Raw genomic sequence first — 55,504 nt, forward strand, 5'->3', positions numbered from 1 at the left:
CGTCAGGAGGCCGATCGGGAAGTCGCTGAACTGCTTGGCGACAACAACAAGCCGGACGCCTGTCGCGCAGAGGCGCGCGAGGGTCGTTTCGTGGTCGCGGAGCAGGGATCGCGGCACCTCGTCGAGCACGATGGCGGTCGCGGCCGGCGCGTGGCGGACCGCATCGTCAAAGATAAGGTCGGTCGAGCAATGGTCGAAGATATAGACGTGGGTGCGTCGTTGGGCGTAGTGGAGAGCGAGATCGCTTTTTCCGCTGCCAGCAGGCCCGGTGATCAGGACGTTGTTCACTGTGAAGTGTCCGGTTGTCATGCGGCACCAGGCTGGCCAGCAATATGGGTAACGACGTTGCAATCCTGCGCCATGGGGAGAAGCTAAACGAGACGGCGCGGACGAATGCCCGGTAGTGCTCAGGTTACGCGCGCCGCCAGGTGACTTTCGCGGGAAAGCGACAGTCCCTTGCACAACATTCGTTTTCTCCGATGTTCGAGTGTTGCCCACCGGCAATAGGCCGAATAGAATGTCGACAGCCGCTAAAACGGCATCAATATTGCCGGTCACGTGATCGGCCTTATCTTACAAGCCCGCTGTGGCGAGCACGACGCTCACCAGAGCTGCGCTTCGGCTCTCTCCTTTTTCGTCGCCCCTTCTAGGGCAAAAAGGAGACCCCATGAATTCAAATGCATTGCGCTATCGCACGGCCGGTTGGGAACGGGCGCGTGTCGCTCACAATCGTGTCCGACCGGATTTCGCGCGGCACATGCGGCGTATCGCTGCTCCCGTTCAGATTGCCTATCAGCGATTGATGTCGACCTACGCGGGATCCCCGGTGGGCATCGAATGCAGGTTGGGCGACCGTCGACAATGGTGTTTTATCGTGGAAGAAATGTCCTCCGCGGAGGACAAGTGGCGAATCCAGTTTTTCGATGAAGATGGTTTTGTCGGCCACGGTTGCGAGAAGACCCTCGAAAAGGCTGTCGAACGCATCGTGCAGGAGGGGTATCGGACGATCGATCCCGGGGCACTGGACCGGATCGCGTCGACGCCACGTTGGGCTCGCGGCGTGAAGGTCGCCACGATCCGGCAGAAGCATCAGGAAGGTCTCATCGACTTCCAGCAGATGTGCACAGAAATGAAAGCGCTAGCTGCTGTTTAGCATCCAACCGATCCTGATTCTGAATCGGCAGTGACTGAGCGTATGTGTACGTACGCCTGAACTTTCAAGGAAAAAAAAGCCGACCACGGATGTGGTCGGCCAAACTACAGTGTGCTGGATTCCGAGGGTTGGTTGTTCCATCACCACGCGACCGATGAAGACCGCGCTGAACGAATTGTCGATTGTTTAGCAAAGCCCCTCGTAGCTGAAAAGCACCCCGTAATCACTGACATTTCCTTTTTGCCTTCCTGTGAGCGCTTCTTGAGTGCTCACCAGAGGACGCCCACTCTCCCGCATTTCAAACGCCCGTTCTGGGCAAACAGGAGAGGTTAATCATGAGCGAGCAAAAAAACGGGGCTATGCTGGAGATCGTCTGGAAAGAGGACGACGGCGCGCTCGTCGCGACGATGGGTGCATATACGATTGGCCGCGTCGGACGCTTCAAAGCGCGTCCGCGCAGCGCTCCCGATGCCTTTGAGGTCTATCTCTCGCATTCTGAAGCCCGCATGGGAGAGCGATGTGTCGTCGTGGAATCCGTCGCGACTGAGGCGCTAGGCAAATCCCGCCTCATAGAGATGGCGCGCGCGGCAATCGCGAGTGGAACTCCGAGCGACGTGCTGGCGGTGGTGACTGGCAGGTGGCCCGAGCGAAAGTTCAAGCCTGGCGACGTGGTCTGCTGGACAAACGACTACGGTGTGAAATGGCACGGCAGACGTGTGGTCGGCGTGGAAAATCCGGATCGCTTTAGCCATCGGTACTACGTGGAGCCGAACGACGCGCCGTGGATGTATGTACGGGAGCAGAACATGGAGCTCGAGACGCTGGATCGGGCCGCACTTGAAACTGTTCGTGGCAATGATGGCGGTTTGCAACGCCATTGCGCGCAGCATTTGAGCTACCTGTCCGACATTTCCGCTGCTATTTCCGAGCAGGGCGCGTCTCAGGGCGGCCGCGGGCCCCAATCATAAACTCTGTCCGTGATGAACGCACCGCCGCACCTGAAAGGGTGTGCCGGTGAGTTTCATCGGCGGCGGAGGCGTCGATCACAGTTTGTTTGGGCATGCGCGTCATATCCAAACACGTTGGATCTCTCCCGGTTTCTAACGCTCGCATTGAGCACTATGTGGAGAACTGGTCATGAAACTTGCAACTGTCAACACGGAAACCTCGCGCGTTCTCATGGCTTCGGACGCAAAGAATGCCGCGGACATCGGCCGTGGCTACGCGCTCGCGATGGTGCTGGGCATCCGCACGGGCGACGACTTTGACTCTGTCGGCGTTGATGCGATTGACGAATGGGCTCGTGAGGCCTATGCGTTGGGAGCTCTCGCTGGACCGGGCGGCAGTGTGCCGGAGGTCTTCAAGGGCACCCGGCTCGCGTCTGAGTGGCTCGCGGGCCAGGCACACAGCGAGGAAGAGGGTGCGCACGAAGTGTTTTCGGAAGAAGCGATGCAGGACCGTATGTTCGAAACGCCGATCTGCTTGCCGACTTTCCCAGCCGCACTGCATTGAAAGCGTTCGGCATTCCACTCACGCATGCGAACGCAAGCATGGCTTGCATGCGAAATTCATCAACCCTGGCGGGGCTTGTCCCCGCAGGGGGCGAGCATCGCTTATTTGCAGGAAGCAAAATGTCGAAAATCGAAAGCAACCACGCCGCAACGCAGGGTACGGAAAGAAGACTGCCGCAGAACCAGATCAGTTTTGAAAGCCTGGCCATCGGTGAGCAATTCTTCGACGGCGAAAGCGGCGAATATTGGGAAAAAGTGTCTGCGACGGAAGGTGAACTTCGCTCAGGTAGCAATCATGGCGCCGATTCGAATCGCAGTGCATTTCGTTCGGACGAGATGGTTGAGCGAGGCGGGAAAGTGCAGCAAACCATGTCTTTCGAGGACTGGGTTGCTGGCGTTGAACGCGAAGTTGGCTCGGACGTGGACGGTGAAAGCTATCGTCAGTTCTACGATCACGGGCTATCGCCGTCCGAGGCGGTGCTTCAGGACCGTCAGGGCGACGGTGTGCTGATCGGGAAACTGCCGGAGACCCTGTACACGACAATTAACGGCAAGATGTCTGCGGAGGAAGCGGCGGACTCGCTGGTCTCCCATGCGAGCAAGATCGCCGACGCAATCAAGAGACGCGACAACTGCTTCTTCGAGAAACGGGTAACCAGCATCAATGCATTGCTGGACCTTCTGGCTCAATATGTTCAACAAGAGCGACAGGCAGAACCGTCGTCGAACTGATTGAAGCGCGCCGGTAGCCAGGTGTGATCCATTAACTCGCAACACCCGCCCGCCACGTCCTCTCACGAGGTCCTGGCGGGCTTCTTTTTTTTTCGCACGTTCGGGGAAACTTTTCGCTTCGCGACCACACAAAAACCGTATCTTAAGAAGTCGTCGTCACCCACGGAAGGATCCGGAAACTCCGAAAAAAAGCCCCGGCTCCCTGCTCGTCAGGGGGACCGGGGCTTTCCTCTTTTTTGGGCTCACCCGTTACGTGACACTCGTGAGTGGCCGGGTGTTCAGTGGCTCGGGTGCGTGGCGCAGCACGGGCACGACCGGGCAGGCGCGCGAACATCCAACGTCAGTTTGTCGGTATCCGCGATCTGCAGGCTCTTCACCGCCTCGACGGGTAGATTTTCAGCGGCGGCGCGGCGAGAGAACCAAGACCAGAAGCCTGGGTGACCTGCAGCAGCGCTGAGCGAATGTTCGTCGACATATTGCCGGCAGACCGGCGGATTGCGGAAAACCTTGTATTCATCCCGGCCGTCCGAGCCCGTGTAATAGGCGATGACCCGGTACGCGCTGCGACGCAGACTCGCATTCGGGATCTCGCGCGATTCCCACTCGCGAAACTCAACCGGGTCCAGCGAGCGACCAGCGGCCGTACGGAGGAAGCGGATGCTGATCGCGCCGGCGTCGCTCTCGAACTGCTCGCGCGAGAGGATGGTGACCAGACGGGCGGAACTGGCGGCGCGCTCACGCTGATCGATGGCGACAACGGCGACGATGAAGCACTGGGCTGCCTTGTCGAGAATCAGATGGTAGGAACGGTTTCGCTTGCTATAAGGCAGGATGACCGCCTCGCGTGTGGCAACGAGTTCGCGGACCCGGCTTACAGGGAGGCTCGACAGCTCGCGCGTGCGCTCGCCGGCCAGCAGCCCCATCATGACATCGCGACCGCAGGCCGAAAGTTGGGCGGCGACTTTGTTCTGGTTCACGGAATGCAGCATCGACATGGTTAGCTCCTTGGGAATGTCTGATTGACGTTTGAAGGTCTCCATCCTCTCCCGAGTCCTCCGGAATGCAAGTCGATGGTCGAGCGGCAAAAGTCGTCAGCACGGAGCGCGTCATTTCCCACCGAGCAAGATGATTGGGCGACTACGATCCGGTGGACGCTCGATCTAATCGGGATTTCCGGAACCCTTCACAACGTCAGACGTCTGCTTACGGAGCATCAAGTGAAAAAAATCTTTGCTTTGCTGGCCCTAATCGGCGCTGTCACCGCCACCGCCCATGCATCAAGCCCTCCCGATCTCCTCAGGCAGCTCAAGGCCGCAGGCATTCAGGCGACGGCTGTCGAGCCCGGCCCTGTCGCAGGCCTCTACACGGTCGTCATCCCCAAGGGCATCCTCTACGTCGACGCGGCGGGCGAGCACGTTTTTAACGGTACGGTCTTTGACCTGAAGACGCATAAAAACCTGACGGAGGCGGCAGTAATTGCCCACACGCCGTCAATCGATTTTGCGGCGCTCCCTTTGCAGGACGCGATCGTGACTGTGAAGGGGAATGGCAAGCGACGCATCGTCGTGTTTAGCGATCCCGATTGCCCGTATTGCAAGCGGCTGGAGAATGAGACCATGCCAGCGTTGAGCGACGTCACGATCTATACGTTCCTCGTGCCATTTCATCCCGACGCGCCGCGTAAGGCACGCGAGATCTGGTGTGCACCGGACCGCGCGAAGGCGTGGACCCAGTGGATGCACGAGGGGAAATTGCCGGGAGTTGCAACAGCATGCGATACGCCTTTAGAGCGCAATATCGCGATGGCGGAGAGGTTCGAACTGAGTGGGACGCCGATGCTGGTGTTCACAGACGGCTCCCGCCTGACTGGAAGCGCAGCCGCGACGGTCGTCGAGGAGAAACTGCGTGCGGCAAAGCAGGCCACGGAGTGAGGTAGGGGGGGCGGGGAGAAGGAGGGAGCCCCACGCGGGGCTTCCAGCGCCGTGATGGAACCGGCCGACGGAAGTCAAATGATCTGAAGTGCTGCCGCCCGGCACAACAGTGTGTGCTTACGCTTTAAGGCTTCGCGCTCAGAAGAGGGCGCAGAAACCGCATGCGGCACGGCGACCTCATGCGGCCAACTCAATCGGAATATTCCAGCCGAGGAATACCGCTCGCCCTGGCGCCGCGCTGACCCCGTGAGGCTTGCGGTCGTCGAAGATGAACCATTCGCCAGCTTTGGGTTTATGCCGGACCTTCCCCTGGCGGAACGTGAGGTCATCGTTGTGAAGCACGACCATCAGGACCAGGCCTTCGTCGTCCGTGTGCATGTCGGTACTCGCCGCGGCGACGAGAAGCTCCTGCCGTCGGGTGTTTTGTACCTCCGCCCGGCGGTATCCCAGCGGCCCGATATCGGGTAGCCATGTGGCTCCGTATCGCTTGGCCCACCCTGGAATCGAATATGTCTCAACGTCGTCGCCCGCGAAATCGTTCGCTTCTGCGGCTGAATAGAACTCGTTGGCGAGAGCAGCCGAGTGCCGGACGATATGATCCGGATGCAATCTGACCTTGGATCGCACCGAGCGGTATGCCACCGGGCAATGACCTGTGAGGGGAGCAGGCGCGGCGGCCGTGTGTCTGGGCGTTCTGAATCATTCTTGTAGGGTCCTGACGTGATGCGTACCACCTGGTCGAAGCACGTCAGTTCGAGTGTTGGCGACCGGAGCAGGTTAAGCCTGGACGTTACCCGGTCAAGGTCAGACTTGGGTTTGCCCTTCGAGTATTGCGATTTTGGGATTCACGTCCGCCGTGACAGATGGCGAACCCATCATACGCACGCGACGTGCATCGAGCGCTGCGATGATTTTGTCCTGCGAGCGACGCGGCTCCGCCGATTGCGTGATGTGACGCGAAGGCCGAAGAATCGGGTAGTCGGATGCGGCATCGGAGTCCCTTCCGCCCGCGACCTTAAGCCACGCAAGGGGCTCGTAGAGCGGGTAGCGAAGCCATTCTGAGAGGTCATCGCGATCCAGGGGGTCGTCCCAAAGGATCGCGTCGACCTCGTCCCACTCGAGCAACAGATCCACAAGTTCTTCGAGAATAGGGTTCGCGAGGCACAGTTCGATCTCGGCGTACCCACGATGCACGAGGCACTCAGGTGTGACGACGATACCCGCGTGTTTTCTCACAAGATCCTTCGCCCAGTCCACGCGTGCCCCGAATTCCTCGAAGTATGCCGCACACGCATACCTACCTGAGCGTGTTTGGCCGCGCCGGCCGACGCTTTTCTCTGTGAAGTACAGATTGCGTGTCAGCCATCGAAGGGTCCGGCGAGAGTAGACTTTCACCGTGCGGGTGGAGGTAGCTTGCGCAGCTTCCGACTCCTTTAGAGGGGACATCTTCAGTGGGACGCGAGATGCCCTGATCCGATTGAATTCCTGCTCGAAGATGCGAACGAGCATGTCTCGGCAATCTCGCCCGACATCAGCAAGGACGTTTTGGCTGAGGGCGCTGTACCACAGGAGGAAGGATTCGATCCGACGGAGCTGGACGCGTCGGACGCGATCTTGCACAGCCGGTAGACCGGCGTTGGTCTCCAGGTACCATCCAGAGTTTTCAGCGTTCTCCGTTGCCCGTGGCATGAATCGCGGCACGCGCTGTCGGGACGTATCGTCCAGCGCAAGCAGGTTGGCGTGCTCGGTTCCGAAAAAGGTCGCCAGCGTAAGTCTGGTTTGGGCGGTAAGGTCAGCGCAGACGGACGCCGCGATAGCGACGTACCAATCGAGAAACTCGAGGATCGAAGCGATCTGGTGGAGTCGAGCGTCGACCTCTTCCCCAACGATTGCAGGGAGCGCAACATCATCAATAGCGAAGTCGAGGCGAATGGGATTCGGCATGGTGGACTTAGGTCTCGCTGTGTTTGTGATAAGGCTATCTGCGGCCGGCTTGACTCGTGGGAGGAAAAGTCCGTGGCAGTGGCCCAACATTCCTGGGGCCGACGGTCAAGGTCGGAGGAGGACGGTCGAAAGCGGTCCACGTCCGACTGTCCGAAGGCTAGCTGATGGCACCGCTGCGGCCAGCATGTCCGCGGTCGCGGCGCGCCTTGAGGGCGGTGATGACGCCCTCGGCGGTTTCTTCGGGGACCGGTTCGCCCATGCGTATATGCGCGGAAGGGCGGAGTATGGGCGTCCTCGACATCCCGACGGGCTCGCCGAGTCTCATCCACGCCAACGGTTCCATGACTGATTTCGCGATCCATGCCGATACGCCCGTCTGGTCGTCACGATCGACACCATTGTCACGAAGTACAACATCGAGAGCGTCCCACTCGAGCAGGATAGTGATGATCTCTTCCATCAGCGGTTCTGACAGGTTCAGCTCGATCGACGCATAGCCACGGTGAGCCACGCATTCCGGCGACACACCGATACCGGCATGTGAGCGGATCGCGTCCTTTGCCCAGTCAACGCGTGCACCGAGTTCGTCAAGCCATGACGCATAGCGGCCGCGCCCGTCATCGTCCAACAGGCTGCGCGACGTGACTCTCTCGGTGAAATACAGGTTTCGTGTGATCCAACGGATGGTACGTCGCGAATAGACCTTAATCACTCTCGGGGATCCGCTCCGCCGATTGCCGTTGCCGGGCACCTGCAGATCCACCGTGGATTTCTTCAGCCGACGAGCCTCCCGGTCAAAGAGTGTCAGGAGCGAAATGGTGCAATCGGCTCCGAGGTCGTCCACTACTTCGTCGGGCAGGTTGCCATACCAGTGGAAAAATGCGCCGATGCCGCCAAGCTGAGCGGTCGCGAGCTCCCTGCCAAGTGTCGAACTCGCGCCACCCACTACGTACCTGTAGGCGAAAGGGCGCGAGCCTCGTGCCCGCGCTCGCAAAGTTGCGCCTTCGCTTCCAAAGATAGTGGCGAGATTCATCCTCGTCTGCACGGATATTCCGGCGAAAGCAGAAGACGGCAACTGCTCGTACGACTTGATAAACTCGGCGATCGTCTCGATCGCTTCCTGTCTGGACGGAGGCTCAGTAGCGGGGACCAATACCCCTTTTCGCAGATGGAACCCGGCGGAAGGCTGTGAATTCGGCATAAGAAACGAAAGTAGAGGCGAGATGTTAGACGCTTCGCTAACGGTATCGCGAGCGCGGGCGTTGTCGATGCGGAATAGCGAGCGGGAAGGGCAGCCTTTTGGCTAGCCACGCGAGAGGGCGGACGAAAACGCACGGGCCGGAAACAGAAAAGCCCGCGCTCTCTCAAGATGAGAAAGCGCGGGCCGGTCGGGTTGCCTTTAATACCTGCGTAACGTGATTCTCTAGCAGCGCTCAGGCAGCGAGAGGCTCAGGGTGGTCCGCATCTTCGTCTTCCGCAACGCCGTCGTCGGCGAGATCCGACGAGAATGCGTCGTCTTCATCTTCGTCGCCGATATCGAGCCGCACGCCGGCAGCGTTCCTGTCGAATACCTCGATTGCGGCCTCGAGCACATACTGAACCCCGCGGACCGAGACAATGAGACCGCGCCGGTCGCCGCGTTCGATTTTTCCGGCTTCCACCGCGCTGCCCTGCGTTTCATACGAGTACGTCTCTGCATGCCAAAGGTCGGGCAAAGAGAGCCGCCAGGCCCGCCCGTGTTTGGTCGCACTGTTTGCGAAATTCGCGATGCTGGTGATGAGGTAATGGCGCCCGCCATGCTGGAAGGTCGGCACGCTCGCCACGCCCTTGTTTGAGTAGGCAATCTTGTCCGCCGCGTACGCGGGACCCCAAACAGAGTACGACAACTCGACACTCGTCATGGAGTCACGATAGCTGTCGAGCCAGAAGTCGCCTTTTTTTCCGGGCTCGAAGTGAAACCGCCACTCCTCACGATCGTTCCAGCGTTCCGCGAAAACGGCCCCGATCTCGGCGACGTGTACCGCGTACGAGATCTCCCCGATCACCTGGTTGCGGAACTTCCACGAGACGCCTTCAAGGCCAGTGCTTCGTGACCCGGCCTCGCACGCTGCCACGAAAGCCACGACATCCGCATCTGCAACATCGAAATGGACCGGCAACACACTCGAACGCGTTTTTCCCTTCGCTGTAGCTTCAGCGGCCTTGTCAGCCGCTTCCTGCAGCGCGATGTCGAAGAAGCCACGTACGTTTTCGGGGACGGCGCGCAATCGCTCGGTCGCAACCGTCACCCATTCGGTCAGCATCGCCGGCGTGAACGAGTCTCGCCGCTCCCATGTGCCCGGACGACAGGCAAGGGCACGAAAATCGTCGCCTCCGAAATCGAAACCAAATTGCGTATTCATATGATCTCCTTATTAGGCTGCTCCGGACCGGAGCGGTTTGAAAGGAGGGCGCGGACGCGCTCTGGTCAGATGCACTGACCGCAGCGAGTTGGCGGTTGTCGGAAAGAGGTGGGCACTCCGACACGAATGTCGGAGTGCACCACTTACAGCAGCGAGTTCAAGGTAACAGGGAAGACTCAGGCGGCCTCAGCAAAGAGGTCGAACTGGACCTCAGTGTTCGGCTTCTCCAGCAACGCAAGATGCTCCTTGTTGGAAATTGCATTTCGGATCAGATGCTGATCGAGTTCCCTGGGCGTCAGATTCAGGCGTTCCGCAAGGTTTGCGAAATACTGCCCCCGCTTGGCCATCTCGTTGTACCTGGCCGACATCGACTTTGGCAGCGTCAAGATGGTTTCATTCAGCCAGAACCGCGCGGATTCAATCGCAGGAACATGCTGGCAACGAAGCATGTACGCTGTGTCGAATGTGCACGTGACAAAGGCACAGGCTGCCTCTGCGTCGACATCGAGGAGGTCAGTTTCCTCGAAATACACCATCCGCTCGCCGTCGGTGCTTTGAGCATGCAGACTCAACCGCTCCGGATGCCGGTACTGATTCCACTGCTCGGCATGGTAGTCCCGAAGACCGTCGACCGGGACTTCGGCGTTGAACGCTCCGACGCGATACCAACCATGCATCTCGATTGGCACCTTCTGGAATGGCTCGAACTCCGGGATCTCGTAGCGACGGCCAAGTACGTGGATCTCATGCCAGATCGATACCGCAGGAAACGCGCTCGCGGCGTAATGATGCATCGACAGCATGAAGTCGATGGCGACGAGCCTTTGCGGCGTCACGAACTCGAACTGCGGACTGCAGAGTTCGCGATTCTGGGGCGTGTCGGGCACGCGGCCCGACGCGACGTCGGCTTCCATCTGCTCCGCCCGATCGACCTCGACTGCGTCAAGTGTGCAGAGATAGCGCAAAAGCCTCAGTCTTTCCTCCAGGCTCAGGGTGTCAGCCTGAACTTTCATGTAGCCCGCGTCGCTGATCGTGCGGCCAACGAGCTCGCGTCTGTTCAGGTCCCACTGAATGGCAAGCAGGTAGTTCCGGAAGCGGTTCAGACCGGCCATGTAGGCGTATTCCGGCTCCTGGATCTGGGCTGAAAGGCTTTGGTCTTTGGTGCCGCTCACACAACACACGAAACATCCGAACCTGGCTCCGCACGCGTCTCGATTCCCCGTCTCGCCGACGATCACGCCACATGTTCCGCCGCTTCCAGCGCGGTAGAGGTTCATCATACGTTCCATCGAGCGTTGCGAGATGGGTGACGGGAAGGGTGCTGACGCGTTGGTGATCATGGCTGCCATCATCCACACGTCATCGAGCGTCCAGTCCGCGATGGGGCTGATCGTCAGATTACCGTTGGCACTGCGTACCGGTCGGATCGCGCTTTCTCCGCGTTTGACCATCGCGGATTTGCGTGACGGGCTTTCTTCGAAGCGCGTACCGATCGCAGTGATCGTTTCGCGGCCTTCGATCGGCACCATGCTTTCCAGCTTCTTGCGCAACCGCTCCTGAGGTTCGATCTTCCAGCTCGAACTACAGGGTCGTACCCTCTTACCCTTATACGTAGAGTTCTCGGCTGTCCGGATCAACGTTCCGCGACCGATTGTGGACACGACAAACTGTGCAGCCAGAGTGGGATGTGCAACGTGCACGGAGACAGGTAGTCCTGTTTGCGCCGCGTACTCCTCAACTTCCGTCAATACGAGTTCCAGGTGCGACGTTTGGGAAGGGTTTTCCACCGCTGTGTCGGCCGAGAGCAAAAAATGATTTGGCTGAGACCGTCCCGACATTGCAATTCTACGGATGGCTTCGAGCACGATAATAAGGACCGCACTTGAATCTTTCCCGCCAGAATAGGCGACAGCTATTGAATGGCCTGCCTCAATCAATTGTATCAATACGGCGATTGAGTTCTCGACCTTCTCGATGATTTCGTCAAACACGATGTGCTCCAGAAAGCACAGGCGCACGTCGTCCCGCACGGGAAGAAATGCTCCCGTGAGGGTGATAGAGAAATCGACCACGCGACGAGTCCTATCGGACTGGATCTCGGGGTCGCATTTTCAGATTGATGAGAATCTAATGCCCGGAATGGGGCGGTGAAAAAGTGGCGAGCCAAAGTTGCGCTCGGTTGAGTCCAATGGGGCTCAGCGAAGCGGGCTTGCTCTGAAGGGGCGGCTCACCCTCTGCGGGGGGCGGCCTGCATGACGAACGAGATGCCGTTTAATGCGGCGCCGTTCGATTCTACTGGAACGTATATCGTCGGAGCAATGCCCTTGCTATGGCCAGCTGGAGAACGCAAGGGTGATAGAGGTAGAGAAGCGGACACGAGCAGAAATTGCCAACGTAGGCACAGCGCCTGTGCATTATATGGCACACAAACACAAATAGACGGGGCTCGTGTGTAACATATGACACATGCTACACCTACGTTATGTGCAATATGTGATACATTAGCTCTATACCCGGGCTTTATGTATAGGATGTTGCACAATGAACCTCGCAGAACTTGGCGACGCGTTCCGGCAGGAGCGCCTCGCTGCAAATCTTAGCCAGCAGCAGGTTGCTGAGATCAGCGGCGTGCAGCGCGCAAGGATCAGCCGTTTTGAGACTGGGAGGTTGCCAGAGATCGGTGTCTCCAAGATGTTGAGCCTGTTCGACGCTGTCGGTCTCGAATTGATCGCACGCCGCGCTGGCCATCAACGGACGCTCGATGACGTGCTGCTCGACGCGGAAGATCCGGAGGTCGACGATAGCGGTCGTCGGCGGGTCCGTTTGAACGCAGTAGAGCGTCTGAAGGAGACAGGTGGCAAATCATGAGCACACGTACACTCGACGTCTACGTCGCCGGACTCATGGTTGGTACGCTTGCCGAGGAAAATAACCGATGCGTCTTCACCTACTTGCCCGACGTGCCCGAAGACCGCTTCGTGTCCCTACTGATGCCAGTACGGGCGCAATCGTACACCTGGAACGGACTGCCGCCGTTCTTCGCCATGAACCTGCCGGAGGGATTCAAGAAGGACGTCCTCCGACGACGTCTTGGTCCGCATGCAGATGTCAGCGATTTCGGCCTGCTGGCTCTAACGGGCGCAAACACGATTGGACGCGTTCAGGTGGTGTCACATGGTTCCAGCCTCGAGGCAGCAGCCGACAGAGCCGACATGGCGTCTTTGCTCGCGTCGACGGACTCCCGCGACAATTTGCTCCGGTTGCTCGAAAGCGGGGTGACAGAAGGTGTTTCGGGCGTGATGCCCAAGGCGCTGGCTTCGCCCGATGACAAGGCCACTATCTGGACCGAAGAGTTCATCCTGAAGACAGGCTTTGATGACTTACCTGGGTTGGCGCCAAACGAGTATCTCTGTCTTGAAGTGGCGCGCCATGCCGGGCTCGAAGTCCCCGAGACGAGGTTGTCGGATGACGGCCAGGTTCTGGCTGTCCGCCGCTTCGATCGCTCAAACGGACACATGACGGCTTTCGAGGACTACTGCTCGCTGAAGGGTGTCGATCCCGTCAATAAGTACAAGGGCTCGCTCGAAGAACTGGCAAAGCTCACTCAAACCTATGTGCCTCGCCCCAGGTTTAAGGAGGCTGCGCGGCAACTCTTCACGCTCTTGATGCTGAACTACGCTGTGCGCAATGCTGATGGCCATCTCAAGAATTTTGCGTTGGTGTACAACAATCGCGACGACGTCCGTCTTGCGCCCGTCTATGACGTGCTGACCGCGACAGTCTATCCAGCGCTCAAACACGATCGCCCGGCGCTGGACCTATACGGGAAGCGAGTCTGGACGTCCGGGCAGTTGCTTGCCAACTACGGTGGCGCGAGACTCGGCCTGAGCAAAGGCGACATGACTGATAGTTTCGATCGCGTTGCAGCTGCGATTCATGCTGTGTCTCCGCTGGTCGCAGAGTTCGCGGGCCGCTACCCGGATTTTCGGGAGGTCGGCAAGCGAATGCTTGATGCGTGGGGTGCTGGGATCGAAGACATCAAGCTTGATGCCAAACCCGGCAAAAGTACGCCGGCTCCACTACGCCAGCGAATGGGGATGTCTTGCCCAAAGGATGATCGCAAAAAGGCGAACCCGTACGTCAACGCGGATGGCGCTTTCAGCCACAAGTCCCGCTAACCTTTCCGACAGCCAGCGCGGGCGCGTCAGAGAGGGTGTGACGCGCTGGTTCGGACGAAACAGCAATCCGATAAGAGCGGAGTAAGCGATGCGAGGGGATGAGAAGAGGGTTGTCGACGCGTTTTGCGTCTTCCTTGAACGCGATGGATGGTCGGTCCAGAGGGAGGTAAAGCGGGTAGACGTCGTAGCAGAGAGGGGGGAAGCGAGGCTTTTCGCAGAGGCGAAAGGCCGAACACTTGGCGCAAGTGTCGATGTTGACACACTCTACGGCCAGTTGTTGCGGCGCATGCCGGCCGACGAAGTTGGCCGCGCGCGGTTTGCCGTTGTCGTTCCAGAACTGATGGTTCGAGAGGCGACACGTGTTTCGCCGCGGGTCCGCGCGATCCTTAACATCGACGTCTATGCCGTGAGCGACGATGGCCACGTTCGATGCGTCGTCTGCTCGGCGTGAGAAGGATAGTCCCCGACGCGTAGCGCCGGGGACACGTGCCTATCCGCCAGAGCCTAGCACCGGGAGCGACTTCACTCCAGCACGCCACATGCGCTCGAGTCGATCGCTTCGATCTCGACCTGCGAGGCGTCAAAGGCGACGAGCACGCATTCGGCGTCTACACCTTCGATGACTCCATCGCCGAACGGATAAACGACGAGCACGCCGTCGTATCCATACGATCGCAGGGCGTCCTGAACCTCCGTGCCGTACCCGTTGTAGCCTTCGTCAGCGAGGCGCTCGGCAACCGCAATTGCGAGCACAGGAGGGAGCGCCTGTTCGATGAGTTCCGGATTGATCTCCGCGTTAAGCGATTCCTCCGTCGGGTAGAAGTGATACGGGTTCTGGAGTCGAACCCGCGTCTTCATGACCAGATCGCCGTAACCTGCGGCAGCAGCGGGACGATCGGCGAGATAGATTCCTGGTCCCTGTGCGCCGGACGCTGACGGAATAAACGTGTCGAAGCGGGCGTTGGTTCCATGAAATGCCGTTACGTCGAGTGGGCGGGCTGTGCGCCCAGCGAGCTGAGCAGCGAGCGGCCGCGCGTGTAGATCAAACGAAGGCAGCGTGTATTCTTCCAGCCAAGCGCGCCCAAACGCTTCCTGCATCCCAAGGATGGCCGGGAGATCAGAGGGGAAATCAGCGTCCCCGTCCTGCCACGTGCGACTGACGTATTTCTTCCAGTGCTTTCCGAATCGGACATAGAGCCGCTGCATGGCGGCTATCGCCGAGACTGACGGAGTCGCGGTTTGCTGTTGCATTGAAATTTCCCTGTTGTGTGCTCGCATGCGAGCGTTGAAAAACAGGGGCGGCGAAGCCACTCACGCGAACGAAGCAGTCGTTTGAGTGAAGGGTCTCTTAGTGTGGGGAGGAGCGCCACGCACGCCGGCGTCCGGAAAGGACGTCGGCGCCCATAGACGCTCCTGATTGCAGGGATGGGAAGAGATCAGAACGACAGACGGAACTGGTCGCCGACCTTCGGGGCCATTTTGCTAGTAGCAATGTCCATCCAGCGGGTCATTTCATTCGAGCGATGCATCATGTTGTTCGAAATGCCCTGCTGGTGAGCCTTCTTACGTGCAGAGAAGTCCCACGCCATCGAATCATAAGAAGCTACGAAATCGAACATTCGCACGTACTCGATCGCCGCGCCTTTCACGCCGAAGAGATGCACCTTCATGCCTTTCGGTAGATGTCGCTCCAGCGCCGTGAGAATTGCGAGCAGCCCGTGCTCGGGATGATGAACGTCCCGTCGGCACACTGAGCCGATGCCGATCAGAGCCGGTGGCGCAACCCATGGTTCCCAGTAGCCCCATACCTCGAGCATCAATTCCAAACTTCGTAAGTATTGCGTACGAGTCCAACCTTGAATCACGGGAACAACTGGCCGAAGCATGTCCTGGACGACACACGCCGGGGTATCCTTGCACAACTGCTCCTGCCAGTCGTACAAAACCTGGAGGCAGCCGAAGAGCAAAGTGCCAGTTGCGCGAATGCGAAAATCGACCTCTTCATCGCTCCCAGTGGCCTCGGGTTCGCAGCAAAGGTCTGGCTGAGAGGCCCATGTCGGACGCATCTCAGCTGCGAGTGTTAAATAGTCTGAGTAGGTCCACGGATATACCCCAGCCATACCGGGTTGTGTTCCCTTTCGACTCCAATTTTGTACGGCCGTAAAGCCGGCACTATCCAGCGCCCACGCCGGCAACTCGTGCAGCGGCGTGGCCTCAGGGACGCGAAATTTGCCGGCGCTCGCGTCGTAAAACGCGCTCGCGGACACCATCCCGGCGTATTGCATCTTCTCGGCATGCACGGCGAGATGACCTCCTTTGTGGGGAATGCCGATATGCATTCGAGGTGTATCTTCGAGAAGCGCGTTCAGTTGATGACGTGGCAACTCTCCAACCGGCCCAAGAAACTTTTCGATCAGATTCATGATTAACTCCTCTGTGCCTGGAAGCAGGCGTTTTGAATGAGGAGGGGCAGTGGCCCTGGACGAGCGCCGGGTGGCTCATCCACGAACACCGCTGAGTGCGAATGAGAGAACCCCGCTCAAGGCGGGGCTCTCAGATGAGGCGCGACAAGGTCGCGCCCCGAGTTTCATTTATCACGACGACGCTAGACCGCGACCTCGTGCGCGAATAGCTGACGCGCGGCTGCGTCTGCCGACTCAGGCGAGTCAGCTTCGACGACGACGTTCATATACGCGCAAAAGTAATACTCCGGCGCAGTGTCGGTCGTGCGCTCGATCGCGAAGCCGGCGAGCGCCTGCACTTCGTCGACGGTCGTCAGTTCGAGGTACGGAGCCGCCATCGCCGAACGTGCGATTTCCCAGTTGCATTTCAGGGCAAACTCGCGGATATCGTCGCGAGCGTACCGCTCCGCAGTAGCCGGATTTTTCGCGGTCACCATGACATCGGCGGAGCGCACCCGCACAAGAAAACGCTGGTTGCCACCAGCCGGCGGCGCGAGCGAGGTGGCTTTGGCGAGCAGCGCGCGGATCTCAACGATGCGGGACTCGATTTCGTCCGCGCAGCCGTTCTTTTCCTCTTCGCGGTACTTGATCGCGAGATCTTCGAGGTCGTCGACCGAGCCGGCGAGCTGGAGAAAGAGATCCGGAGCCTGCTCGATCAGTGACTTGGCGTACTCTCGTTGCTCGGACACCTTTCCGATGAAATCCTCGCGGACAGGGAGGATCAGGGGATCGTTGTGCGGCGCCGACCCAGACTGGGTGACGAGGAGCAGCGCAACCCGCTTGCCGTCGCTTTCCATGTGCCGCGGCTCGAACTTCCACGGGGCGGCCGGAAAGGGAGTGGTGATGTTGTCGTTCATGAGGAAACCATCCTTTGCTGTGTGTGTTGCCCAGGAAGGGGGCGTTGAGAAGCACGCACGCAAGCACGTTCGACTGCTGTTCGCATCAGTCAGACGGACTCGCAAGATGGATGGCCACGAGGGGGCAACCGCCCCGATGAAGGGCGGCGCTCCTTAAGCTAGTGCTGCTCGCTTAGCGATCGAATGCTTTCAGAAACTCGCGCTCCCGGGACGGGCTCACGAGCACGACCTCGGTTTCCGCGACGTGCTTTCCATCTTCGGTTTCGAAGAACGGACGTTGCAGCGGATCGAGCTTGGTCTCCCAGTCGCCTTCGTTGACGACTGCATTCTCAACGAAGTCATACGCGAGCGAGCCGTTCGGCGCGCGGGAGATGTCGCAAAGCCGTCCGGTCGCATAGGCGATCTCTACGGTTCCCCTGATCCTGCGACCCTGCCTCGTAAAAAGAAGAGGCGTGTCATCGGACCGGTCAAGGAGATCGCCGTGCGGTTCCGACCCGGCAGGGGACGAATAATTGGCGTCGACGTTTGCGGCTGCCGCCACGTGCGACGCGTACTGCGCTTCGATGTCTCTCACTCGTTCGTCATCGAGAAATGCGTGCTTCAGCCAGTTGCCTCGATAGTCGAACTGGTCGCCGACGCGCCGCATGAAGAACGATTCCACGGGCAGGGTGCCGAGGAACTTCTGGATCGCGATCTCGGCTTCGAGGTCGAAAGTGCAGTGCTCGCCAAATTTGTCCCGCGCGTACATCGGCGTGAAGTTGCATTCGTAGACGATGATTGTGCCGCGTGGCTCGGAGAGGGTGTCGACCGCATTGAGAGTCAGCGCCTGAACTGCAGCGGACGTGAGTTTGACGCGGGGTTTGAGTGCGATGTAGTTGGAAGAACGGATTCCCATCTGTTTGCTCCTTTTGCCCGTAAGCGGGCGGATGAAAGGAGGCGAGCGAACGCGCTCGGTGGAGTCACCTCGACGAAGCGCACTCAATGGGAAGTCGATGAACCGGTCTGCGCGTGCCGCCGCATGGGCGTGGAGAACGGTTCAACTCAATCTGAATGCCGATCTAAACGGCTGGTGGCAATGATAGCACCGGCCCCGGAGCCGGAGCAATAACCCAGCTGGCAATGCATAAACGGCTGCCGGGACCGGTGTCCCGATCAGGAGGCCAGTGCAGCGGACGGCGCCGCGTCGCTGGCGTAACGGACCCGATGCTTGACGGCGAGATAGACGCCTACACCTACGCACGTCACGCCCGCCAGGAACATGCCGAGCGCGAGATTGTGCTCGCCGAGATAGACCTGTGCAAGGCGAGCACAGCCGCCGACGCCATCAAAGGCGAGTGCGGAGCCGAGGATCGCGGAACCGGTGATGGAAAGGGCCGTCCCCGTACGGCGCAATTTCGCAGTCTGGGTGTTGCCGTGGATTGCTTTCTTCATTTTGCCTCCAGCAAGTTTTCGGCACGGTGCAAAGATCTGCCGCGGCACCGACCAACACTGTAGTCCCAAGGCGGCCTCCTGGGAAAATGTCCGTGCGGCCTTAGCCGACGGATCGTTTGCCACGATTGTAGCCCTATGCAGCGTCTGACATTCCGGGCGCACAAAAGTTGACGCGCGACGCTCGAACACTAGCGTCTGATGGCAGAGCACACTGTTACGCGACGCGCATTGCAAAGGCGGTTGTCTAGCACGCCGCGGTCCTGCCGGCTGCCGTCGCTCGAAATCTGGTGTCGTCAGCAGACAGGGCACAGCGCCGCGAACGCTTGCCAGACGTGCTGGCAGCTAAAAACGAGCATCGTCACAAGCGCGGAGAGAGGCCCGGAGTCGGGGGCCATGATGACGAGGGCGGCAAAAAGGCCCAGCGCGGTGCCGAGCAGGCACATGACACGCTGGCGGTTACGCGTCCAGAAGGACGGCACAGGAGCGGCTGAACTCGAGCAGGCGTGAGACATAAGCAGTTCCCGGTAAGGGTGATCGGTACAGCAACATTCTTTGGTACGGTTTTCTCAACGCAAGTCGGCGGCGCGGGGCGATAAAAAAAGCCCCTACTGTCACGAAAGCGACGGTAGGGGCGTATTGCGGTTAATGGGAGTAGAAGCCTAAACGGTGTCAGGCGCTACCTGCTTCGCCCAGAACTTCCATGACACTCAGGCGGCCGCGCTCGTTGACTGCGACGACGTAGCGCTTGTTGCACACGGAATCGACATTCACGAAGACATCGCGGAGAGCGTTCTGCAAAACGTCTTTCGGGGCAGCGCCGCGGGCTTGACCGATCAGCGCGGCGAGTTGCGCCTCTACCTCGTCACGATAGTCCGTGTCGAGGCGATCGTGCTCGTTTGTGAACGACTGCACCTGACGCACGCCTTCCGCGACTGCTTTGGTACCTTCTGGCGAGTAAATCCGCGTGATACCTTGGTCGTCGGTAACCGCCAGCTCGTGACTGTCGATGCACACATCACCCCATGGTCCTTTTACGAGGATCTGCTTGCAGGGGACGAGGAAGCCAGCGTCGCATATGCCGCGAATCGAGATTTCAGGCAATGCGTCGACGACCTCGTAGGTCAGGTCGATCTCATCGATCGCAGGTAGCGACGATGTCCAGTGATTGTCGGGAACCGCCTGGGTCATCACGATCCCGCTATGGGCGATGACGTAGGCGAGACGCAACGCTGACAAACCGTCGGTATCGATTTCCGCGAATACACCGCCAGCAACGGCGCGCCGCTTCCCGCTTTCGAGCTCACCTTGCGGCACGAGATAGTGCACATCGTCGGAGATCTCCGTTACAGCGTCATACCAGTTCCCGCTGTCGTTCCACAACACCGCGATCGGCTTTTTGAACAGCTTGAGCGGTGCGAACGGAATATCAGAGAGAAGTTCGGCAGCATACTTCAAGGCCTGTTCCCAATAGAACCGCACGAACTCTTCTGCGCCGACAGCGTCGTGCTTCTTCCGAAGCTCCGCAGCGACAACTGTCTTGATTGCGTCTTGAACTTTGGCGATCTGGGCCTCTGCATCGATCAACTGATGACGGTCCGGCAACTGGGCGCGAAACGCTTTGCTATCGAGATGGACGACGACGTCGAACGCCGAACTGTGCTTGCTGCCCCGAGCTACCTCAACGCCCTGAAGAAACGCGATGTAGCGGTGTGTTTCGAAGGAGCTATTGCCCAGACCCGGCACACGGATCGCACCGACAGGTGAATCGATGTAACCGCTCGCGTCCAGTGCGAACGGACGTGGCAACGGCTTTCCGTCGAGATGGACCGGGATCGCAAAACCACGCGCGATATTGACCAGCGCTGAAGGCACAAAAGCCGAATCGAATTGCAGGCCGTGGAGCGTCAGTCGCGTACCGACAGTGACGTCGCCCTCGATCACGTCCACTTCGTCCTGTTTCAGCACAGCTGCAGTTGCTGCGCTGAGCGTCGCGCCACACGACTCGATGGTGATGGCGCTGCATGCAAATAGCGCGCTGACGAAGCCCATACCAAACGGTCGTTCCTCTACCTGAACCTCCGCGTCCCAGCCGCTTTCGGCGACCGTGAACAGGTTCTGGAAATCCGAGATGCCGCTGCCGTCATCGGTCACGACCAGATCGTCACCTTTGAGCTCGAACGCGACAAAGGAGGCGCCTGCACGACGCGCGTTCTGTGCCAACTCCGAGAGGAACGTCGTGTTGTTGCTGAAGGCGAAGCCGAGATTGCTGATGAGCTTGCGCTCGTTCGTGGCGAGGCGGATTGTTGCGTTCATATTCATGTGCTCCTTGCTTTGGTGCCGACGATTCGGCGTTGGGAAAGGGCACAGCCAACTGGCTTTGATGAACCGGGCTCATCGAAGCAAGCGGGAGGAAACCCGACCATCGAAAGAATCGACGGCCGGGTGTATTGCAGTGGTTACGAAGGCGAAAAGTCAGAACAGCGCGTCGGGAACAGTCAGCCGTTCAAGGAGGCCGGGCTGATGAATCGTCGCGTGCGGGAAGCGGGTCGCGCCGCCTGCAATGTATTCCGCGTTGAGTTCCACGCCGATCCATTTGCGTCCGAGCTTTTCCGCGACGGCACCCGTCTGGAAGGAACCGGAAAAGGGATCCATCACGATCTCGCCTGGCCTGGTGCACAACTGGATGAAGTGCGATGGCAACTCAGCAGGAAAGCGCGCAGGGTGAACGGGCAAACCGAGTTCGCGACAACGACGTTGATAGCTGTCGTTCGAGGAAGTGTTCGCGGCAGTCAGAAGATTGCCGGGAATCGCGCCGCCGTTGTCGATGCTGAATGCACCGTCTGCGAGTTGATGCCCGCTGGGACGCGCTCTCTTCTTTTCACCGCCCGCCGCGAGGCGCGCGAGCATCGCGTCGCTATACTCGGTAAGAACCTGACGGTTGTCGGCGTACGGCTCACCGTGCGGCGCAAGCCAGTAGAGTTGTTCTAACGACGACTTGCAGCGGACCCGGTTTATGGTTACCCAGGCCGCTGGCGTTGGCAATTTCGCCGGGTTATGCCACGAGTACCTTCGCGCCAGCCTCCATCCAAGATCGTCAGCAAAACGGACGAGAAGACGTTCCTGATAGAGGGATAGCGTTGGTTCGCCAGGATTATATACATCGGCTGTATTCAGCACGATCGACCCGCTTTGCTTCATCTTTTTGGGCCACGTTTCGGCTATTCGCAAAAGCCAGTCCAGGTACTGCTCGGCACCCAGATTGCCGTATTGCTCCGACGAAGCAGAGGGTAAGGAGGCGAACTGAAGATCAGCGAGACACTGTCGTCCTCGACATGGGCGATCGCTTCTTCGGCGCGACCATACATCGCAATGCCATCGGCGGTCGTAAAAATGGTGATCACGATTCCGGGCGCTGCGGTGTGTAGGGCGTCTTTTCCTTTACCGGTCAATTGCCATGTGCTCTTGCCGGTCGGCACAACGAGGCCTAAAGCTTTGGCGCGTTGTTGTCCCCACCGTACAGTGCGCTCAAAGGCATTGAAGCGTTTGCCGCCGATCACGATCTGCTCATTGCGGTGATCGTCAGCGACACCCATCTTTCGGGCAACGCTATCGTATAAATCGCCGGTGCTTGCTTTGCCGCCTTCGTTCTCGAGGGCGTCAAGAAGCGGAAGAACGAATTGTTGCTGAGTGGGCTTGCGCGGTGTGGTGTTGTTCATTCTGACTCCTTGACTGCCGAACGATCGGCGAATGGTTAAGGAGTCGAGCACCCATGTGCTCGGTCAAGCAAAATCTTGACGAAGCGCACGGCTAGAGTGGCTGGCGTGCTTTGACGCAGTGTGGAGGCAGCAGCGTTGTGCTGCGGCATGATGCCGTGTAATCGGCGCAGAAGGGATAATACCCGAATTCAAAGCCACTCGGGGGCCGTGGCGTTCAGGCATAGCGTTTCGAGACGGTGCGCGAGATCTTCTCGCTGGCGCTCAGTCAGCAATCCGTCCTCCGCGAATGCCCAGACCGACGGCCTGCACCCTTCACGCGTTTCAGGCACGCCAAACCGAACGTGCGGAAAATCGTGTGCGATCGGTTCAAGCCCGGCGCGTAGTCTGGCAGTCACAGCAGCGCTGTCGGGCAGATCTCCGCCGACATGTCCGCACACACCCGGTATCGGCTCAATGGCACGGGGAGGGGGCGGATACGTCTCTGCTGAGAAGGTTTCTGGCCGAAACAGAATGCCGATCTGGCCGTCCTTGCGAGCTATACAGGTCAGGTCGGCGTGAAGCTGCTCTTGCAGCCGCTCGTAGAGATCCGGGTCGACGGCAAGCGGGTTTCCTCCCCAGACGCGGTGACGCTTTCCAACAAGTCGTCCGGTAGAGTCGGTTAGCGCGGCGACGGCCCAGTCGCAATCGGGAGTCTCCGCGCCAGCGGCGTTCACCCGGACGACAGGATCATTTTCGCGAACCTTGACTGTGCTGACGTCGCGTGCCATTTGGGTTTTGAGAAGGCAGTTGGAGACGAATGCGTAAAACGGGCGCCGGCGACTAGGCTTCAGCGCCTGCGCTTCTGCGAAAGAACGACGACGCGAGCAGCTCGTCTTCCTCTTTGATCGACTGGATCGGCTCAGTCCGAAAGAAGTCGAGGTTGGCACCCGCGTTGGTAGCGGCCCTTAGCCAGTCAGGCATGTCGCCGCGCCCATTCCATTCGTTGCCGTGGGCATCGCGGTAAATGGGTTCGTTCAAAGCCGTAGCGAGCGCTTCTAGACTTATGTCGAATTCGTCCATACGCCGGCGAATCCATCGGATAAGACGCTCGCGCGCTTCGTCGTCAAAGTGCTGTTTCATTGTTAGGAAAAAGACTTCAGGTAAAGCTGCTTCAGGTTTTCGCGCAGCTGGCGCCGCGCGAGTCGTCAGACTACGACGCGGGGCTTAGGCAACCGCTTCGCCGGGTTGGTCGTTACGGGCTTCGAGCGAAAAATCCGTCACATGTGATCCGGATACGTCCGCGGATCGCCGCGCAGCGTCCAGCTGTGCCAGAAGTTCAGGGGCGCGGGTGAGGCGAGCGACCGCAGCGGCGCTCGCCGCATCCGCACTTGAGATCCGGGTGATCTCGCCTTCGTAAAGCGGGCGGTGCGCGTAGCGGCCATCGAGGGCTTGCGCGTTTACCAGCCGGCCGTCGATCATCCGACTGAAACACCTCCCCGCAAACGCCGCATCCTGTGCGGCGCCTTCCCAGTCGTCCGGGGCGAGGGGGTAGAGCATGTCGTCGATGATTTCCATCCAGGTCCCTGCGGCTTACTGCCGTTCGAGTTCCAGAGGGCCGAACGGAGTCATCGCGAAGTAACCCGTCTTGGTCGAAAACTTCCCGGCGCCCCAGCCAGCGGGAACCTGCGCGACCACGAAAGTCTGAGTTTCCAGCGCAGTGACGTTTCCGTTCACCGGAGTCTTCGTCTCGGACTCAAAATCAGCCTTGCTGACGGATTTCACCTCTCCCTGGAGTTTCGACCAATGGCCATCCACGATCGTGTAGATCGTGGGCTTGCCGTCTTCGTGAACGACCTTGACGAACGGTTGAACTTTTCCGTTCAGGTTGGCGTTATACGTGCCGTCAAGCGGGTCCAGCGCAACCGGAGCGGCCGCCGGATTCGCTGTAGCATTTTTGTCGTTCTTGTCGCTGCATCCTGCGAGGAGCGCCACCAGAACCATAGGAACCAGAATTCGTTTCATGTCGTTTTCAGATGTAAGCGGGGCGCGGTGTGCCCTGCGGTTTTCATTGCTTCGGCCCGTACTGCGGACTTGATTCTATATCGGCCGAACCGCGACGCAATTCTTCGAAAAGACGTGGCTTTCCAGCGGTTGCAACTGGGCGGTCGAAGCACGCCGGCTATGACACCAAAGGACTAGGCCGCCAGCAGCACCTTGGCATTGCGCCGTTCTTCGTAAGGTTGGGCTTGTGACGTCGCGTGCTGTTGCCGTTGCATCGCCCGGATTACCTTGTGCATCGGCGCTCTCGCGAGCTGGTTATCGTACAGGGTCAGCAGTCTGGCAAGGGGCTCCCATTCGGCAGGCTTTGTCGGTGACCAGTACCCTTCGTTTTCGCCGCGGCTTTGGATGCGTCCGATCGATTCCTGAGCGTCGATCAGGGTCGGTAGGGCATCACGGCCGTATCCTGCGTCCGCGAGGAAATTGGAAACCATTAAAAGCTGAGCGATTCGGCCCAGAAGGATCGGAGTGCCGTGCCCCATCCTGATCGCCGCAAGCGTGAGATGGTCGCGCAGCGCCCACTCGTCCCGAAGATCTCGGGCGACAGGCAGTAGTTCGACTTTGGAACGGGGTGTATGGGGCTTCTTGTTCATTGGGGTTGATGCCGGGTCCACTGTGATCGGGATTACGACCGCACGCCGGAAATACTTGAGAGAAAGCCGCTATTCGAGGGCAAATATGCACGTTGACTCAACGGCAGCGCTTCTGGATTGCCGCGTCAAGGCGGCAGTAGGCGACGAGGCCCGCCACGTCGTCCCGCCAGCTCAGTCGGGGAGGCGTCTCGCCGCCCTCACGGAAATACATTACCCCAGCGAGATCGAACCCTTTCGGCAGGTAGGTGCCGGCACGGGCGGCGCGCAATTCGTCGAGGCTCGCCGGCAGTCTGCCCTGATCGCGTTTGAACGCGATCGCCGCGGTCGCGGCCTGTGTAAGTTGTGCCTGTGGCCAGTCATCGGAGTGGGCGGGGTTGGTCGCCGCGTCGACGTTGCTGATGATCATCGCGACGACGCCGGACGCGAGCATCATCACCGGGATGACGCTGTACTTCTTCAGGAGTGTGATGGCTTTCATGGTTGGTTCCGTGTTGTCAAATACGTCAGACCGCACGGCAATATGAGCACGACAATCTTTAAACGCAAGCCGCCATACGAAAACGGTGGGCAAAAAAAAGCCGCCACCTTTGCCCGAGGGCAATAGGTGGCGGCGCGTTTGCTATTCAAGGACGTTGATCGTCAACTCGTTTCGGATTGCTCCGGCATCGATTCGACGGTGGCGCGGAATCGATACCACGCCGTCATGAACCCGCGAGCTTCACGTGCTGCCGCAACGCGGCCCGGCGTGAATCGACCGCTGAAGAGAAGGCCCCGCGCGCGAACTCGGTCACGCATTTCGACCTTGGACAGCCTGATGCCGTGCTCCTTCAGCATGCTTCGATATTCCTCCTCGAGCGCAAGCAGGAACCCGATGTCGGATGCGGCAACAGCGAACTTCTCCTTCTGTTTGCGCACTGCCGTCCGGTGGTAGCGGAGTGCAAAACCGAGCACACCCGTCACAAGGGCGGTTAACGCGCCGATCACTTCGGAACGGGCCGAAGTTTCAAGCGCTTCCTTGATGAGCGACATTTTCAATCCTCTTCTCGATCTATTTCAGTTGAATGCTTCGGCTGTTCAGTGCAATCTCAGCCGCGATTTCGCGAGGCGCGCGTGCGCTTGAGCCGCGCGCTTGTGGCGCGATTGGGCGTGAGCGAGCACCCTCAACTGGTCCTTGCGTTCGGGCGAGTACTCATCTCGCGCAACAGCCGAGATTTTGTAATCGCCGAACGCGTACGGCCGGCCGAACGTCTCTTCCGAAGCAAGGTCAACGAGCGTTGCCCATGCTGTGGTGCATTGCTCGGCCATAACCGCGTGGATCCGGGCGAGCGCATCGTGCTGGGTCTTCGTCAGGCCGGGCATCACGGTCTGCAGGATCTTCGCGCCGTCGACGGTGTCGACCGCGCTACAGACCGAGGGGCGGACGTTGTAACCGCGCAGGCGAACCTGGTGCGCATAGAGGGTCATCGTTCCGGACCAGTCTCGCTCGAGCTGCACCTGTGCAAGTGCTTGTGTTTCTGAGTTCATAGATCTCCCAATGTTGTACCTCAAATCGAGGCGGTTAAAAGCCGGGAGGGCGCAGATCAAGCGCTTGCGTGTGCCACGAGCGGGCAGAGGTAAGCGGACCAGCAGAATGAGGGGGAGCGCGATGGAAACGGCGGACCGTTTCACACGTCGATTTCAAAGGAGAAAGCGAAACTCTCAGAAATCTGACGCGTCCAGCAACGTCAGAAATTTGGAAGTTCAGATCTGCGGCGCTGACGCTGAAGAAGAGGTTACGGCTGTAGGAGCTCGCGAAATCGGCGCGGCGTCAGGAGATTCTTGAGAGGTGCCTATGCAGGCTGCCGCTCTGGGCGGCAGACGCTATTATGCTGCGCGCTAGATTGTCCGGCAAGTGGACTGAGTCCAAGAAGTCGTAGCTCGTGCCAAGTCGTGGGCGGTCCACCTTTCACGACGTCCACTTTGACCGTGGTGCTTCCTTGATAGCGGCTCGGTCCGCCTCCACCGATCCCGCGAGCCGCGGGGCCGGCCGCAGGACTTGAAGGCTAGCGTCCTTGCGGAATCGCGCAACCGTACGCCTGCCCATCACGGACAATCTCGAGCGATTCGGAGAGGGGAGCCATCACGATGGTCTTGGTTCCCTCGCAGATCACCGGCGCAACGCCGTTTGCCGCGACATACGTCGCGGACATCTGACGAGATACGCCGAACAGGGCATCGGTCAACTCGCTATAGGCCTGGGCCGCGCTCCCCGCCGCAGCGTCGACGGGCAGACGCCAGATGAGACGATAACCGGCGGCAGACACGACCTGGTTGGTCTGTTGCATCAGTGAAACACCGCTGACGATCGTCGCCGGGTTCGCGTTGCTGGCGGTAGCAATCACGCCGAGCAGCGCAGCGATGATTATTCGCAGGATCGTATCGCGCATCTTTGTAACTCGCATGGTGAGAAGGTGGTTATCTGGTTAACGACTTTACAACTGTAGGGCTTTAGCGGCCGCAATGAGACGTATGCGCCGTGAAACTACCCGAAAAACGGCGCTAGCCCTTGGCGCCGCAGCGGAAAAACGAGATATTCAATGGTCCGTTTGAGCCATCGACATTACGCTGCTCGATCGCCCAGCGTTCCGAACGGTGAGATGAAGCATGCATTGGCGATGCCAGACGCAAATTCAACTGCTCGCCTCGACGCTAAAGTCACATTGCCCGGATGCAACCGGGTCTTCAGACTCAAAGGGTCGACGCGGCAGAGCAACCGCCTGGTATAACGGAAAAGCACCAGTCTCGAAGGTCTCGCAGCGACACAGATGGAGCGAGTGCGCGAAAACACGAGAAACCGAAACGGGCCAAATGACAATGGCGGCGTTCACGCCAATGTTCGAAATGCCGAGGATTGCAGATCGTCGGGGGCCGACGATTCAGAAGGAGATATTGCCGTTTGAGCGGCTGGTCATAATGTTAACCGCCGCTGCACGACGATGGCAAGATATTCCTGCTTTTGGTCCTGCGAAGGATCCGCGTGTCTAGCTGGCACGCTCTCCGGCCGAAAGTCGCCGGGCGATGGAATAGAGCAACGCGCGCTCCGCCGACGCGTCGGAAGGGTGCGCAAAGGCTGCCCAAGGCGATCCGGATTCGAGTAACCGGGAGTCGACGACGGGCCAGACGTTTCCGGGAGGCCGGACCACCTCGACGATCCGGCGTGGTTCGGCGTAAAGAAGACCCCAGCGTTCAGGCAAGTCCTCTGGAAGAATCAGAGAGGGTGGGCACAGATAGAACCTGTAGTTACCCAGCCCCCCCGATTGTCTGTGCGGTTTGCGTCTGTCCGCAAGAAAATCGGAGCGGCTGACCTTCACTTCAATCAAGCCAGAGCACGTTGACCTGAATCCGATAACGTCCGCTTGTTCCCCCGGGCGGTGCGTAACGAGTTCCGAGGCGATAACACCAAAACCTTTCTGCCTTAACCATCGCGCACCGCGTGCTGTCAGTTGCTTGTGCAATTCGGAAGTCATTTCGTCGCGCCGCCCCGGCTGCCGGTCAGATCAAGTTGCGTTCCCGAAGGATGAAGAGGTAGGGAGCATCGGGCGGTGGAACGACGCTGATTACAGGCTTCTCGCGCAGAATTCTATCGACCTCCGTCTGGATCTGCGCATGCGCCTGTTCGGCCCACCGCGGCTTGTTCAGTACATACCACGGCGCCTGACCGACAAGGCCATCAAACGAGTGACCTTCGCGAAACGAGAGACCCGTGACGCGCAAGTGCTTTTTGGTGCAGGTGAAGACAAACGCGCGATGGGGGCGCTCGTCGTAAAGCACCTCGGGCTCATGTCGACTGATGCTCCGCGATGCTTCCACGGGGCCGCTCCACTCGAAGGTCAGAAATGCGCCTTTCGACGCCGCCTGGTCGGGATGATACGAATCGACGCCCTCGATGTAGCAGTTGATCCCCGCATCGCCCAGAATCGGCCCGGCGATGAATTTACGGCCGCGGAGGATCGACAGAGCGATGTCCGGCGAGGTCTCGTGGATGAGCACGAGCGGAGAGCCGGTATTTCCTTGCAAATGCATGTGGGAATTCCTTACAGCTTTTCTTGTTTAGTCACGATTCAGAACCACCTTGCAGGCTACCCTCGAACCGATGGGCTGGCGACGGGCGAAAGCGCCACAGGGCTATGCGCAGCTTCCGCCAGCGCCAGACCAGTGTGCCTGGGCTAGGCCTTCAGCCACTCGATCAGTTCGTCCGAGATCAGTTGAGCGTTGATCTCTTCGTCCGAGAGGTTGACGAACGTCTTCAGATCGTCGATATGCGCGAAGCCGGTATTCGAAAAGGTGTCGCCGATGCTCTCAAGGAACGGAAACGTACTTCCTTCGTTGCGAACACCGATGAAGAGAAAGTACACATGATCCTTACGTTCTTGCGACTGCCTCAAAGCCTCGATGGTCGCTGCGTGATCGGTGTTATCGCCGTCGGTAAGCGCGATGATGAGGCTTCGGCGCTTTGGACCAGAGTCGACCTCGCGGTCCTGTTGACCGAAGAGGCGGCCAAGAAAGCCTGCCTTTTCAACGGTCTTTCTCCAACCAAAATGCTCCAGCATACGATTGACGAAGTAATGGTAGTGGGTTGCGCCGCACCAGCCCTTGACCTTACCGATGATCTTCGTGGCGACGAAATCGGAGAAATTGTCTGCCGTGATTTCGCCGACATAGACAACGTTCTCGGGTCCATCGGAGAACGTCATGCAGTCGAGCTTGCCATCCGGATCGAAGGTGAGTCCCCAGGCGGTCAGGCGAGCGATCAATGCGTTCGTGACCCCGGCCAGATGGAGTTTCTTGAAGGACTCAGACACGTCGACTGCAAGTCCGACCTCCATTTCGGGGATCGTCTTGACACCGGCTTTCTCGAGGTTCAGAACGAGAGCCTGCCGGCTCTTTTCCAGATTCAGTTGGAGCGCCATGCGGTCTGTTTCCTTTCTATAAGTTGAGTGAGATCGGTGAGCTTTTCCATTGCCAGAAACTTCTGCGTTTCCGTCGGTCGATCTGGCAACGAGGAGAGCTGGCTGTACACTGAATGCAAGCCGAGCAGCACGCTGTCCTGAACGAGTTGCACCAGTTCCTGCAGTCTCGTCTCGTCGGCCTCGATCGCAAGGACGTTCTCTTTCATCAGTGCCTGCGTCCCCGCGAGGGAAGTGAGCCTTGACTGAAGGAGGTGTTCGTCGTCGCTGGCGATCTTGTCCAGGAGGTACTCTCCCGCGATGATCGGTATTTCCAGTTCTGCCTGGGCCGTTGCGCACCGGATCTGTAAGTCTCGGGCAGCACTGATCGATGTCGTGAGTTCCTTGACCCCACTTTCAAGACGTTGCTCGATCTGCTGCACTTCCGGTTCGTGGTTCGCCCACACTGTGTGCGGCGGTTTGCGGAGAAAGCCGCCGTGCATCGCGTCCGTGACGTCCGCCAGCAATTCCAGCAGCCGGCGCAACAGCGCAACAGCCTCCCTAGTCGATCCAAGTCCCGCGGATTCCAGTCGCTGCTTGATGAGCGCGTTGGCGCTCTCCTGTCTTGCGATGCCGAAATCCAACCAGTCGACGGAAGTCATCGATGAAGGATCGATGCCTCGAAGGAGGGCAACTGCGCCCGCGACAATTTCGGTGGAGGCCTTGGGAAAGCGCCGCGCCAGTTCCTCGGCGGAAGCACGGACGCCACGCACGACTGCGCCAGTAACGCTGCTCGGCTCGCCAAACTGGATCGGAGCACGCTGCTTGTCTGCGGGTGCGCCGACCAGGGTGGCTGCATTGCTCGAGCGAACGGACGTGACTGGCATCTCATTGACGCGCTGCTGCGGAGCTTTGTGCTCGACCCCGGGGGAAACGGTCGTGAGCGGCATGCTCATACCGGGGCTGTCTCCAGCGGACGGGGCGTCCTCAGAGCTTGCCTTCGCCTTGCCGCCGACAACCGTTACCTTGTACTCCATTTCGCGACCTTCCTGATCGATCAGGTGAAGTCCGCGAGGACGCCGTTGAAATTGGTGTTGAAGCCGGCCCCGAGATTCAGATACGCCGGCGGCATATTCGGCTCGATGACGATGGAGCCGAGGTGCACGCCCTTGAACGAACCGAACTGGTCGGAAAGGCTGACTTCGAGCAGTTTCTCGTCCCGGCTGTTGAGGATGGTGACACGCGGGTTCACCACATCCCTGAATACCTTCCCCTGGGCTTGCTCGTGAATCATTGCCAGCAATGGAATCTCGATGCGGCCTACATCCGGCATTGTGAGATAGGAGGGGTTGACGATGATGTATTCGTCGCCCCCTTGTTGGGCGTCAGGGCTGTGGACCAACGCGCCGCCATGGATGCTGAAAGTCTTGTCCGCGGCAAGAGGGAGGATGCCGACACGTTTTCCGCTCGGTGTCACCCGGTCGACGTTGTACGTCGAGAGGATGTCCTCGAAAGAGGTCGCCCGAGCGCCGCTGCCGAGATTGACCGTGTGCAGGGCATGCAGATCGAGGTCGGTTTCCCCCGCCCAGGTGAGAATCGCCTTGAAGATTTCTGCCTTTTCCAGGTCGAGGGCGAGTTTTTGGGGGACGTCGCCTTCTTTGTACAGGTCGAGTACGAGCTTGGTCATGGTAGTCCTTGTGATGTTTACAGCTTGGCTGGGGATTTCGGATTGGTTCGACGGCCGAGTTCGAACACTTCGCTGCGGGCTTCCTCAAACATCGCCCGTGCCGTAGCGAACTTTTCGCGGTTCGCTTCTCTGGAGGCGTCGACGGCATCCTGCAGCTCGCGGGTGTCGTTGATAATCTTCTTGAGTTCCTGGGCCTGCCGGATGCGATTGTTACCGGGTGCATTCGCGGCGGTTGTGACGACTGTCTTGGTGATGCGCGCGCGAACGTCCTGCAGGTTCCTCTCGAGGTCTGCGTTCGCACCATCGAGGCGCTGGACGTTCTGCACGAGTTGCGCGCTGTGGATCGTCAAAAGCGTCATCCGGATGCTCGCGAACCGGGTGCCCATATTGGTCCGGAGCTCCTGAAGCGTCGACGTTCCCGCTGTCTCGAGTTGTTGGATCACGACCTGTTCAGCCGGCAAACGCGTCATCATTCCTTCGCGGGCAAGCGCGACAGACTCGAGGGCGGCGAGTTTGTCGTTGATCTCCTGCTTTCGCATCGAGTCATTGCCGGCCGACGCGAGAAGGGCAGGGGCGATCGTTTTCGCCTTGACCAGGGCGTTATGCAGAAAGGCCACGCCGAGTACGAAGTCGACGAAACTCTTGCGGTACTGGTCTTTCAGGCTTTCCAGACGGTGCAATTCGTCGACAAGGGTTGCTGCGTCCTGTTGCAGACGGTTCTCCATGCCGACAACGACGTCCTGTAGCGTCTTTGACCGCTGCTTCGCGAGTCGCGCGAGATTGTCGTACACCTCATCGATAATACGAGCGCGCAGCTTCTTGCTGAAAATGCCACGCGCGCGGTCCCACAGCGTGGGTTTTGCGTTCAGGATCGAGTCCGCGAGTCCGCCGAGGTCCTCTTTCGCCACGGCCTCGTTCAGCGCAGTCACGAGCTTGAAGACCTGCGGGTTCTCGGCCTCGTTGACCTGGTCGAGGAACTGGCCCAGGACATGGTTGAGATCGTCCGACGGTTTCGTCTCAAGCGTGACGATGTCCTGGAGCGACAACGCCTCAATATCGAACGCCGCGACGCGGGCCTGAATGTCACGCACTTCACCAGTGGTGAGTTCAAGAGGGAACTTCTGAGGAAGGGTCAGTGCCTTTGGTGCCGACACTTGCGCAACCTCGGTGCTATTGGCACCCACGGACTCCAGCGAACGAGCGCTGCTACCCATACGAGTGATTTCCATCTGTCGAACTCCTTAGGCAGACGTCGCCGTGACAGCGGGAGTTTCTTCCTTTGCCTCAGCACGGCGACGTGCCACCAGGGCGGCGCCGATCACGCTAACGAAACCTGCGAGTTCGAGCAGTTCCAAAATGTGTTCGTGAACGATCGCGCCGACCCAGGCAGCAACGGGTGCGAGCATGGGATCGCTGAGGGCCATTTCCACGCCGACCCAGCCGAGAAGGCCGCCACCAATCCAGACGATGATCTTGAACCGGTCCATCAACGTGGTCAGCACGCCTGCGCCGAAAACAATCACGGGGATCGACAGCGTCACGCCGCCGATCGCGTAGATCGTGCTGTGAGCGGTCGAGCTATGCGCCGCGGCCGCGACTGCGAGAACGTTGTCGAGGCTCATCATGAGGTCGGCCAGGACAATCGTGCGCACAGCGGCGAAGATCCGGTCGTTTTGTGCGACCGCGTGCTCATCGTCGCCACTGGAGGCAAGCAGCTTGTATCCGATGTAGAAGAGGTACGCGCCTGCAGCGATCTTGAGAACGGGGAGGCCCATCAGGAAGTCTGCTGCCGCGAGCAACAGCGCTCGGAGAATGACCGCACCAGCTGTGCCCAGCAGGATGGCGCGCATGCGCATTGCGGGCGGAAGGGAGGCACAGGCTAACGCGATCACGACCGCGTTGTCCACTCCCAAAAGCATATCGAGTACAACGATCTTGCCCAATGCGGCCCAGTCGAGGGAGAGAAGAATGTTCATTCGAAGTTCTCAGGTTGGTAATTCGGTTTGGGTTTTAAGAGGGGTTATTCGGTTGTGCCTGGCTCGGTCGGCACCGTCGCCGGGAGCGCTCGTGCTCCCCGGCGGGTCACCATCGCTGCGGCGACAACAATGAGAGCACCGACGAGACCAGTGAACGGCGTGAAAGAGAGGGTCGTGAGCCACGCGTTTGCGTGATCCAGCAGTGGGTCGGAGAGCGCAACCTCCATAGCGACCCATCCGATGAGTGCGCCGCCAAGCCACATGACTATGGGAAAAGGGCCAAGGACGGCCGCGAGCAGCCCGGCTCCGAACATGACGATGGGTATGCTGAATGCCACGCCGGCCACGGCGTAGAACATGCCGTTTGACGGTAGCTGGTGCGCGGCCGCTGCTACGGCAAGGACGTTGTCGAGGCTGAGCGACGCATCCGCCAGGAGGATGCTCAACGCGGCGCCCAGAACCGTGACCGATCCATGAACAGTGCGGCTCTGCGCGCGGTCGCCTGCGAGTAAGCGATAACCGGCAAAGAGAAGATAGATGCCCGCCACGATGCGAAGAGCCGGGAACCCGAGCAGAAAAGCCACGACGGCGAGCATTGCTACGCGGACAGCCGTCGCACCAAGCGCGCCAACGATCATTGCGTGCCACCGCAGCGCGCGCGGAAGTGCCGCGCACGCCGGCGCAGCGGCGGCAGCGTTGTTCACGCTAAGTGTCAGGTCCAGTACCGCAATCTTGACGACTGCGGTCCAGTCCAGTGGCATGAGAAAGTCCAAACGGCACTCCGTCTATACCGGGGTTGTGGAAGCGCGGGGCAACGTACGTCAGTCCCCGCGTGCTATGCCTATCGTGCAATGCGTTTTACGCAAGGCAAGCGACTGCGTGTTCTCTGCATTGCGCATACAGGGACCCAATATCGACGCGGCGCGCGGAAAATTCAGGCGATCGCCCAAATATTCCCGAGGCGCCTTGAGGGCGATGGGAGGTGGGAGGGAAGTGGCCGTCCAGGGAGGCGGTGCGCCGCGGGGTTGCATATCGACCGCACGAAAGGAGAATTCAGTCCGGCCGGCACATGTCCCCGACGGGCGCTCAGGAGGTGAACTGAATCGACGATAGGTCACGCGTCACGCCTGTCGGCACAACGGAGAGCCCATGCGGCGCGCGGACTACTTTGTCGTGACCTCGTGATGCGGGCGACGTTGGCGGGCAACGTCCCTCACGGCACGGCGACGCGACCGGGCGTTCTGGGGAGATGAGATCCTCCAGTTCCCGTTGCTCCTTGATGTAGGTCAACGTGTAGTAGTAGTTGTCGAGCGGGATGAAGCAGCCGTGATCGGCCGCCCAGTCGCGCATGTACCGGTTGCAGTTCGTATTCCAGGCAAGCAGTTCGATGCCCCAGCCCTGGCGGTGCATCCGCTCCAGATCAGCACGGAAGCCTTTACCGTACTGGTACCCAGATCCATCGCCGGTCAGCAGCACGGCGACACCAGGTGGCTGATCGGCCAGCGCACGCAGCATATGCACCTGAATCGCCTGATCGACAGCCTGCTCCGTGTGTGTATTCTCGCTGCGCTCATACACCTCAACCTCAATGCACGAAGCAGCGAGAGACTGCCGAACCGTTGGAGTCAGCCCTGGCGGGGTTCGCTCGGCGCCCCGGATGGATCCTGCACATACTCCGGTCGTGACAATACGGCCGGCAGAGGCAAGCCTGATGAGGGAGTCATAGTGCAGACGAACGGCGTGGCGGGTAGATTCGCCTTCGAGGGCGACCGCCATTTTTCGCGCGCCACCGAAGATGTTCGAATGGTCCAGAAAGATGCAGCAGGTGTTCGATGCGGACGACATGTGATCCTCTCCAGAGGCAGGACGGTTGGGGTGAGGCTGAACAAACAGCGCGAAACGTGAATATCTGGTGGGAGTTGGTCGAAGGCGTGGTAGGCGTCGCAGATGCGCGCGATACCGCCGAGCTCGACCTGGCTCGATAGTGCGTAGGGGCGTTGCGATTGATGGGGTTCGCCGACAAATCGAGGATGCCGGGGGCCTGAAGATCAGGAGGCGAGGGGTGCTTTGCTGAAACCGGGTGTCTCAGGAAAACATCGCTGCGTGGTGGGCGGTCGCTAAACTAGCCGAGAAAGAGGTGATCCGGCTCCCCCTTGTGAGGGGAGCCGGATACCACGACTTGCGGTTGATTAGTTCACAAGCGACTCACGAATCGCCGAGGCAAGTGTGTCGAACGCTGCATTGATACGCTCACGCTCTTTACCCTCCGGGAAGGGCTTCCAGTCCATGCCGGTGAGCGGGCACTTATGAAAACGATTGGCCGCGTATACGCTCAGGTAATCATTCTTTCGGCCGAGCGCGGCGAGCCGGTCCTCGATCCACGACTGAAATGCGCGCGCAGCCATCTCGTACGGTTCGGTGTAGTACGGCTTGCCACCCTGATCAAGCTTGTGGGCTTCCAGCGCAAACGATGACATCGTGGGACCACACTGGACCTCGATCTCACCGCCGTCAGGATTGCCTCCATAGTGCGCGATCGCGATCGCCCGGAAGTCCGCGTGCAGAGTCTTGTTGCGGCCCTTGAGCTTTTCGCCTGACTTGGGGCCGAGATGTTCATCGACCGCCTGAACCGCCGCATGAACGTTCCCTGCATCCCTGATCATGCGAGCCACCCCGTTGATCGACGCGCGCTCCATGACACGAGCAGCGTGTTTCACGTCGGTCGAACTGTATTGCAGCGTGACAGTTGCCCGGAAAGGACCCTCTTTCATCGCCTTGTACAGCGCCCGCATGGCGTCGCGCAGTTTGCCCGCCGGAAGGATATCCGGATTCGCACTGGCGAAATCATTCACGCCCGAGGGCTGACCTGTTGCGATTTCCGTGATGAGGTTGTCCCACCCGTGAAACCACTCATGGCCCAACGCACCGCCACCGCGCACCTTTGTGATGTTGATCACGCGATGCACCGATTCCCAGTGCGCTGCCGCTGCACCATTTTTCCAGCCCTTCGCCCCATTTCCTCGCGCGCCGAAGGCCAGAGCGAGCTTGCCGCCCAGCGAGATGTACGAGTCGGGCACGCCGAGCAGATCAGCAAGATCGGCAAATGCCGCACCGGACTGCTCGGTATGGAACTTCCCGCTCGCAAAATCGCGAAGCACCCAGTTGCCCGATTGCACGGCCCTCAGCTTATAGAGTTCCTTTAACTCGACAGTCGATTGCGGGATGACCTGTCGGCCTCCCTCGCGCTCAAAGGAGTCCGCAACGCGAAGCTGAAACCGGACTGCCTCGGATGTGGCACGCGGCGCGCGTGTCACTTCCTTCTCCATCCACTCCCAGTCTGCGATCTTGCCCATCTCGGCGACGGCAACATGTTTTGCAAATGCATCCGAGCCATAACGGGTCGACCGGTAGCGAAGTACGGCAACAAACCGGTCGCCAAAGAGGTTCAATGCGCGATGAAACGCATTTTCCCTTTTGTTCCGGTCCTTCGCAGTTGCCACGATCGCGTCGACACGCTCGCCGAGCATTCGACGCTCGAGGTCAATTTCATCGCGACGGGGTTTTACCTCTTCGAGCAAATCGGACCAGATCTGCTCAACCCGCTTATGCTCCGCTTCGGCCGCGTCGAGCTTTTGCTGCAACTCGGGCTTGGCCTTCCAGCCGCGCCGTTGACGAACCTCGATTTCTCTCTCGAACGGATATACCTCTGCCTTTGCGGTCATAGCGCGTTGATAGGCTTCATCGGTACGCTTCTGAATCCCCTGGCGCTCAAGAAAGAGAACATGGGACTTCTGCTTGGCTTCGGCACAGATGGAAGCTTCCTCGGGCGTGAATACCGCGCCCTCGAACGCCGACCACAACTCAGCGAGTTCCCGGACGACATCGGCGGTCTTTCGCGTCGCTTCAAGCCGATCGCGCAGGATCTGCAGACCGGTCGCATAGTCTTTGCGAGCGTCCGGCGCATCGATACTAGGTTCCTGAGCAATTGCGGCATAGATGCGATCGATGAGGAAAGCTGCGCCCGGTTCAATCCCGGCCGCGCGCAGCGCAGCCCAGTCGATTTCGCCAAAAAAATTCGACTTCGTCACGAGGTTTTTGGCTTCGCGCGGGTTGGACTCCAGTTCATCCCAGTCAATCAGACTGACATGGACACGAGATCCGTCCCGCTTTGCGCGAAGGATAACGGCCGACGCCGCCTGTTCCTTGCGCGAGCCTGCAACATACCCAGCATCGCGGAACCGGTAGTTTTCGCTCCGGTGGTCGTCAACGTCGACGACAGCAGCCGGTTCGACCGGTTTGCTACGGTGCTGAGCGACTGTGGCGACTGAGGTTGTGACGGTGATGGCGCGAGTGATGGCTGTCGGTTCGGGAAGACCGGCGGAACATGCCCCGACCGGTACGCCAGGCATGGCAGTGGCAGTCGCGCTCAAACCATCATCGATATTGTCGAACAGCGGAAGGGCGAACTGCAGATACTGCGAGCCGCTGGTTTTTGCCTGGTTCATAAAGGTCTCCTTCGTTGCCCCAGAAGGGCGATAGAAAAAAGGAGACACCCGCGAATGGGCTTGGCGAAACGTGAACGCTTGGCCAAGGGCACGCGCGGAAAGCGCCCGCGCGCCCCGGGAGGGGACGCACAGGCTCTCTTTCGCTGGTTGCTTTCGAAGGATGGTTTAGCGGAAGCGGGCAAGAGCAGGAGATTCGAGTTCGCTCGCAATGGTCGCGTTCATCATCATCGCCACGGACGCGGCCGGTGTATGACTCTTGAACAGCGTCAGTTCGCCGTCCTCTCGCTCGAGCTGCTGCACTTGAATTCCCCGCACAACGCGCCAGCCACCGGGATGGCCCGACGCCGGCCGCCACGAGTTGTGGTGAACAGCGTTCGTCAGCGTGAGCGGCCCGAATCCCGCGTCCTGTCCGATGTTCCGGACCTTTGCCTCCTCGTAGTCGAGGTCTTCCGGCTGGAGGCTGGTGGCATCAGTGATTCGTTCCCGCGCGACGTCGCGTACGACGATCTGCGTCTCGTGCAGGTCGTATGCGTTGCCCGAGACGTACGTCCTGACTTCACCGTGGACGTCGATATCGGACATAACAATGCCCAGCTTCCGTTTGCCGTGGAGTTCGACGACCACCCAGGAAAGTGGCCGGAAACAGGCTACCTGCGGCGCGACGGCGCCGCCTTCAGCGTCGGCGCGCCCGCCATTCACTTCCTGTTTGGGCGGTTCGAACTGCAGCAGGAGGTTCTTCACGAGTTCCCGCTGCTCCGAAGAGGAGAGTCCGTCGATGCCCAATATCTTTTCATCCACCGAACACGTCGCGTGCATGTACCGGAGCCCGGCGCCGTGGCGCGAACAGGTGACGAAGAAATGTCCCTGTTCGTCGTTTGCAACGGCGAATGCGAACGGCTCCTTCGTCGGCTTGAGAAAGAGGATGCCTCTCTTGCGTCGGTCGTAGAAGCCCGCAATGCCGTCCGTCGCGTCGCTATGGATGTGGGCGAAGCGTTTGCCAACGACGTCTAAAACGACGCGGGCTTTTCGTTCGTGCTTGCTGTTCATGAATTACTCGCTCTGAATGATGCCCAAAAAGGGCGGGGAAAATCTGAGCGAGCAGATGAGGCGCTGGGCGCCACCGCTGTGGTGAACTGTTATCTAGTTCAGCAGAGAGTAGGCTGACAAGCAGGAGATGACCCGTTTGATCGTCGGTGCGACCGTAGGGCAAAGAGATATCGGAGTGATTCGTCCCTTGCGGATGCCATTTCAATGGCTGTCGAGGAGAGTAGCAGAGGCGAGGCGTTCGGGCAAGGCACCATGCTCCGGGAAACAGGAATCGCATCTGGTGCCAAGAGACACCGTAGCGCCCCCCCCCGAAGGGGCGCGCTACGGCGATGGGCGCGATGACACCCGTACTCCGTTTATGCGGCGACAATTTCCTTGCCGCATCGTTCGCACTGCGGCTCTAAGCCGAAATCGCTTGCGCGGGACGTCCTGGCGCACGTTCTTTCAACCTGTCCGCTGGCGTGTGAATCGCGACATGCCGTGCCGCAAAACGGCAAAACCGTTCCGGTCGCCTCTGACGCATCATCCAGAACGAAGAGAACGGGAATGTCGCCGGCCGTTTCCGGCCCGTCGGTGGCCACACACGTCTCATGCCCAGCGCGAGCAATGACACCTCCGAAAATCGCGTGCAGGCTCCTCACCTGCTCAATCTGAAGTGCAAACGGACCGCTCGCCGAGAATGCAACGGCGTTTTCGAGGACATCCACCTGCAGCGCGTCGTACAGGCCGCGGACGTCACTTGCGTAACGCCCCACCCCGATCTGCCGGAACTCAACATGACGGCCCGAACCGCCGTCCCCGAGCAAGGACGCCGGCACTCTTGCGAAATCACCGCGCATGCTCCGAACGTAGCAACGCGCAGCCGCTTCGAGGGCAGTGTCGCCATAGGCGCCGAACTCGTTTCGGTGGGGATAGGTTCCGGTGATGCCCGGATCCTTGAACGCGAAGTAGTTCGCCGCCGTTCCCCGGAATTTCCGCACGACAATGCGCTCACGCTCGAGGATCGGCCCGAGCGCCATTTCGTCCGCAGTAAATTTCGGCACAGTCTGGCTAACCACGTTGCCGTTGATTTCAAGGGGCCGTTCGATTCTTTCGATGAGCAGATCGAGCACTGCGCCGCTTGCTTCCGGGACGAAAACGAGCGACTCATTTGCGTTCAACTGTGCGTTCGATTTCTCGTGCATTTCCTGTTACTCCTTGAGTAGTGTGCCCTTTACGGGCGTTTGAACAACAGGAAGCGCGGCGGCGCTTGGTTGAAGCCGATGTTCAACGAAGCGTCCCGATGCGAGATCAGATGGTCCTGATGGTCTAGAGGTCTAAAGGCAGGTAGTCCGCCTTTCAGGCGGACTCGCAACGACATGTCAGTCGACGGTACGGGGGATCAGAGCGTCCGCGCGTGGCGTGGATCCTGTTTCTTTTCTTTCGCCATATGGCGGCCCACTGCACAGCCTGCCATTGCACCCAGCACCGCGTGGTGACCGAGCGCATGGCCCGCAAGGCCGCCCACTACGGCACCCTTCAGGCAGCCGGCCGCGTAGGCCGGGGTAGTCGCGGAAAAGAGCAGTGCAGCGCAAGCCGCAGAGACGAACAGAAGCTTTTTCATGGTGGAAAGTTCAGAGATTGAAGGGCGATGTGGCGCAGCCGCACACACGAAAGAAGTCTGCGCCCACAAAGCTGCAACGCAAGACGGCTTCGCCCGCGTTGTTACGGGCAGGGCAGCCGCAAAACGGTCGGACCTGGCGGAAGGGAGACCTATGCTTCGAATGGCGGGTGGGAGCTTTACAGCCCGCGGAACGGCCTGTGGGCCGTCCCAACGGGTGACAGGTCAGGCCGGGGTGACTGCCACTTGCTCGCTGTTCAGACGTCGCATATACCAGCCGGTGAGCCACGCCTCATAGGGTGTGGGCGCCACACTGAAGTTTTCGCAGACAGCGAGGTATTCTTCCCGAGCCGCCTCTCGCTGTGCGTTGCAACCCAGAAGTACGGTCGTAAAGTGCGGCCGATGGTAGGTGATATCCAGCCCGTGATGCCATAGCTGCATCTTCGCGAGGTCATGGGCGCCCTGTTGATCCTTTGCTGAGACTACCGTCGAGCCGAGTGCGACAACAATGCCGTCATCTCCGACCGCATCGACGGATACGTGATAAAGCATCGCACCTGACTCGGTGGATGTCCCGCAGGGGCAGCTATTCGTATTCATTTTCGATCCTATGGTTGTTGTCCGGTGGGACGTTAAAAGCCATAGCGACACATCCAATGCTTGAGTAACTCGCTCGCAGGTAGTGAGCGATTACGCTAGCGCGGATGGAAAGGATGCGACTCAAGAGCCTGGTCAGTTGGTCAGGCGCGCATCGGCTCCGTTGAACGGGTGTCGATGCGCTTGCCTTGAATCAGACGGCAGTTGGTGTCAGGTTGCCCCCGACTGCCGTTGTTTCCGTTTCGGTTAGTGATAGTTGCCGCCACGTGCTTCCTGCATCTCTTGAATCGGCCGCACGACGGACACCGGAACTGTCGTCCGCCGCCGCGGAACCGGGATCACAAGCCTCGCGCCCGTCATCGGTAGCGTCCTCTCACAGAAACCGCTCTGCCAGGTAGCGAGTGCCGATCTCCTCCAGCCGCTTGCCATCCACAGGGCGGATGCACAATACGCCTTGAACCAGTTCGGCGAGACTGCGTTGCGGATCCTTGTCGATACAGCGGATCAGATGGTGCGCCGAGTATTTCAACTTGACGTCGCCAATGTCCCGGATCCACGCAGGCACGCGTGCGTGCTCTTCCTCGGCGAGTTCGTACTCGGCGCGAGCTGCCGCATCCCGGGACACGAACGTGAAATCGCCGGCCTCACCGATCGCGACCCTGCGCTTGTCGCAGGCGATACGCCACTTTCGGTCCGGATAATTGTTGCTGACGACGCCGCAGGCTCCTGACGGATAGCGGACGTTGTTGACGTACCAGCCACCGTGCCGCCAGCGTGAATACTGGGGAATCCAGTCAGCTGCCGGTGCGAAACGTGGTTGCGATTGTTGATGTTGATTCAATGAAGCCTCCGAAGATCATGCCGCTACGCGGCGTTTGAAATGGAGGGGTGGACGCTTCGATGGGCGCTCTGAGGAAACGCACATGGAAGGATCAACAGGGAGATCGTTTTAAGGGACGATGGTGCGACAGCGCCCGGACAAGGTGCGCGATTGCAAATTGCGCTGCGATCCGCGAGACGCGTGAGTCCCTGTCAAGAGACCCACGCGTGCAGCACGAACCGACTCGTTCTATGGGTATGGCGTTTAGCCGAAGTACCAGACCCGGCACTGGTGAAGCGCTTCCGTGATCAAAATCTCCCGGATGCTCGGCTCCAGATCGGGGATCCGAAGCGTAAGCGCGACGCTGTTGAGGAGTTGAACGGCCGCCAGACCTACCGCCGAAGTTGCGCCAATCGCTGCGATCTCCGGATGAAGGCCGTCCCAAAGATCCGCGTCTATCGCTTCCTTGACGGTGACGCCAGCATATTGCTCATCCCAATAATCGTCCACCCACTGTTCCGCCGATTTCAGCGATGACACCTGTGCGAGACTGTCGTCGTCGTCATCGACGACAAAGAACACGCCATAGTCGCGCATGACGATGAAGAGTCCGAGGTAAAACTTCCTGTCTCCTGGCGCCTTGGGATTCGGGTTATTCGGATCCTCTTCCCCGGACAGGTAGACATCGACCCACTGTTCTGCAAGGGGAGGCGATGAAACTTTGCCAACCCTGTTGCCATTCCGGTTGAAGATGAGGCACACGGTATCGGTTTGTTGCCGGATGACAAAGTCGCGGTAATGCAGGTCCTCCGTCAGCTTCGGTGTGCCTGAGGTGGGTTTGTCACCGTTACCAGGCTCGTTCGTTTCTTCGTGTTTCTCGATGTTCCCGTTCATATGCTTCTCCTTCGTTGTTGCCGTCGTTACGGCGGGGTATAGAAGGAGGTGGCGCCGCACTGCGCTTGGGGCGCCGCTCACAGAAGCGGTGACCCAAAAGCAGGGGAGACAGTGGCCGCGCGTAACTGCCGCGGCGCACTGCTCAAATGCGATTTAATGGGTCGCTGGCTTGCCGAACCGGGAAAAATCGGGCTGACCACCCAGTTCTGCGATGGCTGCGTCTGCGTCGACGCCGTTCTGCGCCGCGAGCTGCCGGAACTCTTCCAGCTGTTCCCGATGCTGCTCGATTTTCGCCTGGCGGTCTCGCAACTCGAGCGCGAGAATATGTCCCTTGCCACGAGCCCGCTCGACACCACTCAGCGCAAACTCATGATCCCGAAGCCGGTTGAGTATCCAGCCGACGTGTTCCTGGACCACCCGCGGGACGTTTGCCAGCGCAGAGTCAACTGGTCGGCTTTGCTGATTATTCGACATCTTGCCTCCTTGATTGCCGCAAACGCGGCGATAAAAAGGCCTAACAGAACAACTTGCGTCAGCGGATGCGCTCACGCAACGTGGTCCAGTACGACTGTCTGTGTGTTTCGATGTGTTCCTTTGCCCAGTCGCAGAAGATCCGCGCCGCTCACATTACGTAAGGCGGCGCGGGATCTGCTTTACGTCAACGACGTCGTTCGTCGCGACTGCTTTCTTCAGCGTCGGCGATCCGATCGATCATTCCCCGGGCGCTGACGGTGTGGAAATACAGCACACCCTCGTTCCAGCAAAATGACGGAAGCTTTTCCGTGTTGAACGCCGGCTCTTCCAGGATATCGAAGAGCGTCTCGAGAGGAACGGCACGGGTCGCAACCGTCGAGTCGCCCTGCGTGGCATTGAACCAGACGTCATCCTTACTGATGTCGATGGCCACAACATCGGGGCACCGGCTTTCTTCGGATTTCCATGCGCTGGGCGCGAGGAACGCGCGAACGGTTGCAAGATCCTGCTCCTGGCAGACGGCCCGCAGCGCTCGCAAACGGTTGATGAATTGCGGGGAGAGGGTAACGCATGCCGACGTCGCGCCCACCGCTTGGACGTGGAGAGTTGGAGCCCACGGTGTAACCCTGATTGCGGCGCCGACCAGTTCGACGGTACCGAAGTCACCACAGCTTCCATCTTCGTGCTTGTCGTCCGGGACGATGTAGTGACCAGCGCCGTCGACAGCAACGATCTCGAAATCGTCGACAGACTCGATTCCCTGCCGGGCGGCAAAGATGTCGAGTGCGATCGCCGCGCGCTTAGCTCGGCTGAACCCGGCAACGTTCTTGCCGAACGCGACGTTGTAGAACCCGACGGCATCTTCGTCTTCCGCACTCTCGGGCTTCGTCGACAGCGGGCGCACATTCACGTAGATCATGTTCATTGCGAACCGGATCACCTCGTCGATGCTCTGACGTCCTGCTTCAATCTGGTAAGCAACCCATTCCCAGTAGTCGGAAAGGTTCGTGTAGCCGCTCCGCAGGTCTCGCGCGTGCCATTCGCGGTTGAAGTCGCGGATCTCCTCGCCAAAAAAGGTCTGAAGTGCGGCGATCGAACGCTTCGTCGGATTCATGCTGATTGTGTTCATAAACTTCTCTCCTGTCGTTGCCTCGAACCGAGACTGGTTGAAAAGAGAAGGGCATCGCTTTGGGAAGAGCGCCGCCGAATGGCGCACTTCCCGGAGCGGTGAGCGAGCCCCGCGTCTGGGCAGACGCGGGCTCTGTCTTTCTGAGGGGTTGCGGGAAGCATCACTGCCGCGATGCTGGGTCGCGCGCGCATTGCAGCCGCGAACGACTAGCCGCCGACGATTGCCTTGCGATTCTCTTCCTGCGACACGAGATGGTCGTAGAAAGCATCGGCGATGCGTTGGCGGATGTCCGAGCCGAACGGCATCGAGACTTCGAACTCGTACAGGATTGCGCCGGCCGGCGCTCTGAGTCCCGTGGCAGTCAACGCATCGGCCTCATTCTTCGAACGAGCGTAATCGAAGCCACCGCCGTTCTCGTCCAACCAGGCCACCACGAAGACCGTGATGGTCTCCCTGATCATCAGGTCGAGCGCCTCGACCGTGACACGTTGCTTACCCTCGACCACCGCCGGCAACGCGTGCGTTGCTGTCGTCGCCCCGTTGTGCGCCCTTACAGCCTGTTGCCATGTATCAACGCTCACGTGAACCAGCGCGAGTTCTTCTTCACGGAGGTTGTGAATCCCGTATTCGTCAAGATTCTCGCCGCTGTTGTACGTGGTCTGGTCAGGCGCATTCCACTGAAGCACAGTGCCGTCCTTGTCGAAACCGAGCACGGCCCCGTCGGCTAGCGACTTGTACGCCATCTCAACCTGATCGCGTAACGCCGTGTAGTCAGCCTGAGCGTTACCCGTATCTCGGTAGGTGCTGCGCACAGCCATTGCGAGCGCGGCTTTGCAGGCGGGGAGATGGCGGTAGTACTCGGTAAGCCCGTCGATGACGTCACTGAGGTGTCCATTGAAACGAACCTCGACCGGATCCGTGCTCGAACTGGTGGTGTCAGCCGTGCTGGCCCGTTGAACTGCCTGTTCGGCATGTTCGAGCGCGTTCTTTTTCTCCGGAAGATCCACGTTATCTGCGGTGCTGTAGATCTTGTCCTCGATACCCGTCTCGATATCTTCGACGTGTTGCGACGCCATAGCGATCAATGTCGAAACCACCGACAACGGAAGCTGGATGACCGGAAGAGTGGGGATTGCCTTGTTCATGCGCGTTTCTCCTTTTTGTCCGTGTACGGACGGTTTGAAAAGGAGGAGCAGTAACGCTCGGATGAAGTGTCATTCTTCATCAGAACGCTCTTGGTGCGCTCGAACTGTATCTGCGCGCGAGTGCGCGGGAAGTAGATGCCGATCTAAACGGCTGGGTCCGATTGTAAGCGGATCGGCGCCCGACGGCAACGGCCTGAGGTGGGCGTATGAGTGTCGACGCTTACGGCGCCGCAGTGGCGCACGTTGCCGTTATGACAGCCTTGGCTGCGTCGAAGGCGACTGGCTTGACCTGTCCAGTTTCAACAAGCGCCACCAGATCCCAGTGCGAAATCTCGGTTGCGAGGGGCGTATGGCAGCGCTGACCATCGGCCCAATGGTAGAGCGACCAGAAATTTGGCCATTGCTTGTCCATCTCCATCCGGAAGCGCATCTCGCCTTCCACTAGGACGTCGTAGTCACCGGACGCGTCGCGATCGCAACTTATGCGAATTTTCGCGACTGCTGCAGGAGTGGAGCGGGGCGAGATCGGGGCGGGACTCGAGCGCATGATTGTTGAAAGTGCGGTTACCTTGAGGCGATTGTCCCAAGGGAGATCCGAAATGCAAATCGCGATTGTCGCCCCTCGACCTACTGTCTTTCGAGCGCACACGGTGAGAGATTGCCGCCACAATTGATTCCGCAGTGCAACTGGCGCGTTGCTTCCCCGAGCAAGAGCGTCTGTGCATCGCGAACCGACGGAGTGTACCAGGTATGCTTCGGCCTCGATGTTTGAGCCGCTGACAACAACGTCAGCGGCTTTTTTTTCGGCCCATACGCTGCTACCTCATGGTCTCAAAAAGCGACGACCCAAATCAAACTTCCCAACAAAATCAATGCAGAGCCGTGTGCAGAGGGTATCAAAAGTCCTAATAGTCGAACACCCGCTGCGTATGAAACGTCATTTCTCGCAAGGGTGAATGTTGAGCTTTTCCTGGCACCTTTCTGGACGGATGACCGCCCCGAGTCATTCAGAATCCGCTCATTCATAAAGGTCACCGGTCACCCGGTGTCGCTCTGAACGTCTGGCCCCCAGGACGGTATGGCAAGAAAACAGTTGCGGAACAGGTATCAGGATGCGCGCCCGGAGCTGATCGGGAAATTTCACTGGTGCGCCTACTGGAAACACTGGGATGAGATTCTCGACTGCAAGATTGTCGATTACTCATCGGTGTGGACCGTCCGGAAGGTGGGCGACACCCGCGTCCGGAACCACTCAACCCTGATGGAGGCTGGGCTATTCTTTGATGAACCACGAATCGAGAACGGCAGACACCTTGCTCCGATCAGGTCCTCTCCACAAGAGCCCGGAGGAAGGTCATTGCATACCGGATAACCCTGCGGTCTTGTGGCTGCGAAAAGTGAAGGCCCGCAACACAGCGCGGCTGGTGGTGCATGTAGCAGGCATTAGCGCCCTGGTCATAGCAGTAGTTTTTGTTGCGATCTTCGGAACGGCCCTGCGCCCGTGATCCGACGAACTAACGGACTGGTTCCTATCAGCATGGACATTGAAAGCGGAATTATCAGGGATGGCCGTCTCGGACGCCGCGCGCTTGCCCCGGTCGCGATCGCGCTCGCCTGCGTGATCTACCCGGTGGCGACGAGCGCGCAGACGGTCGGTGGCACTTGCAGCCCGATCGGCGCGACGACGAACTATGAGTTCAACGGAGTGCTGGTCTGCGGTCCGAAAGGCACATGGCGACCCGTGATGAAGCCCGTGCCAGCTTCATCGTTTGGGGAGAACGCCTCGATCGTCTCGACAGTCGGCGACCGCTTCTCAGGTGCAATCAAGGCGATCTTGAACGCCGTTCAGGACGAGGTGCAACAGTTGTTCGAATGACTCCCCGCCAGCTGACACGCTGGCAGAAATTGTTTTCACATCCAGATGGGACCGTGCAATGAGCACAAATATCGCAAATCAGATGGGCGGGCGCGGGGTCGAACGCGCAGCGGGAAAGCACCAGTTCGAACAGACCACGCTTGCCTTACGCTGGTACTTCGGACACCGCGGCCGCGGTGGACGCATCGCCACATTCGTTTGTCACACCGTAATGCTGACGGCGCTGACGTTATTTGCGGCGACGCTTGCCGCACTCGGGAGCGTGTTTCTCGCAACGATCCTGCAGATCAACTCGGACACGCGCGGCGTGCGCGAGCATACGCTTGATCTCCTCACGCACACATCGGCACTGCAATACATCGCACACATCGAAGCCGTGCTTACTTCGAACCTGCTCTCGTTTCTCGCAGCCTCGTTGCTCTGCGCGATCGTCTTTGAGATGGCGTGGACGATCAAACGCGCGAGACGGTTGATGCCGCCTGTGGAGTTTATCGCGCGGTCGTGACTACTTGTCGACTACGGGCGCCGGCTCCGCCCAGGAGCCTTGATCAGAACGCCTGAATGGCGGGACACAATGCAGGCTCGCGATGGTAAAGAAAAGCGGTAACGAGCGGTCCCTGGTCGGCAAAGTCACGGATGGTCTCGCGACGAGGATCGTCAAGGGGCAATACGGCGCGTTGCTGCCGCGGGTACAACGCCGAACCCGATATGAGCTTCCTGAGCGACTTGCTCGAGCTGCGTGTTGTGGTCGAACCGCGGGCCGCAGCGCTGGCTGCGGCTCGCGGCAAAGCCTCGGACGTCGTGGCGATCCGCGAAGCACACGACGCCTTCAGGCGATGTTCCGCTCAAGGATCCGGCTGGCTCGCCGCCGAAGAAGTGCTGTATTCGCGCATCGCGATCACAGGTGGTAATCAGATTTTCCAGCAGATGGGCAGCGCTATTCGAGGCGCAATCTCGACCTTTAGGCCTCTAGTCGACGCGCCGCATAGTGCCTGGGAGGAAATGATGCGCCTGCATTCGTGCGTCGTCGATGTGATCGAGCGACGCGATGTGAAGAGCGCGGAAGCGGCATCAGGGGCGGTGATCGAATTTTCGATAAGCCTTCCGAACATCGAGGCAATAACCGCTGCTGCGGCCTGAACAACGTTGGCGCAGCTTCGAGCGCGGCTTCAGGCCGCCTTCTTCAAAGCCTTGGGCTCAAGCCTCGATACGCTGCGGTTGTCTACGAAATCAAGCGCCGCTTGCATCTGCCCGCGCGACGCAGACGAGAGCTGGCGGTCGTAAACTTCAAGCGCTCGCACCAGCATCGGCTCGACGTCAAGTGGAATCGCCCAGACCTGTTTTGCTGCGGCATCGCGGTACACAGCGTGCAAGGCCACCGCGCCAGTTTTCACTACTACTGTCTCATCCGCCTCGAGGCCCAGGTCATACAGTGCCCCTGACAGGGCGATCGCACGCGCCAGTCCATAAAACGTGTGACGGGTGCCGCGTGTTCCGCTCAACGCGTGAAGGGCAACCCACGGCTTCAACGAGTAATTGAGCACGTCCGACGTCTCCAGCGGCAAATTCTGCGCGAGGGCCGAGAACGTGGCCGAGGGAGAACGAAGCGGTCGTTTTGCTGCGCGAAGTCGAGTCATGAAGGTGCGAATCGTGAAAATATCGAAGGGGGCGTCCCGCAATACGCCAGCGGATTACCGTCAGGCCCCTTGAGCGGGGTGACTGTGGCGCCGGTTACGCTTGACCGCGGGTGCGGGCGGCTCGGCATCGTGATCATCGGCCCGGGATTCAAAGGGGTTCGCGGTCTGTTGCGTCGATTGTGTCGGGTTGCCAATAAGCGTTGTGCCGTAGTGCCAGGCAGATCCGATGGATCCGACGGTGATCACACACGCGGAGATAACCATCCACGGTTGAACCCGCGCGAAGACACGCAACCGGCCGGCGCCCTCGCGCGGGTGCGGCGATACTTTGGCGCGCGCTGTGTGCTCGGGCGATGGTGGTTCGGCTGATGCTCGACGCTGCTTGTTCAACCAGTCGGTGAGGGCAGTGACGCCGGACGCCCACTGGTCAAGCTCGATGTCGTCGGGTGTCGCCGCTTCATGGACGACACGGTTACGCACCCGATTTGCCGACATTGCGCGACGCGCCAGCCCTTTGGGCATCAGATTGCGGTCTGAGAGGTCACGTACCATTTCCCCGAAGCCGCGGCCGCTCGCGCCGAATTCCCGCAGGATGGCCTCGGCCTGGGCCGTTCCTTCAATCACCTTGTCTCGCGTGCTCGCCATAAGGAAACTCAAGCAAAAAGTCCGTTTGCGACGATTCTGCCCCCCGTTTCGAGCAAGGCAAGTCGTCTCCTGACGCGCATTCTATCGACTCTGAGACTAGCGACCCGGCATCGCCTTGTTACACCAGCGACAACCAGAAGATCGGGCGACCGCCAGGCAGGCGAGCGTATTGCCTGACGATCGGCATCACCCATTCTGCGTCACGTGCGAGGACGCTGAACGAACGCTCTTCGTCCGCGCAGGCCTCGAGCAAATCCCAGAACTGTCCTTCAGGCAAGTCCCGCGGACCATCGATTGCGAAGTGGCCTGCGCGGGGCACGACTTCAGCGATGGAAACGGCCCCTTCGTCTGCGACTTCGGGCGGACCATAGGATCGGCCCGGGAGCAGCGCGGAAATCACGGAATGTCCCGCGTCTTCACCGCCCGTCACGACGACAATGCGACCTTCGCGAAGAGCAATCCGCGCGATCAATGCCCAGAAGGCAAGGCTGATTAAGGCTACGGGGGCGAAGCGGCCGGGCGCTTTGCCCCAGCCTCGACGACGGACTTCATAGCGCGGTACTGGCGCGGACATTCTGGAGCGGGAAAACAGTGCCATCTGTGTACCTCACGTTTGATCGCCCGGCGGACCATCACGGCCGGACCATAGGGGGCCGGGAGAGCTATCGCAGGAAGTTGTGCAGGGAGTGGAAACCGACATAGAGCGCGATCCCCGATACAACGATTCGCAGCAGCCAGCGAAGGAAGAAGAATCGTCCGAGCCACGACCCACCACGACGGCCGTAATAGTAGTAGTGGTGATGGTGTTGCTCTCCGCCGTGAGATGTAGTGTGGCGATGACGGGAATAGCGTTTCTGGCCTCGGCCCATGATTTCGATGTGTGCGTCTGGACTATGCGGTCGCCGGCGGCGGCAATCGGGAGGGGACACGCACGGCGAGCCCGTCTCGACCCCTCGATTGTCGCCGCCTCATCGTTGGGCTGGTTCATTGAAAGTGCGGCGAAAGATAGGCGCTTTCAACTTGGCGTCGTCGCGGCAGAAAAAAAAGGACCACCATCGAGTGATGGTGGTCCCGGGTTTTCTGGGTCTGACTTGAAAGAAGGCCGAGGCAAACTGCGCTCGAATCTCACTGCCAAACCGGAATGTTCAATAGCTGGGATTTCGAGACCGAATCACGCGACACGCTCTCATTACTGGTTTCGCCCTTTCAGCGGCAATCCAGTGACCCGGAAAGACGCTGGCAACTTTCGATGAAGCTCAGGAAACCACTCCCGGACTTTGCCGCTAAGCCACGTGCGAATGAATCCCGTCAGATAACTCGAGCCTCTTTTGCTCCTGCACTCCGTACGAAACACACCGTCGTTTGCGAACATCCACTGAGCGCGTTTCTCAACATCGTTGCGAACCTCAGCGGACATCAACGCGGCTTCCAGCGCATGTCGATCGTGCTCGCGCGCGAAGAAATGCATCAGTTCGTCGACGACGTAGTCGATCATCGAGGAAGTCTCGAGTTGAGTTTCGCGACCGAGGAGATTGGGCAGATCTGCGGTATTGCTGCCGACGTGCTCGAAGAAATTGGCTTGTTCCATTCATGAGCCCCTTTGATGCCTTTGAAAAGGCGTTGAAAAAGGGTGCTTTGCCTGCGCAAAAGCGTCTCGCACTGCTGACGACTTTGCAAAAGCGTGAAGCGAATGGACGGGTGGGACCCGAAGAAAAGAGACCGTGTTGCCGGACCCGCCGGCGTGGAAGAAATTATATTCGGGTGCCGAACGTTGCCGCAACAACTATGGTGACCCTGATGCTCACCCGACAGGCCTGCACCGCGATGGGGCATGCGTATCACTTTTGCAACAATTTTGTCGAGGCACCGCTCGGTCGACTTTTCATCCTTTATGAAGGCAAACGTTTGCATACGGCACGCCTCCAAAAAACTTTAGCGATATTTCTGTAAATATTTTCCCTTCTTGTAACATTTCCTCTCGCCTTACAAATGGTCACAGGTGTAAATTCTCGTCTAACAAAATATGACAAGTGCCAGTTTGATGCTTGTCACCTAGTAGGTAACGAAGGCCAAAAAATCCGTAGAGAGCGGGGGTGTGTCAGATGTGCTTGCAGTCGAGTCGCTTTGATGCAAATCAGATAGTTCGGGATCACGCGTCGCTGGTAAAGCGGTTGGTAACCCGATTCATGAGGAAGTTGCCAGCGAACGTGGACTTTGATGACATGTATCAGGTCGCGACCATGGCGCTACTGGAGTCTGTCGCCCGCTACGACGAATCGCTCGGCGAGCTCGAGGCGTACGCCACGCAACGGATCAACGGCGCAATGAAAGACGAGTTGCGCAAGACGGATTGGGCACCTCGCGGCCTGCGTGCTGAAGAGTCGAAGGTCGAAGCGGCCATCCAGAAAACCCAGCACCGCCTTGGACGCAAAGCAAGCGAGCGCGAAGTGGCGCAAGAACTCGATCAGCCGATTCAGGAACTGCAGTCCACGCTTGCCGATATCAGAAGACTGCGGGTGATGGAACTGGATCAGATCTCCGATTTCAGGAGTTGGGTCGACGGCGAAGAGCCCAGCCTCCTCAGCACGTTGGCCTCGGCAGAACTCTCTCCGCTCCAGTTTCTTGAGGAGCGCGACACACGTCAGCACATCGTCGACATCATCGCCGAGTTACCGGCGCGAGAACAGGAAGTCCTCAAGTCAATCTACGAGAAAGACGAGGGCCTGCGCGCGATCGCAGACAAGCTTGACATCTGCCAGTCGCGTGTTTGCCAGCTTCGTGACGAGGCAATCGGATACATCCGCGCACGCCTCGCCGAACGTCAGGTCCTCGACACCCAATAGTTTGCGCGCTCGCGCAATCGTTTCCGACGTTACCGCCTCACTGCAGGCAAGTTCAGATTCCGCCGACCCACGCGTCCGCGAGGCTACAACCCTCTTCGACGGTGGCGGCCGGAACCAGCGTGCGCGATGAGCGCCCGAAGCGGCCATGCCGGATTTCGGTTCTGTCTACGAGCAGGGCATTGTCACCCGTGCTCATCACCCTGGCTTTGCGCCAGACCGGCGGCAGACAGCCCGTCTTTGGTCTCGAACCCTTCGCCTCATAAAGACTCTTTGCCTTGCTGCAATCGCAGGAATCGGCGAGATTTTGCATCCGCGCCCGGTACTGCTGCAATTCCATCTGCTCTGGGGTCATCACTCATCACTCCCTCGTTGGCGATGAGCCCAGTGTCGCGCGGTAACGCCGCGACGCAAGCGGACAATCAGGCGATTTGCTCCACAGGTTGACCAGCGAGGACGATGGCCGAGTGCGTACTGGCCATCGCCGGGCGCTTGGCGGCGCGCTCCGCTAGGCCGCCCAGTACGGTGTGATCGTCAAAGCGGAAGCGACAGAGAACCTGGTTTGATCCAGCGAGCTTGACCGTCTGTGCGAGAGTCAGATCCGTGAGAATGTCGGCAACCTGGGCGGATAACCCCAGGCGGAACATGCCAATCGCTTTGTCCTCGCGAAGCATCCGCTGCGCAAGCAGTAGATACGAAAGGTTCAATTCCCGAATTTCATCTGCTGTGCTGTTTCCCGTGCCCGTCATGCCCATCCAATCCTTTAGTGCAATTCCCTTAGAGCCGCGCGCGAGCCTGATCCGAAAGCCGTTAAACGCAGACCCGAAACGCTCATGAGGGAAGTCGATGTCCGTGCTTCTTTCGCCGGACCCTATCGGCATTCGAACCGGAAAATTCAGGCAGGAAACAAAGATTTTTTCTGGTGACTGAAAAAGCGGCGCGCGCCGCCGATAACGGTGTGGGTATGCAGCGTCGCTTCGTCGCGCGTTGGACGACTGTCAGTTGCAATCGCTGGACGGGAATCCGAGGCGCTTCTGGCCCAAACAGACAAAGGAAAGATGCATCGAACCAACCCCCCAGGAACTGAAGCACACCGACCGACTCCACGTCAGCGTGTTGGGGAATCTCGTGACTTCGACATGGTTCAGCTGATCTGGGACGTCTATCCCGAGGCGTTCCAGCGGTATGCTGTGGCCGCACAAAAGGTTATCGACAAGGCACGCGTTCGCCCGACAATAACGGGCGGAGCTGAACCGGCGCCCAGAAGCAGCGAGGACTGACAACGGCGTATGCGTGAGCGAGCCCACGCGCGGCAGGAGTCGCGCGGATTTGCCTGTATCCTCTTGGGTGTCCGGGTAAGGCCGCTGAAAAGGGCAGCCCGGATCCATACGAACAACCCGGGGGTGGGCTAATGCAAAGGGCCTTAACGATAATTCTGCGCATCGCGGTGCTCGCCGTAGCAATTGCCTCGCTGCCATACACACGGGAAGCAGAGCATGTATTCGTTCAGGTAAGCGACCCTGCATTCTGTCATCCGCATGTCGCGGGTGACACCTTCCAGCTGCTCGACAACAGTTGCGTGTATCAGGACGTTCGCCTAGAAGGCAGTTGGCTCGCGCGTACGTTCACCGTGACGGGTGCCGAGGGTCGTGTGACGGTGCGCCACGCTGATCTGCTTTCCTCGCAGGGGACACCGCCGTCGCGTCCTACGTGGCGGACGTTTTGCATGTACGCGGTTGCCGGATGGATGTTCGTCGCAACCTTGCGGGTCTTGTGGCAACTCGTGACGCGTCGGACCCGGAAAGAGGGATCCACAGCATCCAGGTGGCAACTTGGTTTCGTGTTGGTCGCGCTCACGGTAACCGACGCCTATTTCATTCCCGATTTCGCGGCTATTTACGCCCAGTTGCGAATCGCGTCGCACGAAGCAGATGTACGTGCAGACCCTCTGGCGGATAGCGCAGCACTGGTGCGACGAAGCCCGGGTTCGAACTTCTATCGTCTGGGCCCTGGCACTTACGATCGCCTTCTCCGGTTGTCGGGCGCAGGGTGTCGGGCATACACGCGAATGGGCACGCCTGTGACGGCAGCTGAGTTTGAGGCCGACCGGCCCATTCCCCTTGACGCAATTCCCAACGATTCGATTTTCCGCGGCCCGTGCATCGCGCCGGACTTTTCCCCGCCGCACGCTTGAGTCTGCCGACGCGGAACCTCAAGCATGCGCATGCATGCGAGCATCGATCTCTTCAAACTGTCTGCTGCCCAACATGAACACATTCGCCCACGCAGCAACTTCCATTCGACGCCCTGGCTGGTGGTCGATTGGAGGTGCTGCGATCGTGATGGCCGCTTGCTACTGCGTCGTCACGAACCTCCTGTTTTTACAGAGCTACACCGGCTCCTTCCTCATGTATCGAGCGGGCCAGCTGGGCCTCGTATCGCAGGAATATGCGAACAGGCATCTGCTTGATATCGTGATGTACCGGCAAACAGGGGACGGGAAGTGGGAATTTCGCGTGCCGCGCCCCGTGATCGGCTACGCCGCGATCCCGGGTCTGATTGCACACAAGACCGAGCGTAATCTCCAGGATCTGTGCCTCACGCCCGATGCCAATGGAAATCGCGGTTGCAAACCGACGCCATGACGCGATGCTTGGATACCGGTCACCAACCGGCCGGGCAGCGGTCAACCCGCTCAGTTAATTCGGGACCGCAGCAGTGGGATCGTGTAGTCCAGGCGAGCTTTGACTTCCCGAATAC

General features: G+C 59.4%; 64 protein-coding genes (2 of these 64 cut by a window edge). 14 read left to right on the plus strand and 50 right to left on the minus strand.

The features are described 5' to 3' along the window. Positions 1-288, minus strand: the 5' portion of a protein-coding gene (locus tag G3O01_RS10805) for a hypothetical protein (RefSeq protein WP_205804613.1). The gene continues 138 nt to the left of window position 1, outside the view; the window shows 288 of its 426 coding nt (coding positions 1-288); the start codon lies at positions 286-288; the stop codon falls past the left edge of the window. Between the two features lie 469 nt (positions 289-757). Between G3O01_RS10805 and G3O01_RS10810 the strand changes: the two genes are divergently transcribed. The 4 genes from G3O01_RS10810 to G3O01_RS10825 all read left to right on the plus strand — a co-directional run bounded on the left by G3O01_RS10810 (position 758) and on the right by G3O01_RS10825 (position 3,396). Beyond that, positions 758-1,153, plus strand: a complete 396-nt coding sequence (locus G3O01_RS10810; RefSeq protein WP_241023823.1) for a hypothetical protein — start codon at positions 758-760, stop codon at positions 1,151-1,153. A 335-nt stretch (positions 1,154-1,488) separates the two neighbouring features. Beyond that, complete coding sequence (locus G3O01_RS10815; protein WP_205804615.1) at positions 1,489-2,121, plus strand: hypothetical protein; 633 nt, start codon at positions 1,489-1,491, stop codon at positions 2,119-2,121. A 169-nt stretch (positions 2,122-2,290) separates the two neighbouring features. Further along, on the plus strand, positions 2,291-2,665 hold the full coding sequence (locus G3O01_RS10820) for a hypothetical protein (RefSeq protein ID WP_205804616.1): 375 nt from the start codon (positions 2,291-2,293) through the stop codon (positions 2,663-2,665). Between the two features lie 119 nt (positions 2,666-2,784). Then, a complete protein-coding gene (locus tag G3O01_RS10825) occupies positions 2,785-3,396 on the plus strand; it encodes a hypothetical protein (protein WP_205804617.1) in 612 nt (203 codons plus the stop codon). A 278-nt stretch (positions 3,397-3,674) separates the two neighbouring features. Here the strand turns inward: G3O01_RS10825 and G3O01_RS10830 are convergent, their stop codons facing one another. After that, entirely contained in the window at positions 3,675-4,436 is a 762-nt protein-coding gene (locus G3O01_RS10830; RefSeq protein WP_205804618.1) for a hypothetical protein, read from the minus strand. Between the two features lie 177 nt (positions 4,437-4,613). Between G3O01_RS10830 and G3O01_RS10835 the strand changes: the two genes are divergently transcribed. Continuing rightward, positions 4,614-5,327 carry a DsbC family protein gene (locus tag G3O01_RS10835; protein ID WP_205804619.1) on the plus strand — a complete coding sequence of 238 codons (714 nt, stop codon included), beginning with the start codon at positions 4,614-4,616 and terminating at the stop codon, positions 5,325-5,327. 177 nt (positions 5,328-5,504) lie between these two features. On the opposite strand, the gene G3O01_RS10840 is transcribed toward G3O01_RS10835, so the two are convergent. The 5 genes from G3O01_RS10840 to G3O01_RS10860 all read right to left on the minus strand — a co-directional run bounded on the left by G3O01_RS10840 (position 5,505) and on the right by G3O01_RS10860 (position 11,745). After that, the gene (locus tag G3O01_RS10840; RefSeq protein ID WP_346779167.1) at positions 5,505-5,969 is read right to left on the minus strand and encodes a hypothetical protein; all 465 of its coding nucleotides are present in this window, start codon (positions 5,967-5,969) and stop codon (positions 5,505-5,507) included. 162 nt (positions 5,970-6,131) lie between these two features. Further along, on the minus strand, positions 6,132-7,271 hold the full coding sequence (locus tag G3O01_RS10845) for a hypothetical protein (RefSeq protein ID WP_205804620.1): 1,140 nt from the start codon (positions 7,269-7,271) through the stop codon (positions 6,132-6,134). 157 nt (positions 7,272-7,428) lie between these two features. Next, on the minus strand, positions 7,429-8,304 hold the full coding sequence (locus tag G3O01_RS10850) for a hypothetical protein (protein ID WP_205804621.1): 876 nt from the start codon (positions 8,302-8,304) through the stop codon (positions 7,429-7,431). Between the two features lie 400 nt (positions 8,305-8,704). Continuing rightward, positions 8,705-9,574: a hypothetical protein gene (locus tag G3O01_RS10855; protein ID WP_205804622.1), complete on the minus strand. Its 870-nt coding sequence runs from the start codon at positions 9,572-9,574 to the stop codon at positions 8,705-8,707. Positions 9,575-9,849: 275 nt separating this feature from the next. After that, complete coding sequence (locus G3O01_RS10860) at positions 9,850-11,745, minus strand: phosphoadenosine phosphosulfate reductase family protein (RefSeq protein WP_346779168.1); 1,896 nt, start codon at positions 11,743-11,745, stop codon at positions 9,850-9,852. 469 nt (positions 11,746-12,214) lie between these two features. Between G3O01_RS10860 and G3O01_RS10865 the strand changes: the two genes are divergently transcribed. The 3 genes from G3O01_RS10865 to G3O01_RS10875 all read left to right on the plus strand — a co-directional run bounded on the left by G3O01_RS10865 (position 12,215) and on the right by G3O01_RS10875 (position 14,302). Further along, positions 12,215-12,541 carry a helix-turn-helix transcriptional regulator gene (locus G3O01_RS10865; protein ID WP_205804623.1) on the plus strand — a complete coding sequence of 109 codons (327 nt, stop codon included), beginning with the start codon at positions 12,215-12,217 and terminating at the stop codon, positions 12,539-12,541. Beyond that, positions 12,538-13,851 carry a type II toxin-antitoxin system HipA family toxin gene (locus G3O01_RS10870; RefSeq protein ID WP_205804624.1) on the plus strand — a complete coding sequence of 438 codons (1,314 nt, stop codon included), beginning with the start codon at positions 12,538-12,540 and terminating at the stop codon, positions 13,849-13,851. The genes G3O01_RS10865 and G3O01_RS10870 overlap by 4 nt, the downstream gene beginning before the upstream one ends. A gap of 88 nt (positions 13,852-13,939) precedes the next feature. Further along, positions 13,940-14,302: a hypothetical protein gene (locus tag G3O01_RS10875; protein ID WP_205804625.1), complete on the plus strand. Its 363-nt coding sequence runs from the start codon at positions 13,940-13,942 to the stop codon at positions 14,300-14,302. A 71-nt stretch (positions 14,303-14,373) separates the two neighbouring features. On the opposite strand, the gene G3O01_RS10880 is transcribed toward G3O01_RS10875, so the two are convergent. The 36 genes from G3O01_RS10880 to G3O01_RS11050 all read right to left on the minus strand — a co-directional run bounded on the left by G3O01_RS10880 (position 14,374) and on the right by G3O01_RS11050 (position 46,188). Next, positions 14,374-15,102, minus strand: coding sequence for a hypothetical protein (locus tag G3O01_RS10880; RefSeq protein ID WP_205804626.1), 729 nt, complete (start codon positions 15,100-15,102; stop codon positions 14,374-14,376). A 185-nt stretch (positions 15,103-15,287) separates the two neighbouring features. Further along, complete coding sequence (locus G3O01_RS10885) at positions 15,288-16,274, minus strand: hypothetical protein (protein ID WP_205804627.1); 987 nt, start codon at positions 16,272-16,274, stop codon at positions 15,288-15,290. A gap of 182 nt (positions 16,275-16,456) precedes the next feature. Next, positions 16,457-17,170 (minus strand): hypothetical protein, encoded by a 714-nt coding sequence (locus tag G3O01_RS10890; protein ID WP_205804628.1) that lies wholly within the window; start codon positions 17,168-17,170, stop codon positions 16,457-16,459. A gap of 172 nt (positions 17,171-17,342) precedes the next feature. Further along, a complete protein-coding gene (locus tag G3O01_RS10895; RefSeq protein WP_205804629.1) occupies positions 17,343-18,152 on the minus strand; it encodes a hypothetical protein in 810 nt (269 codons plus the stop codon). A gap of 170 nt (positions 18,153-18,322) precedes the next feature. Beyond that, a complete protein-coding gene (locus G3O01_RS10900; RefSeq protein ID WP_205804630.1) occupies positions 18,323-18,601 on the minus strand; it encodes a hypothetical protein in 279 nt (92 codons plus the stop codon). A 669-nt stretch (positions 18,602-19,270) separates the two neighbouring features. Further along, positions 19,271-20,914 carry an ATP-binding protein gene (locus G3O01_RS10905; protein ID WP_205804631.1) on the minus strand — a complete coding sequence of 548 codons (1,644 nt, stop codon included), beginning with the start codon at positions 20,912-20,914 and terminating at the stop codon, positions 19,271-19,273. A 159-nt stretch (positions 20,915-21,073) separates the two neighbouring features. Beyond that, positions 21,074-21,859 carry a site-specific DNA-methyltransferase gene (locus G3O01_RS45250; protein ID WP_346779170.1) on the minus strand — a complete coding sequence of 262 codons (786 nt, stop codon included), beginning with the start codon at positions 21,857-21,859 and terminating at the stop codon, positions 21,074-21,076. Beyond that, a complete protein-coding gene (locus tag G3O01_RS45255) occupies positions 21,820-22,317 on the minus strand; it encodes a winged helix-turn-helix domain-containing protein (protein ID WP_241023826.1) in 498 nt (165 codons plus the stop codon). The genes G3O01_RS45250 and G3O01_RS45255 overlap by 40 nt, the downstream gene beginning before the upstream one ends. Before the next feature lie 188 nt (positions 22,318-22,505). Continuing rightward, positions 22,506-23,084, minus strand: a complete 579-nt coding sequence (locus G3O01_RS10915) for a hypothetical protein (protein ID WP_205804632.1) — start codon at positions 23,082-23,084, stop codon at positions 22,506-22,508. Positions 23,085-23,136: 52 nt separating this feature from the next. Further along, positions 23,137-23,436 carry an H-NS family nucleoid-associated regulatory protein gene (locus G3O01_RS10920; RefSeq protein WP_205804633.1) on the minus strand — a complete coding sequence of 100 codons (300 nt, stop codon included), beginning with the start codon at positions 23,434-23,436 and terminating at the stop codon, positions 23,137-23,139. Between the two features lie 84 nt (positions 23,437-23,520). Next, complete coding sequence (locus G3O01_RS10925) at positions 23,521-23,871, minus strand: hypothetical protein (protein ID WP_205804634.1); 351 nt, start codon at positions 23,869-23,871, stop codon at positions 23,521-23,523. A gap of 15 nt (positions 23,872-23,886) precedes the next feature. Beyond that, positions 23,887-24,318 carry a membrane lipoprotein lipid attachment site-containing protein gene (locus G3O01_RS10930; RefSeq protein WP_205804635.1) on the minus strand — a complete coding sequence of 144 codons (432 nt, stop codon included), beginning with the start codon at positions 24,316-24,318 and terminating at the stop codon, positions 23,887-23,889. Positions 24,319-24,491: 173 nt separating this feature from the next. Continuing rightward, positions 24,492-24,947, minus strand: a complete 456-nt coding sequence (locus G3O01_RS10935) for a hypothetical protein (RefSeq protein ID WP_205804636.1) — start codon at positions 24,945-24,947, stop codon at positions 24,492-24,494. Positions 24,948-25,044: 97 nt separating this feature from the next. Beyond that, positions 25,045-25,425, minus strand: coding sequence for a hypothetical protein (locus tag G3O01_RS10940; RefSeq protein WP_205804637.1), 381 nt, complete (start codon positions 25,423-25,425; stop codon positions 25,045-25,047). 161 nt (positions 25,426-25,586) lie between these two features. Then, on the minus strand, positions 25,587-25,976 hold the full coding sequence (locus G3O01_RS10945) for a hypothetical protein (RefSeq protein ID WP_205804638.1): 390 nt from the start codon (positions 25,974-25,976) through the stop codon (positions 25,587-25,589). A gap of 45 nt (positions 25,977-26,021) precedes the next feature. Then, on the minus strand, positions 26,022-26,471 hold the full coding sequence (locus G3O01_RS10950; protein WP_205804639.1) for a hypothetical protein: 450 nt from the start codon (positions 26,469-26,471) through the stop codon (positions 26,022-26,024). Positions 26,472-26,989: 518 nt separating this feature from the next. Continuing rightward, positions 26,990-27,373 (minus strand): hypothetical protein, encoded by a 384-nt coding sequence (locus G3O01_RS10955; protein ID WP_205804640.1) that lies wholly within the window; start codon positions 27,371-27,373, stop codon positions 26,990-26,992. Between the two features lie 1,105 nt (positions 27,374-28,478). Continuing rightward, a complete protein-coding gene (locus tag G3O01_RS10960) occupies positions 28,479-29,009 on the minus strand; it encodes a hypothetical protein (RefSeq protein ID WP_205804641.1) in 531 nt (176 codons plus the stop codon). A 143-nt stretch (positions 29,010-29,152) separates the two neighbouring features. Further along, a complete protein-coding gene (locus tag G3O01_RS10965) occupies positions 29,153-29,896 on the minus strand; it encodes a VWA domain-containing protein (protein ID WP_205804642.1) in 744 nt (247 codons plus the stop codon). Then, positions 29,881-30,909, minus strand: a complete 1,029-nt coding sequence (locus G3O01_RS10970) for a hypothetical protein (protein ID WP_205804643.1) — start codon at positions 30,907-30,909, stop codon at positions 29,881-29,883. The genes G3O01_RS10965 and G3O01_RS10970 overlap by 16 nt, the downstream gene beginning before the upstream one ends. A gap of 20 nt (positions 30,910-30,929) precedes the next feature. Continuing rightward, positions 30,930-31,559, minus strand: a complete 630-nt coding sequence (locus G3O01_RS10975) for a hypothetical protein (RefSeq protein WP_205804644.1) — start codon at positions 31,557-31,559, stop codon at positions 30,930-30,932. A gap of 17 nt (positions 31,560-31,576) precedes the next feature. Further along, the gene (locus G3O01_RS10980) at positions 31,577-32,788 is read right to left on the minus strand and encodes a hypothetical protein (RefSeq protein WP_205804645.1); all 1,212 of its coding nucleotides are present in this window, start codon (positions 32,786-32,788) and stop codon (positions 31,577-31,579) included. Between the two features lie 12 nt (positions 32,789-32,800). Beyond that, positions 32,801-33,535, minus strand: coding sequence for a YjbE family putative metal transport protein (locus G3O01_RS10985; RefSeq protein WP_205804646.1), 735 nt, complete (start codon positions 33,533-33,535; stop codon positions 32,801-32,803). 44 nt (positions 33,536-33,579) lie between these two features. Continuing rightward, a complete protein-coding gene (locus tag G3O01_RS10990) occupies positions 33,580-34,308 on the minus strand; it encodes a hypothetical protein (protein ID WP_205804647.1) in 729 nt (242 codons plus the stop codon). Between the two features lie 313 nt (positions 34,309-34,621). Next, the gene (locus G3O01_RS10995; RefSeq protein ID WP_205804648.1) at positions 34,622-35,380 is read right to left on the minus strand and encodes an NYN domain-containing protein; all 759 of its coding nucleotides are present in this window, start codon (positions 35,378-35,380) and stop codon (positions 34,622-34,624) included. 344 nt (positions 35,381-35,724) lie between these two features. Next, complete coding sequence (locus G3O01_RS11000; RefSeq protein WP_205804649.1) at positions 35,725-38,040, minus strand: LPD1 domain-containing protein; 2,316 nt, start codon at positions 38,038-38,040, stop codon at positions 35,725-35,727. Positions 38,041-38,205: 165 nt separating this feature from the next. Further along, on the minus strand, positions 38,206-39,087 hold the full coding sequence (locus G3O01_RS11005) for a hypothetical protein (protein WP_205804650.1): 882 nt from the start codon (positions 39,085-39,087) through the stop codon (positions 38,206-38,208). 356 nt (positions 39,088-39,443) lie between these two features. After that, positions 39,444-40,271, minus strand: a complete 828-nt coding sequence (locus G3O01_RS11010; protein WP_205804651.1) for a hypothetical protein — start codon at positions 40,269-40,271, stop codon at positions 39,444-39,446. A 197-nt stretch (positions 40,272-40,468) separates the two neighbouring features. After that, the gene (locus G3O01_RS11015; RefSeq protein ID WP_205804652.1) at positions 40,469-40,690 is read right to left on the minus strand and encodes a hypothetical protein; all 222 of its coding nucleotides are present in this window, start codon (positions 40,688-40,690) and stop codon (positions 40,469-40,471) included. Positions 40,691-40,912: 222 nt separating this feature from the next. Next, complete coding sequence (locus G3O01_RS11020) at positions 40,913-41,287, minus strand: hypothetical protein (protein ID WP_205804653.1); 375 nt, start codon at positions 41,285-41,287, stop codon at positions 40,913-40,915. A 370-nt stretch (positions 41,288-41,657) separates the two neighbouring features. Beyond that, positions 41,658-42,125, minus strand: coding sequence for a hypothetical protein (locus tag G3O01_RS45260; protein WP_241023829.1), 468 nt, complete (start codon positions 42,123-42,125; stop codon positions 41,658-41,660). A 243-nt stretch (positions 42,126-42,368) separates the two neighbouring features. After that, positions 42,369-42,998, minus strand: coding sequence for a hypothetical protein (locus tag G3O01_RS11030; protein ID WP_205804654.1), 630 nt, complete (start codon positions 42,996-42,998; stop codon positions 42,369-42,371). 153 nt (positions 42,999-43,151) lie between these two features. Next, on the minus strand, positions 43,152-43,472 hold the full coding sequence (locus tag G3O01_RS11035; RefSeq protein WP_205804655.1) for a hypothetical protein: 321 nt from the start codon (positions 43,470-43,472) through the stop codon (positions 43,152-43,154). Positions 43,473-43,656: 184 nt separating this feature from the next. Beyond that, positions 43,657-44,601 (minus strand): hypothetical protein, encoded by a 945-nt coding sequence (locus G3O01_RS11040; protein ID WP_205804656.1) that lies wholly within the window; start codon positions 44,599-44,601, stop codon positions 43,657-43,659. Positions 44,602-44,807: 206 nt separating this feature from the next. Then, positions 44,808-45,746, minus strand: a complete 939-nt coding sequence (locus tag G3O01_RS11045; RefSeq protein WP_205804657.1) for a hypothetical protein — start codon at positions 45,744-45,746, stop codon at positions 44,808-44,810. Between the two features lie 220 nt (positions 45,747-45,966). Next, positions 45,967-46,188 carry a hypothetical protein gene (locus G3O01_RS11050; RefSeq protein ID WP_205804658.1) on the minus strand — a complete coding sequence of 74 codons (222 nt, stop codon included), beginning with the start codon at positions 46,186-46,188 and terminating at the stop codon, positions 45,967-45,969. Between the two features lie 1,095 nt (positions 46,189-47,283). Here G3O01_RS11050 and G3O01_RS11055 point away from each other — a divergent pair. The 3 genes from G3O01_RS11055 (at position 47,284) to G3O01_RS11065 (ending at position 48,762) form a co-directional block, all read left to right on the plus strand. Next, entirely contained in the window at positions 47,284-47,622 is a 339-nt protein-coding gene (locus G3O01_RS11055; protein ID WP_205804659.1) for a hypothetical protein, read from the plus strand. A gap of 58 nt (positions 47,623-47,680) precedes the next feature. After that, the gene (locus G3O01_RS11060; RefSeq protein ID WP_205804660.1) at positions 47,681-48,127 is read left to right on the plus strand and encodes a hypothetical protein; all 447 of its coding nucleotides are present in this window, start codon (positions 47,681-47,683) and stop codon (positions 48,125-48,127) included. A 203-nt stretch (positions 48,128-48,330) separates the two neighbouring features. Then, positions 48,331-48,762 (plus strand): FCD domain-containing protein, encoded by a 432-nt coding sequence (locus G3O01_RS11065; RefSeq protein ID WP_241023831.1) that lies wholly within the window; start codon positions 48,331-48,333, stop codon positions 48,760-48,762. Positions 48,763-48,791: 29 nt separating this feature from the next. Here the strand turns inward: G3O01_RS11065 and G3O01_RS11070 are convergent, their stop codons facing one another. The 4 genes from G3O01_RS11070 to G3O01_RS11085 form a co-directional block, all read right to left on the minus strand. Next, entirely contained in the window at positions 48,792-49,259 is a 468-nt protein-coding gene (locus G3O01_RS11070) for a hypothetical protein (protein WP_205804661.1), read from the minus strand. A 60-nt stretch (positions 49,260-49,319) separates the two neighbouring features. Next, positions 49,320-49,904, minus strand: a complete 585-nt coding sequence (locus G3O01_RS11075) for a hypothetical protein (protein WP_205804662.1) — start codon at positions 49,902-49,904, stop codon at positions 49,320-49,322. Positions 49,905-50,022: 118 nt separating this feature from the next. Beyond that, complete coding sequence (locus G3O01_RS11080) at positions 50,023-50,502, minus strand: hypothetical protein (RefSeq protein ID WP_205804663.1); 480 nt, start codon at positions 50,500-50,502, stop codon at positions 50,023-50,025. Positions 50,503-51,093: 591 nt separating this feature from the next. Continuing rightward, a complete protein-coding gene (locus G3O01_RS11085) occupies positions 51,094-51,492 on the minus strand; it encodes a hypothetical protein (protein WP_205804664.1) in 399 nt (132 codons plus the stop codon). Positions 51,493-51,494: 2 nt separating this feature from the next. On the opposite strand from G3O01_RS11085, the gene G3O01_RS11090 reads away from it, so the two are divergent. Further along, positions 51,495-51,854: a hypothetical protein gene (locus G3O01_RS11090; RefSeq protein ID WP_205804665.1), complete on the plus strand. Its 360-nt coding sequence runs from the start codon at positions 51,495-51,497 to the stop codon at positions 51,852-51,854. Positions 51,855-52,006: 152 nt separating this feature from the next. After that, on the plus strand, positions 52,007-52,747 hold the full coding sequence (locus G3O01_RS11095; RefSeq protein ID WP_277403019.1) for a sigma-70 family RNA polymerase sigma factor: 741 nt from the start codon (positions 52,007-52,009) through the stop codon (positions 52,745-52,747). 52 nt (positions 52,748-52,799) lie between these two features. On the opposite strand, the gene G3O01_RS11100 is transcribed toward G3O01_RS11095, so the two are convergent. Next, positions 52,800-53,084, minus strand: coding sequence for a hypothetical protein (locus G3O01_RS11100; protein ID WP_205804667.1), 285 nt, complete (start codon positions 53,082-53,084; stop codon positions 52,800-52,802). Positions 53,085-53,166: 82 nt separating this feature from the next. Further along, complete coding sequence (gene flhD / locus G3O01_RS11105; RefSeq protein ID WP_205804668.1) at positions 53,167-53,493, minus strand: flagellar transcriptional regulator FlhD; 327 nt, start codon at positions 53,491-53,493, stop codon at positions 53,167-53,169. Positions 53,494-54,972: 1,479 nt separating this feature from the next. Between flhD and G3O01_RS11110 the strand changes: the two genes are divergently transcribed. Then, positions 54,973-55,389: a hypothetical protein gene (locus G3O01_RS11110; RefSeq protein WP_241023833.1), complete on the plus strand. Its 417-nt coding sequence runs from the start codon at positions 54,973-54,975 to the stop codon at positions 55,387-55,389. A gap of 50 nt (positions 55,390-55,439) precedes the next feature. Here the strand turns inward: G3O01_RS11110 and G3O01_RS11115 are convergent, their stop codons facing one another. Next, a protein-coding gene (locus G3O01_RS11115; protein WP_205804669.1) for a hypothetical protein crosses the window boundary here: on the minus strand, positions 55,440-55,504 show its end. 268 nt of this gene lie beyond the right edge of the window; only the last 65 of its 333 coding nucleotides appear in the window; its start codon lies beyond the right edge, outside the window — the gene reads right to left on this strand; the stop codon is at positions 55,440-55,442.

It is taken from the genome of Burkholderia sp. Ac-20365 (genome assembly GCF_017104715.1).
Classification (GTDB): domain Bacteria; phylum Pseudomonadota; class Gammaproteobacteria; order Burkholderiales; family Burkholderiaceae; genus Paraburkholderia.

Coding starts and splice junctions, on each gene's coding strand:
- G3O01_RS10980 (WP_205804645.1), bottom strand. CDS start 32,788: ATGGAAATCACTCGTATGGGTAGCAGCGCTCGTTCGCTGGAGTCCGTG.
- G3O01_RS10940 (WP_205804637.1), bottom strand. CDS start 25,425: ATGAAAGCCATCACACTCCTGAAGAAGTACAGCGTCATCCCGGTGATG.
- G3O01_RS11040 (WP_205804656.1), bottom strand. CDS start 44,601: ATGAACACAATCAGCATGAATCCGACGAAGCGTTCGATCGCCGCACTT.
- G3O01_RS10955 (WP_205804640.1), bottom strand. CDS start 27,373: ATGCGCGATACGATCCTGCGAATAATCATCGCTGCGCTGCTCGGCGTG.
- G3O01_RS10850 (WP_205804621.1), bottom strand. CDS start 8,304: ATGAATCTCGCCACTATCTTTGGAAGCGAAGGCGCAACTTTGCGAGCG.
- G3O01_RS11010 (WP_205804651.1), bottom strand. CDS start 40,271: ATGCACGAGAAATCGAACGCACAGTTGAACGCAAATGAGTCGCTCGTT.
- G3O01_RS10935 (WP_205804636.1), bottom strand. CDS start 24,947: ATGAACAAGAAGCCCCATACACCCCGTTCCAAAGTCGAACTACTGCCT.
- G3O01_RS10855 (WP_205804622.1), bottom strand. CDS start 9,574: ATGCTGACCGAATGGGTGACGGTTGCGACCGAGCGATTGCGCGCCGTC.
- G3O01_RS11090 (WP_205804665.1), top strand. CDS start 51,495: ATGAGCCCCTTTGATGCCTTTGAAAAGGCGTTGAAAAAGGGTGCTTTG.
- G3O01_RS10810 (WP_241023823.1), top strand. CDS start 758: ATGCGGCGTATCGCTGCTCCCGTTCAGATTGCCTATCAGCGATTGATG.
- G3O01_RS10885 (WP_205804627.1), bottom strand. CDS start 16,274: ATGAATCTGATCGAAAAGTTTCTTGGGCCGGTTGGAGAGTTGCCACGT.
- G3O01_RS10915 (WP_205804632.1), bottom strand. CDS start 23,084: ATGGCACGCGACGTCAGCACAGTCAAGGTTCGCGAAAATGATCCTGTC.
- G3O01_RS10945 (WP_205804638.1), bottom strand. CDS start 25,976: ATGTCGCTCATCAAGGAAGCGCTTGAAACTTCGGCCCGTTCCGAAGTG.
- G3O01_RS11070 (WP_205804661.1), bottom strand. CDS start 49,259: ATGACTCGACTTCGCGCAGCAAAACGACCGCTTCGTTCTCCCTCGGCC.
- G3O01_RS10890 (WP_205804628.1), bottom strand. CDS start 17,170: ATGAACGACAACATCACCACTCCCTTTCCGGCCGCCCCGTGGAAGTTC.
- G3O01_RS11035 (WP_205804655.1), bottom strand. CDS start 43,472: ATGTCGAATAATCAGCAAAGCCGACCAGTTGACTCTGCGCTGGCAAAC.
- G3O01_RS11065 (WP_241023831.1), top strand. CDS start 48,331: ATGAGCTTCCTGAGCGACTTGCTCGAGCTGCGTGTTGTGGTCGAACCG.
- G3O01_RS10920 (WP_205804633.1), bottom strand. CDS start 23,436: ATGAAACAGCACTTTGACGACGAAGCGCGCGAGCGTCTTATCCGATGG.
- G3O01_RS11000 (WP_205804649.1), bottom strand. CDS start 38,040: ATGAACCAGGCAAAAACCAGCGGCTCGCAGTATCTGCAGTTCGCCCTT.
- G3O01_RS11100 (WP_205804667.1), bottom strand. CDS start 53,084: ATGGAATTGCAGCAGTACCGGGCGCGGATGCAAAATCTCGCCGATTCC.
- flhD (WP_205804668.1), bottom strand. CDS start 53,493: ATGACGGGCACGGGAAACAGCACAGCAGATGAAATTCGGGAATTGAAC.
- G3O01_RS11110 (WP_241023833.1), top strand. CDS start 54,973: ATGCGAGCATCGATCTCTTCAAACTGTCTGCTGCCCAACATGAACACA.
- G3O01_RS45255 (WP_241023826.1), bottom strand. CDS start 22,317: ATGAACAACACCACACCGCGCAAGCCCACTCAGCAACAATTCGTTCTT.
- G3O01_RS10975 (WP_205804644.1), bottom strand. CDS start 31,559: ATGACCAAGCTCGTACTCGACCTGTACAAAGAAGGCGACGTCCCCCAA.
- G3O01_RS10815 (WP_205804615.1), top strand. CDS start 1,489: ATGAGCGAGCAAAAAAACGGGGCTATGCTGGAGATCGTCTGGAAAGAG.
- G3O01_RS11015 (WP_205804652.1), bottom strand. CDS start 40,690: ATGAAAAAGCTTCTGTTCGTCTCTGCGGCTTGCGCTGCACTGCTCTTT.
- G3O01_RS11055 (WP_205804659.1), top strand. CDS start 47,284: ATGGACATTGAAAGCGGAATTATCAGGGATGGCCGTCTCGGACGCCGC.
- G3O01_RS11080 (WP_205804663.1), bottom strand. CDS start 50,502: ATGGCACTGTTTTCCCGCTCCAGAATGTCCGCGCCAGTACCGCGCTAT.
- G3O01_RS11005 (WP_205804650.1), bottom strand. CDS start 39,087: ATGAACAGCAAGCACGAACGAAAAGCCCGCGTCGTTTTAGACGTCGTT.
- G3O01_RS11045 (WP_205804657.1), bottom strand. CDS start 45,746: ATGAACAAGGCAATCCCCACTCTTCCGGTCATCCAGCTTCCGTTGTCG.
- G3O01_RS10995 (WP_205804648.1), bottom strand. CDS start 35,380: ATGTCGTCCGCATCGAACACCTGCTGCATCTTTCTGGACCATTCGAAC.
- G3O01_RS10960 (WP_205804641.1), bottom strand. CDS start 29,009: ATGCATTTGCAAGGAAATACCGGCTCTCCGCTCGTGCTCATCCACGAG.
- G3O01_RS11095 (WP_277403019.1), top strand. CDS start 52,007: ATGTGCTTGCAGTCGAGTCGCTTTGATGCAAATCAGATAGTTCGGGAT.
- G3O01_RS10880 (WP_205804626.1), bottom strand. CDS start 15,102: ATGCAACAGCAAACCGCGACTCCGTCAGTCTCGGCGATAGCCGCCATG.
- G3O01_RS11085 (WP_205804664.1), bottom strand. CDS start 51,492: ATGGAACAAGCCAATTTCTTCGAGCACGTCGGCAGCAATACCGCAGAT.
- G3O01_RS11030 (WP_205804654.1), bottom strand. CDS start 42,998: ATGAACGGGAACATCGAGAAACACGAAGAAACGAACGAGCCTGGTAAC.
- G3O01_RS11020 (WP_205804653.1), bottom strand. CDS start 41,287: ATGAATACGAATAGCTGCCCCTGCGGGACATCCACCGAGTCAGGTGCG.
- G3O01_RS10965 (WP_205804642.1), bottom strand. CDS start 29,896: ATGGCGCTCCAACTGAATCTGGAAAAGAGCCGGCAGGCTCTCGTTCTG.
- G3O01_RS10875 (WP_205804625.1), top strand. CDS start 13,940: ATGCGAGGGGATGAGAAGAGGGTTGTCGACGCGTTTTGCGTCTTCCTT.
- G3O01_RS10845 (WP_205804620.1), bottom strand. CDS start 7,271: ATGCCGAATCCCATTCGCCTCGACTTCGCTATTGATGATGTTGCGCTC.
- G3O01_RS10865 (WP_205804623.1), top strand. CDS start 12,215: ATGAACCTCGCAGAACTTGGCGACGCGTTCCGGCAGGAGCGCCTCGCT.
- G3O01_RS10830 (WP_205804618.1), bottom strand. CDS start 4,436: ATGGAGACCTTCAAACGTCAATCAGACATTCCCAAGGAGCTAACCATG.
- G3O01_RS10825 (WP_205804617.1), top strand. CDS start 2,785: ATGTCGAAAATCGAAAGCAACCACGCCGCAACGCAGGGTACGGAAAGA.
- G3O01_RS10905 (WP_205804631.1), bottom strand. CDS start 20,914: ATGAACGCAACAATCCGCCTCGCCACGAACGAGCGCAAGCTCATCAGC.
- G3O01_RS10900 (WP_205804630.1), bottom strand. CDS start 18,601: ATGAAGAAAGCAATCCACGGCAACACCCAGACTGCGAAATTGCGCCGT.
- G3O01_RS10820 (WP_205804616.1), top strand. CDS start 2,291: ATGAAACTTGCAACTGTCAACACGGAAACCTCGCGCGTTCTCATGGCT.
- G3O01_RS10985 (WP_205804646.1), bottom strand. CDS start 33,535: ATGAACATTCTTCTCTCCCTCGACTGGGCCGCATTGGGCAAGATCGTT.
- G3O01_RS10930 (WP_205804635.1), bottom strand. CDS start 24,318: ATGAAACGAATTCTGGTTCCTATGGTTCTGGTGGCGCTCCTCGCAGGA.
- G3O01_RS10950 (WP_205804639.1), bottom strand. CDS start 26,471: ATGAACTCAGAAACACAAGCACTTGCACAGGTGCAGCTCGAGCGAGAC.
- G3O01_RS10970 (WP_205804643.1), bottom strand. CDS start 30,909: ATGGAGTACAAGGTAACGGTTGTCGGCGGCAAGGCGAAGGCAAGCTCT.
- G3O01_RS10925 (WP_205804634.1), bottom strand. CDS start 23,871: ATGGAAATCATCGACGACATGCTCTACCCCCTCGCCCCGGACGACTGG.
- G3O01_RS10870 (WP_205804624.1), top strand. CDS start 12,538: ATGAGCACACGTACACTCGACGTCTACGTCGCCGGACTCATGGTTGGT.
- G3O01_RS11060 (WP_205804660.1), top strand. CDS start 47,681: ATGAGCACAAATATCGCAAATCAGATGGGCGGGCGCGGGGTCGAACGC.
- G3O01_RS11075 (WP_205804662.1), bottom strand. CDS start 49,904: ATGGCGAGCACGCGAGACAAGGTGATTGAAGGAACGGCCCAGGCCGAG.